Raw genomic sequence first — 41,688 nt, 5'->3', positions numbered from 1 at the left:
TTTCAGCGGAATATTTTTTTTTAATTTTTTTATTCGAGAGGGAATGGATAGGAACAGTAGTTTGTTGCGTAATGCCCATAGAAGAATACCCGTATAATTTTTTCTAAAAAGGATAAACGCACCTAACAGCCCAAAACAAATGAATCCCACAAAAAGCAGATTCATAACAATGTTGCGGTCAAACCCCAAAGGCCGCCAATAAGTCGCCAACAGGAATACGATAGCCGTAGCCGAGATAATGATGTTCATCAGGTTGGCCTGTTTGTCGGATAGGGAGAATCCCCCGAATAAGCTTCCCGCCAACTCAGCGTTCTTTAAAGGCCGAACCGTTCCAAAGGCCATAAGCACCAACCCCAACCAATACCCGTATACAACGGCGATAAGCCCTGCAACGATGAGCAGGATACTGAATACATAGCCTATGATACTCTTGCTTCGTTTCTTCCTGAACAAAAAGGAGGCGAAAGGCGGGATAAGAAACAGGGCGACGATGATGGATGCCGTCAACGCAAAGGTCTTGGTAAAGGCCAATGGTCGGAACAATTTCCCTTCTGCCCCTATCATGGTAAACACGGGGATAAAACTGATAATAGTGGTCATCACTGCAGTTACTATAGCACCTGAAACTTCGGCTGTTGCATTATAGACAACTGTATTTATAGGAAGCTTTTCTCCATCTTCGTCCAGATGTCGAATGATATTCTCAGAGAGGATAACACCAACGTCCACCATTGTTCCGATTGCGATTGCGATCCCGGAAAGCGCCACAATATTGGCATCCACATTAAAAAGTTTCATTGCAACAAAAACCATCAAAACCGCCACCGGCAGCAAACCTGATATAAGAATAGAAGCCCGTAGGTTGAATACCATAACAATGATCACCAATATAGTAATCAGTATTTCCAGGGTCAAGGCGTCATTGAGCGTTCCCAGGGTTTCCTGTATCAGTTCCGTACGGTCATAAAAAGGCACAATGGTTAATTGAGATGTCCTGCCGTCTGCCAATTCTTTGGATGGTAATCCAGAACTTAGTTCCTTTATTTTTTCCTTTACATTATTGATAACCTCTAATGGGTTTGCTCCATATCTAGCTACGACGACACCTCCAACAACTTCTGCACCTTCCTTATCGAGAATGCCGCGGCGTACTGCCGGGCCTAGCGAAACATTGGAAATATCCTTTATACGAACGGAAGTGAAATCCTCTGCGGTGATTACGGCATTTTTAATGTCTTCTAAAGATTTGACATAACCAAGACCTCTCACGAGGTATTCAGCCTGATTGATTTCCAGGGTCTGTGCACCAATATCACGATTGCTCTTTTTGACTGCATTGACCACCTGATGAAGACCAATATTATATTGTTTCATCAATTCGGGGTTCACATCAATCTGGTATTCCTGCACATAACCACCGATAGAAGCTACCTCGGATACGCCACTCGCTGCAGAAAGGCCGAATTTTACATAGTAATCCTGAAGACTTCGCAATTCCTGCAAATCCCAGCCGCCTGTGACATTTCCTTCTTTATCCCTACCTTCCAATGTGTACCAGAATATTTGTCCCAGGCCCGTTGCGTCAGGGCCAAGAGCAGGATTTACTCCTTCCGGCAATAAATTACCAGGCAGGGAATTCAACTTTTCAAGAATCCGGCTGCGGCTCCAATAGAATTCAACATCCTCTTCAAAAATGATGTAGATGCTCGAAAACCCGAACATAGAGGAACTGCGTATGGTTCTGACTCCCGGAATTCCCAATAATGAGGTGGTCAACGGATAGGAGATCTGGTCTTCAATATCCTGAGGAGAACGTCCGGCCCATTTGGTAAAAACTATTTGTTGGTTCTCACCTATATCTGGAATAGCATCCACCGCCACGGGATTACTGGGTAAAAATCCAATCTTCCAGTTAAAAGGGGCGTTAACAATGCCCCATCCTACAAAAAGGACGAGCATCAGAACAGCTATCAGTTTATTATTTATAAGGTATTTAATGCTCTTATTTAGCATATGAATTGATTATTAAACAGTTAGAAACTAGAGTTGATCAAAAAACTATATCAACACGTTAAGCCCACTTTACAGTCTCAACTGTCGGGCTTTAATTTCAATGTTTAAAAATCAAATGAGAAAGGTCTGATCCAGAATCTGAATGTCCCTGATCAGGGGTGGCGGAGAATACTCCTTAAAGGAATTTGTGTCTTTATCAACTCCTTTAAATAAGTTTATATAGGTGTAAAAGAATGTTGAAACAAAGATCTGTTGCTCAAAGGTTAATTGATCGATAGAGATTTTAAGGTCATCCTGGCCCTCCATTACTATTTCTAAATCGGTGCAGCAGTCCATCTCCATTTGCATAACAGAATTCTCTCCTGGTGATGCAGAAGAACTTGCTGCCATTGAACAGCGGTCTGCGGCCTCAAAAAAACTGTAATCAACCAGCTGATCCCCACAATAATGCATATCTACCGTAAAAGAGAGGGTAGAGAACAAGACCATTAGAGCCATGCAAAATGATGCTATTTGACGCAAAGTTTCCTTCATTATTAATACAAAACTACTAAAAATTGTTTTTTATTGCTTTGATTAACATAAGTTTAAAGGTTGACTTGCATTAATTTGGCAAATTATTTAGATAAGTTTTACTAAAATCGATTTAATTTAAATTTTCATTTTAAATACTTTTACAAAAAATACATCAATGTTAAATGCATTACGGCCAAAAGTGGAATCCATACTGAATCATAAAAATGTAGAGGTAAATTTACGCCTGCAGCAAGTATGTGATCTTCTTCAGGAGTCAGTCCCATATTACGACTGGGTGGGGTTTTACTTTAAAAATGGCAACAAAGCAGAGTTAAAACTCGGGCCATATAAGGGTGCTCCAACAGACCATACTATTATTCCTTTTGGGAAAGGAATTTGCGGGCAGGTAGCCCTGAGCAATGAAAACTTTGTTGTGCCCGATGTTAAAGCACAGGATAATTATATCGCCTGCAGTATAAACGTAAAGGCAGAAATCGTTGTCCCCCTTTTTGTAAATGGTGAGAATATTGGCCAAATTGATATCGATTCCAATACCTCTGACCCATTTACACAAGAAGATGAAAGATTTTTAGAATTTATAAATAAGGAGGTAGCGAAAATTCTTTAAAACTTTAACTCTTTTGTTAATAACACTCTCTAAATAATAGCTTCAAAAAAATTACATTTGTTTCCTTTGGCTATTCTATTTAAGCACTACAAAATGAGCACTACAAAAAAAATTAACTCGGCCTTAATTTCAGTATTTCACAAAGATGGCCTGGAACCAATTGTACGGAAATTTAACGAGCTCGGAATTTCAATCTACTCCACTGGGGGCACCGAAAAATTTATCAGGGAATTGGGAATTGAAGTAATTCCTGTTGAAGAAGTAACCAGCTATCCTTCTATTTTGGGTGGAAGAGTAAAAACACTTCATCCAAAAGTTTTTGGGGGTATTTTAAACAGGCAGGATAACGAAGGTGATGTAGCTCAACTGGAAGAGTTTGATATCCCCCAGCTGGATGTAATTATTGTTGACCTCTACCCTTTTGAAAAAACGGTATCAGGAGGTGCATCTGAACAGGAAATTATAGAAAAGATTGATATTGGTGGAATATCACTCATAAGAGCTGCTGCCAAAAATTATAAAGATGTTTTATGTGTTTCATCCATGGAAGATTACAGTGAATTCCTGGAACTAATCACTGCCACCGGAGGGGAAAGTACTGAGAACGACCGAAGACATTTCGCCACAAAAGCATTTAATGTTTCCTCGCATTACGATACAGCAATTTTCAATTACTTCAACAAGGAGCACAAAGAGCCGGCCTTAAAAATTAGCGAAACCAATGCGAAAGTTTTGCGATATGGTGAAAACCCACACCAAAAAGGATTCTATTTTGGAGATTTTGAGGCCATGTTCGATAAATTACACGGCAAGGAGCTGTCCTACAATAATTTATTGGATGTGGACGCCGCTATAAATCTTATGAATGAATTTAAAAATGACGACCCTACCTTCGCCATTCTTAAACACAACAATGCATGTGGATTAGCTACCAGAAGCACCATACACCAAGCTTATGTTGATGCGCTGGCAGGAGATCCGATATCTGCATTCGGAGGTATATTGATCAGTAATGTGAAAATTGATGTTCCAACAGCTCAGGAAATACATAAATTATTCTGTGAAGTAGTTATTGCTCCCAGTTACGATGATGAGGCATTAAGTATTTTAAAAGGTAAGAAAAACAGAATCGTTTTAATACAGAAAGAAACACCGCTACCAGATATGCTGGTAAGAACATGTTTAAATGGATTTCTTCTTCAGGATAAAGATTTTAAGACCGATACGCTTGATGATCTGGAATATGTAACCACAAAGAAACCTAGCCAGGAGGAACTAGATGACCTCATTTTTGCGTCTAAACTTTGTAAACACACTAAATCTAATACCATTGTATTGGCCAAGAACAAACAGTTATGCGCGAGCGGTACCGGACAAACCTCAAGGGTTGATGCCTTAAACCAGGCTATCCATAAAGCCAAAACCTTTAATTTTAATTTAGAAGGAGCCGTAATGGCGAGTGATGCATTTTTTCCATTTCCGGATTGCGTGGAGATTTCAGGCAATAATGGGATAAAGAGCGTTATACAACCGGGAGGCTCAATTAAGGATCAATTAAGTATCGATTATTGTGACAAAAATGGAATGTCAATGGTAATGACGGGTACTCGTCATTTTAAGCATTAATTTTACTACTTTTGTCGATGAAATGCACCTTTTAAACCGAAACCAAACAAACGCGAATGGGATTTTTTGATTTCTTAACTGAAGAAATAGCTATAGACCTGGGCACTGCAAATACTCTTATTATACATGCAGACAAGGTAGTAGTAGACAGTCCGTCTATTGTTGCAAGAGACAGGATCACAGGTAAAATAATAGCAGTGGGCAAGGAGGCCAATATGATGCAAGGTAAAACCCACGAAAACATTAAAACTATCCGCCCTCTTAAGGATGGAGTTATCGCAGATTTTGATGCATCTGAAAAGATGATCAATATGTTCATTAAGAACATTCCTGCTTTGAAGAAAAAATGGTTCCCACCTGCATTGCGAATGGTTATATGTATTCCTTCAGGTATTACAGAGGTGGAAATGCGTGCGGTAAAGGAATCTGCAGAGCGGGTCAACGGTAAGGAAGTTTATCTTATCCATGAACCTATGGCTGCAGCTATAGGAATTGGCCTGGATATTATGCAGCCTAAGGGTAATATGATTGTGGATATAGGTGGTGGAACAACCGAAATAGCAGTAATTGCTTTAGGAGGTATTGTTTGTGACAAATCGGTTAAAATAGCCGGTGATGTATTCACCAATGATATTATCTACTATATGCGTACTCAACATAATCTTTATGTAGGAGAAAGTACCGCAGAGAACATTAAAATAACAATAGGATCTGCGACCGAGGACCTTCAATCTCCACCAGACGAAATGTCTGTGCAAGGTCGGGATTTGCTTACCGGAAAACCAAAACAGGTCTCTATTTCATTTAGAGAAATTGCCAAAGCTCTGGACAAGTCTATTTTAAGAGTAGAAGACGCCGTGATGGAAACTTTATCACAAACTCCTCCGGAATTGGCGGCTGATATCTATAATACAGGTATTTACCTTGCCGGCGGCGGATCTATGCTTCGCGGATTAGACAGAAGGTTATCCCAAAAGACAGATTTGCCGGTCTATATTGCGGAAGATCCATTAAGAGCAGTAGTAAGAGGAACAGGTATAGCACTTAAAAATCTGGAACGCTACAAAAGTATTCTTATCAAATAACCTGAATTCCATGAGGATTTAAGTTACGACTTGGCATCTCATTTTAAACGCTTAACATAACAAGTGAATGCAGCAGATAATCAATTTTATCATAAGGTATAAAACCTCGCTGCTTTACTTATTATTGCTGTTGATTTCCCTGGGCTTTACTATTGATTCTCATTCGTATCATCGATCTAAATTCTTTAATTCTTCAAACCGAATATCAGGTTCAATATATAATACGGCAGATGGTATTACCCGCTATTTTAACTTGGATGAGGAAAACAAAAAACTGGTTGAGGAAAACAAAAAACTGAGAAGTTTGCTTTATAATTTAAATATCGATGATACTATCCGGTTAGATACTACCAAATTTGAATTTACATCAATATCCGGAAGAATTATAAAGAACAGTTATGCCAGTCCAAATAATTATCTAACTATAAACAGGGGAACTAACCATGGTATTAAACAGGATATGGGTGTTATTACGGCCAAGGGAATTCTCGGCATTATTGAACATACTTCAAAAAATTATGCCTCCGTTCAAAGTATATTAAACTCCAAATCCAATATAAATGCCAAAATTAAGAATACCAATTATTTTGGGTCTTTAGTATGGGATGGGCGAAGTTATAACCAGGTAAAACTGGAGGATATTCCCAGATTGGTACCTCTTCTAGTTGGCGATACCATAGTTACCGGAGCCATGTCGAGTATTTTTCCCGAGGACATTCCAATTGGAACCATTAAAAAGTTTGACCTTAACGTATCCAAGAGTTTTTATAGTATAGATGTAGAACTTTTTAACGATATGACTAATGTTAAAAATGTCTATATCATTTATAACAAGAACAGACCTGAGATCTTAGAGCTCGAAACTAAAATTGCCAATGACCAGTAGTTATTACTATATCAATTTTATCAGATTCGCTTTACTTGTGCTTGTTCAGGTATTAGTATTTAACAGGTTGAATTTTTTTGGCTTTATAAATCCTATGGTCTATATACTTTTCCTCTATTGGTATCCAATAAAGGAAAATAGGGTCGTTTTTATATTTATAGGATTTTTACTTGGTTTATCTATTGATTTTTTTTCAGATACAATGGCTTTACACGCAGCATCAACGGTCACCATAGCTTATCTGAGACCTACTATTATGCGTTTTGTATTTGGTGTTAATTACGAATTTCAAAGTTTCAAATTATCTAACACTACCAGGGTACAACAAATTACTTTTTTAACGTTATTAATTGTAGCACATCATGTTATATTCTTTACCTTGGAAATTTTCAGTTTATCAAATTTGCTGCTAATTTTAAAGAAAGTTATTTTTACAGGAATTGCCACACTAATCCTATGTTTACTTTTTGGTTCACTTTTCAGTGTAAAGAAAGAATAATTGGAATTGCAACGGATTATTGAAAGCTAAATTTCAATGAAAAAAGTATTATTATCGTCCATAATCATTATTATCGGGATCACCTTTATAGGTAGGTTGTCTTATTTGCAAATATTTAGCTTTTCTCCGGATCAGGTTTTGGAAGATCCCGCCATTAAGGCAATATACGATTATCCGGAACGAGGTTACATCTATGATAGAAACGGGAAACTATTGGTAGGTAATGATCCTGCTTATGACGTGATGGTTATTCCAAGGGAAGTGCAACCTCTCGACACGCTTGAGTTTTGCAGTCTTTTAGGAATAGACAAGGAAAAATTTGTACAAAAACTCCGTAAAGCCAGAATTTATTCCCCGAGATTACCTTCCGTATTAGTGCCTCAACTTTCTAAGGAAGACTATGCCAGGCTTCAGGAAAAAATGAGGAAGTATGAGGGATTTTATATTCAAAAAAGATCTTTAAGGTATTACAACACCAAAGCCGCTGCAAATGTCCTGGGATACATTAGAGAGGTAAATGAACGCGACCTCAAAAGTAATCCATATTACGTTCAGGGTGAATTAACAGGGGGTAAAGGTGTTGAACAACAATATGAAGAAATCCTGAGGGGCAGAAAAGGCGTTCAATACATTCAGAAAGACAGATTCAACCGGGATATAGGCCCCTATAAAGGTGGCATACTAGATACCCTTCCGGAACAGGGTAAGGAAATTAGCCTTACTCTAGATAAGGAACTGCAGGAATATGGAGAATTATTAATGAATGGCAAATGGGGAGGCATAGTTGCCTTAGAGCCATCTTCCGGGGAAATATTAGCGATGATCTCCGGACCAACTTATGATCCTGCACTTCTTGTAGGCAGAGAACGTTCAAAAAACTACAGTAAACTGCATTACGACACTATATCCAAACCGCTATTTGACAGGTCTATTTCGGCTGAAGGATCTCCCGGATCACCATTCAAAACACTTAATGCCCTCGTGGCTTTGCAGGAAGGGGTAATCCGGCCAAGTACAACTTTCCGATGCTACAATGGATTTTATGTAGGTAATACCAAAAGGGGGTGTCATTGCGGAGGAGGAATAAGAAGTTTAAATAGTGGTATATACAAATCTTGCAATGCGTACTTTGCAGGTACGTTTCGAGAAATTTATGAAAAATTTCCGACGACAGATGAAGGTCAGGATGTTTGGGAAAAACATATTAAAAGTTTTGGCCTTGGAAATTTTCTGGGATATGATCTTCCTACCGGAAGACCGGGAAGAATCCCAAGTAAAGCCTACTATGACAAATGGTATGGAGATGATCGCTGGGCTTCTTCATATATTATCTCCAATTCTATCGGGCAGGGTGAAGTAGCAGTAACTCCCGTTCAATTAGCCAACATGACGGCCGCTATTGCGAATCGAGGTTATTATTACACTCCGCATATTCTGAAAAAAGTTGAAGGTGAGGATATTAGTATACCTGAATATGTCCAACCTAAGTATACTACCATAGACAAAGAGCATTTTGAACCTGTCATAAAAGGTATGGCAGATGTTTATAAAAAAGGTACAGCCAGATGGGTACAAATACCGGGAATAGAAATTGCAGGTAAAACAGGTACAGTAGAGAATTATACCATAATTGATACTGTACGTACTCAGCTTACAGATCATTCGGTATTTGTAGCTTTTGCACCTGTAAACAATCCTGAAATTGCGTTGGCGGTATATATTGAAAATGGGTATTATGGCTCAAGATATGCCGGCCATATAGCCTCACTATTAATAGAAAAGTACTTAAAAGGAAAAATTACCAGAAAAGACCTCGAAAAAAGAATGCTCGAAAAAACTCTTGAACATGAATATGCCAAACCATACAGCGGAGAAGAATTCAAGATAAATGAGTATGTTTGGTAGGAAAGCATATAAGCGAATTGATTGGCTTACCGTATTGTTTTACCTCTTGCTAGTAGCGATAGGATGGCTAAATATTTATTCCAGCACATTCACAGAAAGTAGCTCTTCTATTTTCGATTTTAGCCAACTATACGGAAAACAATTGATCTTTATTGGGTTAAGCCTAATCAGTATAGTAGCTATCCTTGCACTGGAGGCCAGTTTTTATGAACGTTTTTCCAGCGTTTTGTACATTATTTCAATAGTTCTTCTTCTGGGGCTTTTTATCTTTGGTAAGACCATTGCCGGAGCAACTTCATGGTACGATCTGGGATTTTTTAATTTTCAACCTTCTGAGCTTGCCAAAGTTGCCACGGCCCTGGCTTTGGCCAAGTATTTAAGTGATATTCAGACAGATATTAAAAACCGGAAAGATCAGTTTTATTCTTTTTTAATTATCCTGATACCAGCCCTTTTAATCATTCCTCAACCGGATCCTGGTAGTGCTTTGGTGTTTTTTGCACTGGTCTTTGTTCTTTTCAGAGAGGGATTACCTCTATTTTACCTGGGTATTGCTTTTTTGGCTGTTATGGTTTTTATTACCACTTTGATGTTCGGAACTACCTGGGTGGGAATTGGTTTGGTTTTGATAATTGCTCTTTTTCTCTTGCTTAAAAGAGCCTCTCTCAAAATTCCCATACTACCCCTAATCTCCGTTTTTGTTGTTACAATCGTCTTTTCGCTATCAGTTAATTTGGTTTTCAACAATGTATTTGAACAACGCCACAGAGACAGATTCAGCCTGTGGCTTCGTTTGGAAAAAGACCCTGATAAACTCGAACAAATTCGGAAAACCATAGGCTACAATACCTATCAATCAGAAAAAGCAATTGAATCTGGTGGTTTCTTTGGAAAGGGCTTTTTAGAAGGTACCAGAACTAAAGGAGATTTCGTACCTGAACAACATACTGATTATATTTTTAGTACTGTAGGCGAAGAATGGGGATTTTTAGGTACAACTATTGTTGTCATTCTTTTTACCTTATTGCTTTTACGACTTGTCTATCTGGCCGAAAGACAAAAAAACGATTTTAGCCGAATGTATGGCTATGGAGCAATCTCGATACTGCTCATTCATTACTTTATAAATATTGGAATGGTTATAGGCGTGCTTCCTACCATTGGTATCCCTTTACCCTTCTTTAGCTATGGCGGATCTGGCCTTCTGGGGTTTACAGTCTTATTGTTTATATTTCTGAAGTTAGATGCAAACAGGTTAAATGAGTGGGGCTAGAAATTCCAATATTCCATTTCTATGCTCTGTTCCAATCCCGATTCAATATTTTCATCCATTTTACTAAAAAAATCTATTCCAGTAACCTTCTCTAAATCATCTACCTTCACTAAAAAATTTACAAGAGGTTCTGTTGTGTCCTTGTGAGGAATCAGAAAAGCAAGCACTTTTATATCTTTCCCCTCGCCCCTGACAACAATTTTATAATACCTCTTAGGGACTGCCACATCTTCTTCTCCAATTGTCGGTAGACCCTTTTCTAAAACTCCGCCGGTAATTATATAAAGATTGCCATATTTTTTACTCCATCTTCTTATCTTCATTTCCAATTCATTCCATATTCCTGAATTAAAACCATTCTTTTGTGGCGCAATATTACTGGTGTAAAAAGTTTCATTGTAGGCATAAACCGAAAACCTTCTGTCTCCTGCCGGACACAGATGTCCCCTGTCATAACCAGAGCCTCTATAATTTCTCCAATCTGCAGATTTAGTACTTACTTTTGGATCTTCAATATAATCCGGGCGTTCTCTGTCATCATAGGTAAGATGACTTCGTTTTAGAACATAAGCTACCCATTCGGATTGTTCATAGTGCTCCTTATAAGAAAGTATAAAATTACTATGAATCACTATTTCTCCCGAAGTTGAAGCCGGTAATATTTTATCCGGCACTTTCGAAGTTAAAACCTCATTAGCAGGGGCAGAATACTTGTCCGGGGTATAAAAATTTTCAAACACCCAAAAACCCACTATACAAAGTATCATCAAAGAAATATAAATAGTACGGTTAGTACTTCGTGATCTGCCTTGCATCATGATTCAAATTTAGTTTAATTTAATAGAATATTTTGTTGAATAGATTGTAAGTTAGAAGTATCTAATCCGACTTATAATACTTATTTTCCCCATTGGTAAAATTGTTGAATTGTAGCAGAAAAATTAAAGTATTCACATTAAATGTAATTCTATGTTGACTTGGAAAAACATAATAAACTTTACGGTAAACGGAAATCCCGCACCAGACATGCGTGTTGAAAAAACAGAAAATGAATGGCGTGAAATTCTTACACCAGACCAATTTCGAATTACCAGAAAAAAAGGAACTGAAGCTCCTCATTCTGGAGCTTTATGCAATATCCACGATGCAGGTAAGTACTCCTGTGTATGCTGCAACACACCTCTCTTTGATTCCACCATTAAATTTGAATCCGGTACAGGGTGGCCCAGCTTCACACAACCTATAGCAGAAAATGCCATTAAATATGAAAAAGATAGCACATTCGGAATGATAAGGGTAGAAGTCCTCTGTAATACTTGCGACGCTCATTTAGGACATGTTTTTCCTGACGGCCCGGAACCAAGTGGCCTTCGTTATTGTATTAACTCTGAGTCAATGATAATCGAAAAGGAGGTTATCGATGGAAAATAATAAATTGGAATTAGCAACTATGGGTGGAGGCTGCTTCTGGTGCACTGAAGCTGTTTTATTAGAGATTAAAGGGGTAGAAAAGGTTGTCTCGGGATATTCTGGAGGGAATGCTCCCGGCAAGCCAACCTATAGAGAAATATGCTCCGGACTCACCGGTCATGCAGAGGTAATACAGGTAAGCTTTGATCCTGAAATTATTTCCTTTCGTGACCTATTAATGATTTTTATGACTACCCATGACCCTACAACACTCAATAGACAGGGCGCAGATGTTGGGACACAATACCGTTCCGTCATTTTTTACCATGACCAAAATCAAAAAGAAGTGGCAGAAGAGGTTTTAAGTGAAATGTCTTCCTATTATGAAAATCCTGTGGTTACAGAATTAAGTCCATTGAAAATCTTTTATGAGGCAGAGGACTATCATCAGAATTATTATAGGAATAACCAGAGTCAGGGTTATTGCAGTTTTGTAATTACTCCAAAATTGACCAAGCTTAGACAAATGCATGCTGACAAGATTAAAAGCTCAAATTAAGCAACCCGGTTTTAAATCAACCGGAATGGGGATATAGATGCCTTGCGTTACTAAAGATCCGGTAAGTTATTCAATATGCGAAAACCTGAATTAACTTGATTTGTCTTTTCAGAAAATATAGAAGTATCATCGCAAGGATGAATTTAAAACAAAAAAAGAGCTCCGGTAAATTCCCGGAGCTCTTTTCTATAATGTAAACAGTATTATTCTAACCTTTTACGCTAGCTAATTTAGCGTTTTTAATATTGTTTAATTTCAAATCCTGAAGCACGTTTACTGCCTCTTCTACATAAACATCTTTTGCAAGATTATTGTGCCAGCGGTCACGTTTTTCCCTTAATATGGGATCTTTTGTGAAAAGTTCTTCTTCGTATTTCAGAGATTCAAATGTCAAATGTGAATCGTAGTCCGAAATGGTCTTAAAATAAGTTGATTTTTCTTTATCCTTTTTTTGTTCTCTTTTGTAGATATCATAATTCAGTGAAACCACGTTTTCTTCCTGTTGTTCCTTCAACCATTGGGCGTTTTCTTCAATTAAGGCTATCTGAGGATTCTTAGACATGCGCTTGGCACTATTCGCTATTGTAGCCTCATAATCAATATAACCTTCCCAGGGCTCATAATCTGCCGGAGATATTTTATCCCAGTTTAACGGATTACGCTGATCTCTTTCCCCTAAGTCTATATAACTGTATCTGTCCGGTACAACAACATCACTTTTAACTCCTTCCAGCTGTGTTGATCCTCCGTTTATCCTATAAAATTTTTGGGTTGTCAGTTTAATAGCTCCAAGGTCACCATGCTCGTTACTTCTAACGATATTTTCTAAAGGAATTACATTTTGTACTGTTCCTTTGCCGAAAGTCTGTTTGCTGCCAATCACTATTGCTCTTTTATAGTCTTGCATGGCAGCTGCCAGTATTTCGGAAGCCGAAGCAGAAAGCTCATTCACCAAAATAACCAGAGGACCGTCCCATTGAATCCTTTCATCCTTGTCTTCATATACGTCCTTGTCTTTTCCCGAAGACCTGACCTGAACCACAGGACCGTCTTTTATAAAAAGTCCGGCCATTTCCACCACGGTTTTAAGCGATCCGCCTCCATTATCCCTGAGGTCTATAATAAGGCCTTCAGCGCCTTCTTTCTTTAATCGCTCAACCTCTTTGGCCACATCGGTTGCCGCATTTCTTTCGGCATAATCATTAAAATCCACATAAAATTTAGGAAGATTAATGATCCCGTATTTTTGGTTCTCTTTGGTAACCGTTGCAGATTTGGCATAACTCTCTTCAAGTTCAACCACATCTCTTGTGATAGAAATTTCTTCTATGGAGCCATCTACCTTTCTAACGGTTAAATCAACAACCGTGCCCTTAGGGCCTTTGATTAGTTTAATAGCATCATCCAAACGCATCCCCACAATATTTACCGGTAATTCTCCGTCTTGGCCAACTTTTAATATTTCATCGCCTACTTCCAATTGTTGGTTTCTCCAAACAGGTCCGCCTGAAATTATCTCAACAATCTTTGCTCCCTCCGGTTTTTTCTGCAATCTTGCTCCAATGCCTTCAAATTTACCGGACATACTGATATCAAATTTATCCTTATCCTCCGGAGCGAAGTAATAGGTATGAGGGTCAAACTCATCTACAATTGTATTGATATAATATACAAACCAGTCTTCACGTTTGAGGTCGTCTACAAAGTCAAAATACTCATCCAAAGTCTTTTTAGTAGATTCCCTGGCCTCTAATTCCATTTGCGAAACCGATTTATTCTCGGTATTGGAATCATCTTTCTTATTTTGTTCCTGCTCTTTATACTTGGAGTCAAAAGTTCCAATCGTAGCATATTTGAGTTGTTTTCTCCATCGTTCTTTGAGTTCATTTCTGGATCCTGCAAATGATTGGTCTTTATAATCTATATTAATTGATTCTTCGATTGAATAGTCAAAAGGGTCACTTAAAACCTCTGCATAAAGCGATTTGGCATTTTCCATGCGCTCCATGAATTTGGAATAAACGATATTAAAGAAGGAGATATCTGTATTTCTTATCTGATCGTCTAATTGAAATTTGTATTTCTCAAACTCTAAAATATCTTCCTCCAGAAAATATCTTTTTGTGGGATCAATCACATCGATAAAATCTTCAAAAACACTGGCCGAGAAATCATCATTAATTTCCTTAGGTTCATAGTGTCCGCGTTCTAAAATATAAGTAATAAGATCTAAGAGTAATTTGTCTTTATCATCATTTTCAAACGACTTATTGGTAAAACTGCAAGAAGCAACTGCAATTAGTATCACCAAAAATCCAAGTATGAGGTTTCTTTTCATGTATTTTTTTTTAGGTATGATCATAATTAACCTACTTAATTATAAACTTAAATTAATTACAAAAAGTTGACCAAGCCAACGAATTCCCTAAGATACTGAAAAAACCATGCCACTTTGCAAGCTAGTAGCATTAATTTTTTGTTAAACACTATTAGAAATTGTTTCCAACAAGCTTTAATAATCAACTAGTTGTGTTTGATTTTTCGGTAATGAGGAATCATGTTCAGTAACTTGCCATAACTATTGTTTTTGAACAGGGCCTCTATTAGCGCGCCATAATAACATATTAAAAACGTATTTTTACCGCATAAAGTATATAGTATGCAAAAACCGCTTATTCTGGTAACAAATGATGATGGAATAACGGCTCCCGGTTTAAGAGCTTTGGTTCGTTACATGAAGGAAATTGGAGAAGTTGTTGTTGTGGCACCAGATAGCCCGCAATCGGGAATGGGGCATGCTATAACGCTTGATAATACTCTTTACTCCAAGAGAGTTACCATAGATTTTGAAAATGGCGGCAATGAAGAGTACAGCTGCAGTGGAACTCCCGCCGATTGCGTAAAATTAGCACTTCAGGAGATTCTTGGGAGAAAACCTGATCTCTGCGTTAGCGGAATAAATCACGGTTCTAATTCTTCCATAAATGTTATCTACTCAGGAACAATGAGTGCAGCCATAGAAGCAGGAATTGAAGGCATACCGGCTATAGGCTTTTCATTATGTGATTATTCGTGGGAAGCTGATTTTAAGACAGCTGAAAACGCAGTTAAAAAAATTGCTGCAGAAGCCCTAAGCAATGGAATTCCAAAAGGTGTTGTTCTAAATGTCAATATCCCAAAAACAAATAGCGATGGTCTAAAAGGAATAAAAATATGCCGCCAGGCTAGAGCCAATTGGAAAGAGAAATTTGATAAAAGAACTAATCCAATGGGTAAAGATTACTATTGGCTGACAGGTGAATTTGAACTTCTCGATAAAGGTGAAGACACGGATGAATGGGCCCTAAGTAATGGCTATATTTCTGTAGTTCCTACACAGTTTGATTTAACAGCGCATCATGTTATACAGGATTTAAACAATTGGTCTTTAAATGAATAATAAAAAGGAAATAATAATTGGTTTCGCAGTAGGTATTATTGCCAATATTACAGGCACACTTTTGTACATACTTTTGTTTTCTGATTTTGGGATTACAGAAACATTCAATGCAGCAATTCAGCAAGGGCATATTGGCAGTTTATTGGCCCTGGGCGCAATTTTAAATCTGATCGCCTTTTTTGGCTTTCTAAAAATTAGAAGGGATCAAAGAGCAAAGGGGGTATTGATCGCCACTCTGCTAACTGCTTTGGTTATTCTCTATTATAAGATTTTCTAAAATGAAGTATTATATCATCGCAGGTGAAGCTTCCGGGGATTTACATGGATCAAATCTTATTAAAGCAATTCTTGCTAAAGATACCAATGCCCAAATTCGTTGTTGGGGTGGTGGCCAAATGCAAAAAGCCGGCGGTACACTTGTTAGACATTATAAGGAGATGGCTTTCATGGGTTTTGCAGAGGTTCTCACTAATCTTAACACCATCCTTAAAAATATTAAATTCTGTAAAGATGATATTGAATCCTATAATCCGGATGTCATAATTTTTATTGATTATTCGGGCTTTAATTTGAGAATCGCACGCTGGGCAAAAGAAAATAAATACCGCACTAACTACTACATTTCACCTCAAATATGGGCTTCTAGGGAAGGTAGGATCAAAAATATCAAAAGAGATATTGATGCCATGTATGTCATTCTGCCATTTGAAAAAGAGTTCTACGAAAAAAAACACAATTACCCTGTAAATTTTGTGGGGCATCCATTAATTGATGCGATTGGACAAATTGATATTGGCAGTGAACAGGAATTTAGAAATGAACATAATCTGGATCCGCATAAACCAATTATTGCACTCCTTCCAGGTAGCAGAAAACAGGAGGTCAGGCAAATGCTTGGCCTGATGTTAAAGATTACAAAATCATTTTCAGAATACCAGTTTGTAATAGCCGGAGCCCCGAGCCTGGACATTGATTTCTATTCAGAATTCTTAAAAAACTATGCTGTAAGCCTTGTTTTTGACAAATCCTACGAATTACTGAGCCATTCACACGCGGCTCTGGTAACCAGCGGTACTGCTACCCTGGAAACCGCTTTATTTAAAGTTCCCCAGGTTGTCTGCTACAAAGGCAACTGGATTTCCTATCAGATTGCGAAACGAATAATTACGCTTGATTACATTTCACTGGTTAATTTGATTATGGATAAGGAAGTAGTAAAAGAACTGATTCAGGCAGATTTAACCGCAAAAAACCTGAAGCTGGAGTTAACCAAAATTCTGGATGGCCCGGCTCGCGAATTGCAATTAATGGCGTATAAAGAGTTGGAAAAAAAGCTTGGTGGTAAAGGTGCAAGTAATAAAACTGCTACACTTATTATAGAAAATGCTTAAATTTATTTCCTGGAAGATCATTTATAGCCCGGGATGAACAGAAAGATTTTTGTTTTTTTTATCATTATACTCCTAACCGGATGTGGTATTGTAAAAAAGAAAACCACCTATGGCAAGGAACGAACTGTTACTGTTGCGGCAGCAGATAAAGACACTATAATAGCAGCAGAAACTACTCCTGAACCTGAAGTAAAGGTTGTCGTCCTCGAAAAAGCAGATCTAATTATCAATACTGCCATGGCTTATTCCGGTGTAAGATATAAGTACGGTGGAACCACAAAAAAGGGTATGGATTGTTCGGGCCTTCTCTATGTTTCTTTCGGAGAAAATGATATTCCCTTACCGCGCGTATCCTCTCAAATGGCTGACGAGGGTAAGAAAATTAAATTGAACAAAGTATCCAAAGGAGATCTTCTATTCTTTAAAACCAGTAAGAGAGGAAAAAAAATTAATCATGTCGGACTTGTAGTTGCTGTAGATGGGCGTGATATAAGATTTATTCATGCTACCTCTTCTAGAGGAGTTATTGTTTCTTCTTTACAGGAAGGATTCTGGAACTATGCCTTTGTAAAGGCCACCAGAGTTCTATGATTGCATACTACATTATTTTATAAGGATTGTTTTGTCTAATTATTCATTTCAATTAATTTTTCCTGACTGAACTTAACATTCAGTAGCCAACGCTACTTTAAGAGCTGGTACAATCAACCAAATAAACTCCATGAAATTATTGGATTTTATTCCGGTAAAGCTCACTTTGTTTCTGATTTTCGGAATACTTATAGGGTATAATTTTACCATTTCCCTTTGGTTGGCAACAAGTCTTACTTGTGGGCTCATATTTTTACTGGGTATATCCCGGACTCGTAAAAATATTCTGGATAATCTGCCTTTTGGTATTCTTTCTTTATTGTGTACAATTTGTATAGGGCTGATGGCTGTGGCTCTAAGTTTACCTGAAAATAATACAAAATATTACGCCAACTTCAGGCTTCCTGCTGAACAATATTTACATCTTAAAATCCACGAAATCCTAAAATCAAATAGCTATAATCAGCGCTATATTGCTAAAGTCATTAAGATTGACAGTATACCGTCAAATGGAAGAATTCTTCTTATTTCTAAAAAAGACACTTTAAAGCATAAATTCAAAGTAGATGATGAGATCTATACACTAAGTCCGATTGATGAAATTGGTTTACCTCTAAATCCATATGAATTTAACTATCATAATTATCTTGAAAAACTAGGAATTAACTATCAAGTTAAAGTAAACAGTCGGGATTATTTTATCAGTCAAAATGCTTCTTTAACTTTATTGGGTTTGACTGCAGCCTTAAGACAAAAAATTATATCAGGCTTAGGGAAGTCCAATTTTGGTGAAAATGAACTTGGAATTATCCAGGCCCTGCTTCTGGGACAGCGCCATGAATTAAGTGAGGAAGTATATACTAATTATAAGAACGCTGGCGCGGTGCATATCCTGGCTGTTTCTGGATTGCATATTGGAATAGTATTATTGTTATGTAAATTTCTGCTAAAACCCTTAGAACGATTACCCAGGGGAAAGACAATTGTTTTGATAATTACTGTGGGTATTTTATGGGGATACGCCTTCATAGCCGGTCTATCACCTTCCGTGATAAGAGCAGTTAGCATGTTCTCTTTCGTTGCGTACGCTTTGTATCTGAACCGTCCCACGAGCACATTTAATATCCTGGCATTGTCCATGTTTTTTATTTTGTTGACTTATGATCCAATGCTACTTTTTCAAGTTGGGTTTCAATTGAGTTATGCAGCTGTTTTTTCCATTTTTTGGTTATTCCCCAAGCTGCAGCACTTCTGGAATCCCGAAAATATTATTCTTAAAAAATGCTGGCAATTATTATCGGTTTCCATAGCTGCACAAATTGGTGTACTACCGCTAAGCCTTTTTTATTTTCACCAGTTCCCGGGTTTGTTTTTTATCTCTAATCTTATGATTATACCATTTTTGGGATTAATCCTGGGAATGGGCTTTCTTGTAATAGCCCTTATGCTTACAGATTTGCTGCCAAATAAATTGTCTGAAATATACAATAGAGTCATTAGGATGATGAATGAGCTTATTGAATGGGTAGCCCAACAGGAATCCTTTATTTTCATTGATATTCCGTTTGATTTTGTGCAGCTTGTAGTTAGCTATATTCTAATTTTTACAGTGGTACAAAGTCTCAAAGAGAAGAAATTTCAAAACGTTCTTGCAGTAGTTTTATCTGTTATTGCCATACAATTGTGGCTTATTTCTTCTACAATAATAAAAAGCAGGGAACAGAAGATTATCATTTTTCATAAAACCGGAACCTCCGCCCTACTCTATAAGAATGGAATTTCCGCAGAAGTAAATTGCTCAGATACTACTGCTGTGACAAACCTGATTAAAAATCTTGTGGTACAAGAAAAGATCCAAAAAGTAGAGTACAAAACCTTAAAAAACAGCTATCGAATTAAAGACTACAGTTTATTGATCTTGAATAATTCTGAAATGATCTTCCATAAACTGCCGAAAACTGATTATGTCTTGCTCAGTAATTCGCCCAAAGTAAATTTTAACCGCTTCCTGGACTCTATTAAACCTAAAAAAATTATTGCCGATGGAAGCAATTATAGGAGTGATATCGAAAGATGGCAAAAATCGTGTTCAGACAGAAAGTTGCCATTTTACTATACGGGTGAAAAAGGGGCATTTATTTTAGAAATAAAATAAATTAACGCACCCCATGCATAAGTCTTTTTAAAACCGGGTTTAGAACTATAGAAATAACACCAAAAGCAATGGGCACCAGGGTAAACATCAGAAAGAATGTGCTTAAAGAATATTGTTCTGAAATTTTATCTATCATTCCGCCCATAGTACCTGCCGTCTTCTGACCTATAGCTATTGCCAGATACCAAATGCCAAACATAAAGCCAATCATTCTGGCCGGGACCAGTTTACTCAGATAAGACAGTCCAACGGGTGAAAGACATAATTCTCCCATGGTATGAAGCAAATAGGCCAGAATAAGAAAAATCATACTTACCGAAGCGGTTTTTGACCCCTGTACAACGCCGGCAGAACCATACGACAAAATTGCAAATCCAAGTCCCAGAAGTATTAATCCCAAACCATACTTCATGGCAGCACTAGGATTATATTTACTCTCCCACCACCTTGAAAATAATGGGGCTAACGTAATTATAAAAAAGGAGTTTAAAATTCCAAACCAAGATGCGTCGATCTGGTTTCCCTCTTGTGAAAATTTATCAAACAACCTATAAACAACCAATCCCCAAATTCCGACAAATGCCAATGCCAAAACAATATTTGATAAAGCAATTCTGGAATACGTTTTTTTAAACAAGAGATATAAAACCCAGGTAATAATCAAGAGGGGTACAGTTGTAAGCAGGGCATCCACTACTTTGAAAATCATGGCTGCTGATCCCACCAAATTTCTATTGGTATAGTCCCTTGCGAACAAGGTCATAGAACCCAGTGCCTGTTCAAAAGCTGCAAAGAAAATTACAGTAAAAATCCCAAAGAAAACAACTGCAATAATCCTGTCTCTCACTAAAGGAATATACCTCGAAATCCTTGAAACCAATAGTATAAGAAACAAAACCAGAGCGAAGAGTACAATAAAATTAGAACCTGATAAACCCAAAACTTCAAAAGGCAATAAATTCTCTCCACTTATCTTCTCAATTGGGTCGTTAAAAAGGTAAAGTAATCCACCAACAGCGGAAAGAACGATTAATATATAGTCAAGAGTTAAAAACGGATTTAATTTTTCCGTCGTCTCTTCCTCTTCGATAGGTTTAGGAGACTCTTCATTAATGTTTTGCGGCAATTCTACTTCGTATATTTTACTTGGTTTACCACCAACATCGCCAAAAAGATTTTTAGCCAGTAAAAATTGCATCATTCCTAAAAACATAAAAATACCTGCCAGCCCAAAGCCCCAGGACCAGCCAAAATTTTCCGCTAAATACCCGCATAGCATCATCCCAAAAAAAGCTCCGGCATTTACACCCATATAAAAAATAGTATAGGCCCCATCTTTTTTGGATTCTTTGCCTTTATACATTTCGGAAATAATAGAAGTAATATTGGGTTTAAAAAAACCGGTTCCGATAACTAAAAAAGCAAGACCCAGATAAAAAGTAGTCGTAGTTTCCAATGCCATAAAAGCATGACCCAGAGTCATAATAGCACAACCTATTACAACAGCTATGCGATATCCTGTAAATTTATCGGCAATATATCCTCCTATAATTGGGGTTAAATATAGCAGAGAAGCATAGGTTCCTATCAGTGCCAGGGCATGCTCACGTGGCCAATCCCATCCCGGATTATCACTTGCAAATGGTGCGGTGAGAAAAAGAATTAAAAGAATACGCATTCCATAAAATGAAAAGCGTTCCCACATTTCCGTAAAAAATAAAACCATTAATCCTGCCGGATGGCCTAAGACCTTATCCTTAAACAGATTCTCGATATCAGTATTCATTTATTTTAGTTTGGTTTGTTTTATCTGGTACTTGTATTAACGCTGGCCATTTCTTATTCATCGGCTAGCTCAAAGCCTTCAGTTTCATCTTTGGTTTGCTCCGGACGTAAATCTTCCGCCTTGTGTGTAAGCCGTTTTAATGGTTTTAAAAGGGCAATAACCAAAAGACCAAAAATGACACAGAAAATAGTTATTCCGGCAAAGATGTTAAGTTCTCCGGCTTCCGAAGCCGATTCCCCTATGAGTCCGGCAACTTTATTACCTAATCCTGTAGCGGCAAAATAAACACCCATCATAAGGGCACCATATCTAATCGGTGCCAGTTTTGTTATAAAAGAGAGTGCAACCGGAGACGCACATAATTCTCCTATTGTATGGAAAAGATAGGCCAGCGCTAACCAATATAGGGCAGATTTACCTAAGGTCTCATATTGCATAGATGCAAACACCATAAAAACGAATCCTAAGCCCATTATTATAACTCCATTGGCCATTTTAAAAAGGGAAGAGGCTTCTTTTCCTCTGTGCTTCCACCACATCCAGAAATTAGCTACAGGTACCGCAAATACAATTATATAAAAAGGATTGAAAAACTGGAAAGCCGCTGCAGGAATTTGATAACCAAATAAGAAGCGGTCCGTCCTGTTCTCAGCGTACAAATTCATCAGGCCACCTGCCTGTTCAAAAGCTCCCCAAAAGACAATTACAATAATAAATGAAAGCAGTAATACTAAATAACGGTCCTTTTCAACTTGAGAATGTAGGTCCTGGTATATGGTGAACATCATACCCACTACAACGGACAGGAAAATAAAGAAAATTATGTAGGCCAGCCTTTGGTCTTCAATAAAATTCCATGCTACAACACTGGAAGCCACTGCCAAAAACAAAGTAATAGTTAGCGGTATACGGGTGCTAAATTGTTGCATAAAAATATCCTTAATAGACACATCCTCACTATTAATCTCCTTTTCTTTGGGTTTATTCCCTACAGTAACAAGGTATTTTTGGCCGGAAAGATAGATTACCTGCCCCAGGACCATCCCAATAGCGGCCAGTCCAAATCCTGCATGCCAACCCCACATGTCGGCTACCCAGTAGATATATTGGGTTTAAGCATTCCTACCCCGACGATGATCAGTCCTAAGCCAGAGTAAAAGGCCCACATAAGTTCTATAGATAAAATACCATGACCGGCAACCAGTAAAAAGCCACCTATCATAACCGCTCTTTTTTGTCCTATTATCTTATCGGCTATAATACCTCCCGGAATTGAAGCTACATAGACCAACATGGTGTACCATCCGTATAAGGACAATGCTTCTCCGTCTAACCAGCCCAGTCCGGGATTGTCACCCCTTGTTTGTGCAGTCAGGTATAACACCAGGATGCCACGCATTCCGTAATAGGAGAAACGTTCCCACATTTCAGTCAAAAAAAGTATATAGAGTCCGGCAGGGTGTCCAAAGAGTTCTCTCTGGTGAACTGGTTTTTTTGTTTTATCCATGGCTTGTTTTAGTTACTTATAGATTGTTTTTTATGAAATTGGTCATTTTAGTATATAAATGCAGGCTGGTATTACCCCCATAAATTCCGTGGTTCTTGTCGGGATAAATTGCCCAGTCAAATTGCTTATTGGCCTGTACAAGGGCTTCTATCATTCTCATGCTATTCTGTACATGTACATTATCATCACCGGAACCATGTATCAACAAATAATCTCCCTTTAATAACTCGGGGTAATTAAAAGGTGAATTCTCATTATAACCTCCGGGATTTTCAGCCGGGGTTCTCATAAATCGTTCTGTATAAATGGTATCATAAAAACGCCAACTGGTAACTGGTGCAACTGCAATAGCCATTTCAAAGGTATCGCTGCCTTTGAGCAAGCAGTTTGTAGACATATGACCGCCAAAACTCCAGCCCCAAATCCCTGTTCTATCAGGGTCTATAAATGAATTTTCACTTAATTTTTTGGCCGCTGTAATTTGATCCTCAGTTTCGTATTTCACCAAATTCAAGTAAGTCACTTTCTTAAAATCACGACCTTTAAAGCCGGTTCCTCTGCCATCCACACAAGCTATAATGTATCCTTCCGAAGCCAGAATCTGGTGCCAATAATCCCTCGAGCTCATCCAGGTATTGGCTACTTGTTGAGAGCCCGGCCCGCTATACTGAAACATCAATAAAGGATATTTTTTGGAAGGATCAAAATCTTTCGGCTTTACCATCCACATATTCAATTCATTACCGTTGACCGATATCGTAGAAAATTCCTTTGGACTCATCTCATATCCTGCCAGTTTGTTCGAAAGCTCCTTGTTATCCAGGATATCTTTTAATTTGTCCCCCGATTTAGCCTTGTGCAGTGTAAATTGGTTAGGTGTAGTGGAGTTGGAAAACTCATTTATGAAATAAGTAAAATCTGCACTAAACTTGGCAGAATTGGTCCCTATGTTGGAAGACAAGCGCTTCTTATTCTTAGCGTTAATATCAATACCATATACATCTCTGTTAATTGATCCATTTTCCGTTGATTGGTAATAAATTCTGTCCTTGTTTGGATCATACCCATAGTAATTTGTCACTTCCCAGTCGCCACTGGTAATCTGGTTCATCAATTCCCCGCTTTTGGAATGCAGGTAAATATGGTTATATCCATCCTTTTCGCTGGTCCAGATAAAGCTGTCATCAGGCAGAAAAGTGAGGTTATCAGTAACATCCACATATGCCTGGTCCTTTTCCCGGAGTAAAAGGGATGCTGTATTTTTTTGAAGGTCTACAGCGTATAAATTCAAATTATTCTGGTGCCGGTTTAACGTTTGAACACTTATATGATTTGAATCGTTCATTCGGGTTATCCTGGGTATATAATAGGAGTCCGGGAGTGAAATATTTGAAATATTCTTTGATTCAACATCATAGGAATGCAAGGTAACAACCGAATTATTTTCACCGGCTTTAGGGTACTTGAAGATATATTGAAAAGGATATAAATCGGTACCATAAACATCCATAGCAAATTCTGGAACATCGGTCTCATCAAACCTCAAAAACACAATTTTTGTACCGTCCGAGTTCCATTCAAATGCCCTGACAATACTAAATTCCTCTTCATATACCCAATCGGCTATACCATTAATAATACTATTCTTTTCCCCGTCAGAAGTTATTTGTACTATGTTACTGTCGGCTATATTAAAAAGATATAAATTGTTATTGTTTGCAAAGACTACCTTATCCCCATCCGGTGAAAAGGTGGGTTCCTGAATCCAGGTATCTGCAATTTGAATGATATCTTTAGTGGTAAGGTCATAAATATAATAAATCCCCACTTTGGAACGCCTGTATATTGGCACCTCTTCTGTAGCCAGTAATACTTTGGACTCGTCTGTACTAAAGGAATATGAACTAAATGCTGCTTTTGAAGGTATCTCCTGCGAAGAGACCACAGTTTCTAACTTCTCCAGGGTACTATAATCATATTTATCAATGCTGACAACTCCTGTAACTTTATCTGTATTCAGTACCGTGTAGTGTTTCCCATTTTTTAAAGGATAAATGGCTTCCATGTTTTCGGTTACAAAGGCCCCCGACCAAAGTTCTTCCAAAGAGATCTTTTTTTGTTGCGCAGGTGCGAAATTTATAAAACAAATAACAAGAAAATTCAGAACGAAAGATTTATTCATAAAATCTGAAAAATTGATTATAAACTACCAAGTTTACTAATATTTTTGCGAAAAAAATAACTTTAAACTTAAAATATTGCAACTTTATACCCTAATACCCATTATGAAGAAACCCCTGGATATAATTGTGTAATCACTATCTTTGCCCTTATAGAATAATAGCTTATGTCAACACCAATCCAGGGTTTTTCCAAGCTTTCCAAAGAAGAAAAAATCAATTGGATTGCCGATAATTACACTGATAATTCGGATACCACCAAACAAATCCTTAAAAAATACTGGAATACCGATAATAAGTTGCAAAAACTCCATGACGAATTCATTGAGAATACCATTAGCAACTATTACCTGCCTTTTGGGATCGCACCAAATTTTCTTATTAATGATAGTTTATATGCCATTCCAATGGCCATTGAAGAAAGTTCTGTTGTTGCGGCAGCCAGTAAAGCTGCAAAATTTTGGCTTGATAAGGGCGGGTTTAAGACTAAAGTACTGGGAACCCAAAAAATAGGACAGGTACATTTTATCTTCAAAGGCTCTTCGGAGAAGTTGCAAGAATTTATTGATGAAATAAAACCAATTTTTATTAATGATTCTAAGTCCATCACCCTAAATATGGAAAAACGCGGAGGTGGAATAACATCAATAGAACTAAGGGATAGGACAAATAAACTTGATAATTATTATCAGTTACATTGTAAATTTGAAACCCTGGATGCTATGGGTGCAAATTTTATTAACTCCTGCCTGGAACAATTTGCCACCACACTGAAAAGAGAAGCTCAGACCTGTACGCTTTTTAACGAAGATGAGAAGGGAATAGAAGTGGTTATGAGCATTCTTTCAAACTATGTTCCCGAATGCCTTGTTCGGGCAGAAGTCAGTTGCCCGATTAGCGAATTAGAGATAGAGCAGTCTGTTTCTCCAAAGGAATTTGCTGAAAAAATGGTGAGGGCAGTTAAAATTGCTAATGTAGAACCTTACAGAGCGGTTACTCATAATAAGGGAATAATGAACGGCATTGATGCGGTTGTACTGGCCACTGGGAACGATTTCAGAGCAGTAGAGGCCGGTATCCATGCCTATGCGGCAAAAGATGGGTCTTATAAAAGTCTTACACACGCCTCTCTTGAGGACGGTATCTTTAAATTTTGGATCGAAGTACCTCTGGCCCTGGGAACCGTCGGAGGGCTTACCAGATTACATCCCTTAGTAAATCTTGCTTTGGAGATTTTGCAAAAGCCCTCAGCCCGCGAATTAATGCAAATTGTAGCAGTAGCCGGATTAGCGCAGAATTTTGCAGCAGTGAGATCATTAGTCACCACCGGTATTCAGGAAGGTCATATGAAAATGCATTTACTCAATATTCTTAATCAAATGAATGCCTCTGATGATGAAAAGAAAACATTAATCGCCTATTTTAAAAAGAATGCCGCAACACATAATGCAGTTGTTGAGGCGCTTCAAAATTTACGTAACAAATCATGACCCGGCGGTTCTACAGCAATGGAAAATTGCTACTAACCGGAGAGTACGCAGTTCTGGATGGGGCATTATCCTGCGCATTACCTACCAAATACGGACAAACCCTAACTATAAATGAAGTGGATTCTCCATTGCTCTTTTGGACAAGTCTGGACGAGAAAGGTGAAAAATGGTTTCATACTTCACTTCATCTCGATCTTTTTCGGAATTCGGAAGTAGACGTTTTAAATGAATTGGAAAACCTAAGGTCCTCTGAAGATAAAGTATCGGAAATGCTAGTCAGAATTTTGCTTGAGGCCAAAAGGTTGAATCCGGATTTTTTGATGGAGGAAATTGGATATGAAGTTCAAACAACATTGAGTTTTCCCAGGGAATGGGGTCTTGGATCTTCCTCTACCCTCATCAATAATGTAGCGCAGTGGGCCAAAGTTGATCCTTTTGCCCTTTTATCAAAAACTTTTAATGGAAGTGGTTATGATATTGCCTGTGCTCAGCATAATCATCCAATTCTATATCAACTAAAGGATGGAGAACCATTTATTAAAGAAATTGAATTTAACCCTCCATTCAAAGATGCATTATACTTTGTACATCTCAACAGAAAGCAAGACAGCAGAGATGGAATAACCAGATACAGGGAAAAGGAATTTGATAAAGAAGCTTTAATTAAGAGCATTTCAGAATTAACTATGGAATGTATTAGTTGTATTGAAATAAGTAGGTTCAAAGAATTAATGAACAAGCATGAAATACTTTTGGCAGATATCCTTAAACTAACCCCTGTGAAGGATAAACTATTTAAGGATTTTGAAGGGTCTGTAAAAAGTTTAGGGGCATGGGGCGGAGATTTTGTCCTTGCTATAGGAAATACGGATACTCCAGAATACTTCTTTAAGAAGGGATATAAGACTGTAATTCCTTATGAAGAAATGATATTATAAAAAAAAGCCTCTCAAATGAGAAGCTTTTTATGATCATATTTTTATTCCAGCATTTTTAAAAGTTGTAGCCGGAAAGCAATAGTATTTTTAATAGAAAGTAGCTCTGTTATCTACAATCTCTGCGTTTTCCTTCAAGGCATCAAATACACTTGTATTTACGCGGGTCGCATTTGAAGCCTGCAAGGAGCTGGCGAAAGTAGTATAATTTTCCAGCTTAGGGCCTTCTTCCTTTTTGGTTACTTCAATCTTAAAAACTCCGGTCTCTCCTTCAATAAGATCTGAACTACTTCCCTGAGCTAAAGCAAAAGCAGTACCCACAACCAATGGCTCTCTTCCAGCACCAGGAATTGTCGGAGTTTTAACCGTTAAGGCAGAAGCTGATGATACATTGGTGTTGTTGTCTGAAGCTAAATCCTCCAAGGATTTTCCCTGGTTTTCAGAAATAATCTTTGCCGCTTTTTTTCTTTTCCTGATTATTGGAAGAACAGAAGCAGACGCATCTTCAACAGCCATTAATCCTTCTTCATACTTTGCTGTTAGCTGCACAACTGCATAGCCGTTGCTAATACCGAATCGCTTAATATCTCCTATTTCCGTTTCGGAATTAAATGCCCACTGAACAATAGCCCTCTGGTTTGAAAGTCCCGGAAGATTTTCATCCAATTCATTTATTTTATTAACCGGCCTTACTACGTATTCATTTTCTTTTGCCAAATCAGAAAAAGACTTTTCTGATGATGTTGCCGCCATTTCAAATTTAGTAGCATCCGTAAAGAGTGCATTTAGTGTTTCGTCTGAAGCTTCTATTTCCCTGCTTAGTGTTGCCAGTTGAACTAAATCTTGCTTATCATCTACACGTACAATATGGTATCCAAATTCTGTTTCAACCAACCCAATATGACCTACTACATTTCCAAATGCAAAATCATTAAACTTTGGGGTCATTACACCTTCCTGAAAGTAACCCAGGTCACCTCCTCTTGGTGCTGAGGGCCCGTCAGAATTATCTCTTGCCAGCTGAGTAAATACTGCTCCTTCTGCTTTCGCCTGTTTTAGCAAATCGTTAGCGATGGCCTCGGCCTCTTCTTTAGTTCTCTTAATTTCAGGGTTAGCCCTTTCGGCCCCTTCCCAGGTAATCAAAATATGACTGGCCTTTACAGATCCATTGGGCTTTTTATTGACCATTTTGGTAATTCTCCAACTTTCACCGTCATTGTAAGGTCCAAATAACTCACCAGTATTTAAACCCATCAGGGTATCAGCAAATTTTAATGGAAGCTCACTTTTAGACTTATAAATAGTATCAAATTTGCTATCAGAATTTCTATCTAGAAAAGCTGCGTTATCCGTTGTATTTCTAAATCCGGGAATGGTGTCTGTTTCATCACGTTCTTCAAAATATTCTACCGTATCACCAAGAAGCTTTGTTATCTGGTCTTTTATAGCAGCTACGTCATCATCAGAAGCTTTGTCTTCAAAATATACAAACTGAATATCCCTAGACCTTTGCTGCTTGTAGTCTTGCTGGTGTTCATTGATATAGTCCGAAATTTCCTTTTTAGTAACTATAAAAGCACTGTCGGGCATTGAATTGTAGGGAACCCGCACATATCTGATATCTACCTTGTCTGTACTTAACTTATAGTCTAATTCGCCCTCTTTTAAAGTAGCGCCGACTCCTGCTCTAATTAAATTGAAATAGCTTTGCTCCTTTGCACTTTGAATGATAGCTTCCTCGTCCTGCAGCCAATCGTTATATTGGGCAGGGGCATTGATTTTTAATTCAGAAATAAAATCCCGAAATTTTGTTTCATCAAATATTCCATTCTCATCAGTAAATTGAGGGTTTTGAGCTATCCCGGGGCTCGATTTAATTACGTTAATAATCTGGTCCTGCTCAATAGAAATACCAAGATCCTCTATCTGTTGTCCCAAGATGGTATTTCGTTCAACCTGGTTCCAAACAGAATTCACTAACTGCATAGATGAACTTGTTGGCCCAGACCTTCTCGACGCCCTCTCAATCTTTCGTCTGAAGTCATCGATGGAAATTTCGTCTCCATTTATTTCACCCACAGCAGACCCAACTTTTCCACCGGAAAAATCATTACTGGTAAAAATTCCAGAAATAACGAACGCAAATAACGCCATCCCTATGATCAGGATTAATACAGTAGTTCGTTTTCTAATATTCTCTAGAATTGCCATTTTTTGTTTATTTAAAATCAGTTGGCGAAATTAGTATTTTCCATCTAGAAATAAAAACTAAAAGCAGCCTATCTGACTGATATTAACAGGACTAATCCTTTTCCTTGACCTCAAGGGTAACTAAATCTATTTTTGTGCTGGAAACTTCAAGGATAGTGAACAAATAATGATCTATCAGTATTTCAGAATCCTGGTCAGGGATCTCACCGGTTACATTTACAATAAGCCCTCCAAGTGTTTCGTATTCCTCACTATCCGGAAGTTCCAACTTATATTGTTCATTTAGGTAATCTACTTCCAGCCTGGCAGAAAATTTATAGGTATTAGTATTTAGTTGTTCTTCCACTAAATCTGTTGAATCATGCTCATCCTCTATTTCTCCAAAAAGTTCCTCAACAATATCCTCAACGGTCATTATTCCGGAGGTGCCACCATACTCATCGAGCACTACGGCAATACTTTTTCTTTTCTTTGTTAGAACATTGAGGATATCCTGGATTAACATAGTTTCCGGCACGAATTCTACCGGCAGGAGGATACTTTTTATTGTCTTGGGCTTTTTAAATAACTCATAAGAATGAATGTACCCAATAATGTTATCTATGGTGTCTTTAAAGACCAATATTTTTGATAAACCGGTTTCTGTAAAAAGTTTAGCCAGATTTTTTGGGGTTTCATGCAATTCTACTGCTATAATCTCCGTCCTGGGAACCATAACTTCCCTTGCCTTAACCGCTGAAAATTCAAGGGCATTCTGAAATATCTGAATCTCAGAATCTATATCATCTTCTTCCTTTACAGTTTCCATTTGTTCAGTAATATAGTCTCCTAATTCAATCTTGCTAAATGCAAGTTGCACCTGGTCTCCATCCGTCTTAAAAAAGACTTTAAGAAGTACATCGGAAACTTTAATAACAAAATCTGAAACGAAAGAGAATAATAAATAGAAAAAATAAGCAGGCGCTGCAAGAATTTTTAGAAGCTTGTTTGCATAGATCTGAAAAAGCACTTTAGGCAAAAACTCTGCAGTAAGCAAAATTATAATTGTAGAAATAAGTGTCTGGGTTAACAGGCTGAAGTCGGTAAACATTAGATGAACAAAGCTATTACCGGAGGGTAATTTGGTTTGGAACCAATCCATCAATAACTCTCCCATATACAGTCCATATACTACCAGAGCAATATTATTTCCGATAAGCATGGTAGCAATAAACTTTGAAGGTTTATTGGTTAAGCGGGTAAGTATCTGTGCAAGAAGACCTTCCTGTTTTTTTTCAATCTCAATATGAATCTTATTCGCGGAGATAAAGGCAATCTCCATTCCTGAAAAGAATGCAGATAACACCAAACAAATACAAATGATAAGGATGCTAGAGTCCAAGGCTATTGCTGATTATCCCGTTTTCGCTTTTCGAAACGTTTCCTATAGTTACGTCTAAAAATAAACATTCCTATAGAGACGATCGCAAAGAAAATAAAGATGTATGTACCTTCTCTGTCAATATTCCAGAGTTCAATTATCTTATATACTGATATTATTGCCACCACCAGGTACAAGTATTCCGTATATCTCAGTATTTTAATCATGTTTGATCTTCCTTAATTGTGATTAATCCATAAGTCTTATGGGCGTTGAAGAAACTGAAGTCTTTATTGAAATCCATTCCCTCGCCATCCATAATTGTTCCATCTTCCGGATTGGTAAATTTAAATTTTTGTTGCGTAAAAATCCACTCATTGGTCTGATCATAAAAAAGCTGCGGAGCTTCGAGTTTTTTTCCATCATGAGATTCAATTACGACATTACCCTGCAAGTCTATTAAATTGGTGTTGGAATAAATAATTCCATAATCGGCTTTAATGGTACTTTTGTTGTCTTCTGCATCAAACAAATCCACTTCTAATCCATTTGGAAAAGTCCTGAATTTAAATCTCATGTTGTCATAGTCTTCGCTCAACGGGCTCTTTAAAATAGCAATAACTTTAGATTCTTTGGTGTCCTCGCTTTCCAGTTTCTCCGGAGTCTCTGTATAAGTAAGTACGAAATTCTGAGCTACTCCCTGAGGATAAATTGTTTGCTGTGCTTCTTCACCAACCCTTTTGTAATTATCCTTACAGCCATAAAACAACAATGCCACGGAAAATACCATGGCAATGTTAAATAATTTATTTCCGTAAAGATTGTACATTGTTATAGATTAGGCACAGTTACACTGCCTCCAACCCAACAACTAAAAGCAATTGTTTTACCTGCTAATCCAGAATTAAAAATATCTGTCTTTGACGGTGCTTTGGCACTATAGCTGGCTGCAGATTGATTCGCATTTCCGCTTAATGAAGGATCTACTCTTCCTGCTTTTCTGGCCATATCCGCGGCTTTCCAATAAATTGCTCTTTTTTCAAAAGGAGTGCTTCCACAATCATTTGCGCTCGTTGCATATAAATTTGCTATTAGTAAATACGCCCTGCCGTTTGAAGGATTAGCATTTATGGCTTTCTGGGCATAACTTCTGGCTGTAGACTTACTAGATCTTCTGTAGCTTGTTGCAATTTTATAAGCAATATTGGATTTCTTTTTAGGATCCGACTCTAATTCCAGTGCTTTGTTATAATCTGCTATTGCACCTTTATTATCTCCAGCTTTCTTCTTTAAGGTTCCCCCATATACATAGGCATCTGCAGAAGGATCTAAGGCTAATTGCGCCTCAAATAGTTTTTGGAACATTGGGTCATCTATACAGTCTTTGCTAAACATTCTACCCACTGCTCTTTTAACCCAGGTTACGTCGGTTTTTTTGGATTCAAAACTCTTTTTATATAGAGGAATCAGGTTATCACAATCTGCCAATGCTCCTAATTTTGAATCAACACTACCGGCAATCTTCCCATAAGATTCAGAATTAGTAGTTGCTACTTTCAATCTTCTCTTTTCTTTTGAAGTAAGCGTGCCTGCCTCTTCCTTAGGAAGCAATTGGCTAATGACGTCTGTTAATTTTTCATTCTCCTCTTCTATTTTTTCGGTAACATCGTCATAAGTATCAAACACCGCCTGAAGATCTTTTTTCCCTTCATTGTAAAGATCCACTAAGCTGGAAAAATAAAGGTAAAGCGCTTTAGGATTTTTAAAATTGGACGCATCTTGATTAAAAGCACTATCAAGCAAATTAAAAAGTTCTTCGTCCGAAGCCATTTTATTATCATACAAAAGCAAAGCTTTATCTATGGCAACTACTGCTTTAGGAAACTTATCGGGAAAAACCTTTAAGCTATTATCATATAAAGCAAGTAAGTCGCTTATATAACCATCTTTTTCTGCACCGGAACTATTATCAATTTTATAAGCCAGGATTTTTTCCCCAAGAGAAAAGTTTGCCTTATTAATAGCCGGACAAGTTTCATATACCATTTTCCATGGCGTATAAGCCGCATCGTAATTTTTTACTTTTGCATGCTCAGCATAAATAGAAAGATTGGTCATACATTCCGGATTTTGGCCTTGTGCATTTGCCGTACCCATTATTGCCAGTAACCCAATCATCATACAGTAAAACTCCTTTTTCATCGTATTTAAATTTTAATGTGGTTAATGTACTAAATTTTTATCAATTTATTTTCCTTTTTTGAAACCATTTATCGTTGAATGACAGTCCTACACTGACTTTGAAATAAGTTTCCTCAATTAAATTTGCTACTGTTGTACCTCGTTTCCCATACTCAAAAGCCAAATTCATATTGGAAAAACCACCTCCAACCGGTAACCCTAGTCCAAAAGTTATGCCAAAATCGTGAATGGATTTATCATTTACTACTAAGCCGGTCCTGGAAGTGCGTGCGCCTGCTCTATAAGTGATTCTTTTCAAATAACTTGTAAACGAAGCGTAATCAGGCACAAAATACCCGCCTACCCTAATCGTATTCCCATCTTCATATGCTACATTTTCAGGATCAATAAAGTCGTTTCTAAATGAACTCAGCCCCTGCAAACTATATTCTGCCCCTAAAAACCACTTTTTATCCCGTCCAAAACCAAGCCCTAAAGTAGTAGTTGTAGGGATTTTCAATTCTGTATTTCTAAGGTTTGCAGGTTCTAAATCTACATCCCTGACTTCAATTTCCTGTCCTGTGGTCAATGAAAATGAACCTAGCCTTTCACTATTTGAAGAAACCAGGTTTGCCTGTGTATTTACAGTTAATGAGGTAAATAAAGTGTATTTACTTTTTATTCTGGGTGTATAAGTGGCCCCAAAATTAAAATCATAACCGCTAACTTCAGATTCACGGGTATTTATTGTGCCATACTGCACTCCGTCAATACTTTGAACACTTTGGTATTGTAAGTTGCCAAAGCTAAAATTGACTGTTCCGCCAACATGCAGGTTTTTGGTAATTTCATATCCCACGGATAAAAATACCTTGTTTAAACCCCCATCACCCGAAAACTGATTTAACACAGTATCCTGGGTGGCATTCGTAGTTTCAGAAAAAATATTGTACCCCAAAGCGGTATATGGCATAACTCCAAACCCTGCGCCAAACTTTGGTGATAAGGGTAATGTCAGAGAAATATATTCAAGGGAGGTTACAGAAGAACTTTCCTCATTTGTAAAATCCTTCAATTTCACTTCTTTATGTCCGCCTGCTGCTGTAAAAGTTACTAACCTGAGTTTCCCTAAAGCTGCAGGATTTCTTAAGTTAACATGAATACTGTCTGTATACATACTTAAACCACCCATTGCCTGATTTTCTATAGTAGCCTGAGGTCTTATATCTCCTATACCACCAAACGAATAAGGTGAAACAGTTCCGTTACCACTCTGTGAGTAAGCTGTTATTGCAGTTAAGCAAAGTATAAGCAATACGATTTTCTTTACCATCTAGCGTTTGTTGTATTCCAGCAAATAGTTCAAGCCTTTTAGGAGAAAATTAGAATGCGCAAAGATGGTATTTTTTAATCGTTTAGACAAAATTTGAGCATCACCGCCTGTTAAAATAACTGTTAAATCTTCAAAACGCGATTGGTACTGGCCTATGACCCCATCTATCTCCCTGCAAATACCGTTTAAAACTCCGCTATGGATACTTGCATTTGTTGAATTTCCAATGATATCATGGAAATCCTCGGGTTCTAACAAAGGTAGTTTAGAAGTATATTCATGCAGTGCCCTATAGCGCATACTCAGACCCAGGGAAATTGCACCACCAAGATATTCCCCATAGTCATTTATCATGTCATACGTTATACATGTGCCTGCATCAATGACCAGCGTATTGGCATCCGGATTATGATAGAAGGCAGCTGTGGCAAGTGCTATCCTGTCCATTCCCAAGGTCTGTGGGGTGGCATAGGAATTCTTAAAAGGAATTTCAGTACTATGACTCAAGATATGCACCTCAACGAATACGGATAAAACCGAAATATATTTTTGATCAAATTTCCCTACGGATGAAATAATTGCTGATTGAATATCAGGATATTTTTTAAATACCTTTTTTACCCTCTTTGGAAAGTCCTCTGGATCAAGCTTTTGCTGCCATAAAAGGTTATGTTCCTGAAAAACGGCCAGCTTTATATAAGTATTCCCTACATCTACAATAAGGTTCATAACGCAAAGATTGTAAAATGTAAAAAAACAGCAGGCTTTTTTTTCTTTTTTGTTTGTAGTTCCTAAATTTGAAAGTATATTTGCCCCCTCCTACGCACTGCGCTTTTTGCTTGTGCTTCGGAGGGGGCAAACCCTGAATAAATAAGGTACCTTAGCTCAGTTGGTAGAGCAACGGACTGAAAATCCGTGTGTCCCTGGTTCGATTCCTGGAGGTACCACTTAAAGCGCCAAACCCGCTCCTGTAAAGGAGTGGGTTTTTATTTGCTCAGATATGCAAAGTTTACTTTCCCATAGATAGAGGAAATAAAAGTCTCTGCCAAAGGCCGAGAAGTTTGGCATTTTCAGGAGAGATTCCAAAGGAACAACGACCCCGAAAACAGTCGGGGGAAGTTATCTCCTGGAGGTACCACTTAAAGCGCCAAACCCGCTCCTGTAAAGGAGTGGGTTTTTATTTGCTCAGATATGGAACGTTACTTTCCTATGGATGGAGGAAATATAAGTCTCTGCCAAAGGCAGAGAAGTTTGGCATTTTCAGGCAAGGTTACAAAGGAACAACAATCCCGACAACGCTCGGGAGAAGTTATCTCCTGGAGGTACCACTTAAAGCGCCAAACCCGCTCCTGCAAAGGAGTGGGTTTTTTATTTCCTCAGATAGGGAAAGTTTACTTTCCTATGGATAGAGGAAATAAAAGTTTTAAGTTTCATGCCTGTGTTTGGTATACTTCTTTCTAATTAGACCCGCAATAAGATTCCATTTATGGATCAAAACTAATTCTGTAGTTTGTAAATAACATAAGGTGCCAGAGTGATCCAAATTAGAACAACAATCCAAACGCGTCCTTCAAATATATTATAGTCGTTTAAAAGTCTGCGCCAGGAATGACCAGCTATATAATGTCCAAATAAAAATTCAAACACAACAGTTAGAACAAGCCAGAATAATCCAATATCAAATGCTTGTTGAGCTGAATTAGGTTTCCAGATTCTAAAAATAATTAATATGTAAATGCCAAATAGTATAACCAAGGTTGCAGTTGAGGCATGATGAGCATTTAATTCCTTAAGTCGCTTTGCAAAGAACTTCTCACGCATCAATCCGTTCGCAATTGCGATAAAAACCATAGGCACCCAGGCTATAAAATATTTCAACATAATTATGCTCTTTCCAATTCTAAACTGTGATACAACAGTAAATCCGAATTTAGCTCAATTAATTATAAATTCAAACCACTAAACTTTCAAATATACCATTCCAAACAGGCACCACATTACTTATAATTCAGGCATGACCACCATGATATATACCCTTGTAGCCTTAAAAGGTATTCTTATCCGGAAAATTTTTGCGATAAAGAGGTATATTAGTACGCATATAACGAGTTACCACACATTAGATAAATTAGCAAGACATAATATGAAAGATCCAATAGTCAATTTTTTATCTAAATATATAGAGCTAACGAATGAAGAAATTGATATTCTTTCAAATCAAAACTTTATACAGTCTTATAAAAAAGGAACCATTCTATTGTCTGAAGGACAAATAGCCAAGGAGTGTTATTTTATTCTCCAGGGATGTGTAAGCAGCTATTATCTGGTAAATGGCGATATTAAGATCACGGATTTCTTTACCGAACAACAACCGATTACCCCCGTGAGTTACACCACTAAAAAACCTTCGGAATACTTCTTAGAATGTTTGGAAGATTGCATTATTTCCATCGGTACTCCTGAAAGCAGTGCGGAACTTCTTAGAAAACTACCCAGGCTTGCTGCTTTGGGTTCCCATATCATGGAAGATCAATTGGCAAACCAACGGATGAAGTACGATGAGTTTATCAAACTGACTCCGGAAGAGCGTTACCAAAACCTACAAAAAACATCTCCGGACCTTCTGAACCGTGTGCCACAGTACCTCATCGCCAGTTATCTGGGTATAAAGCCGGAATCCCTGAGCCGCATCCGCAAACGGTTATATAACTAATCTTTTTTTTTCTTTTTTTAGTCATTTTGCCTAAGTAATTGGCTGTGGTTTGATTTCTTAACCCAGGTCAATGAAAAGCGAGGTTACTACTCCGAGATTTGCACAGTAAAAAATAATAATTCTGTTAAATCTTTCATTGTTATGAACCATTTTTTAAAAAGTCAATTATCAAGATATGGCAACAATGCCAGCATTGTTAAATATGTATGCATAGTATTATTAGCGTCTTCGGTTCTAAATAGTTGTTCCACCTATAGAATCAATCGATTAAAGAACAAAAGCTATAAAGAATGGAAAGCCTATCAATGGAATGAGATGAAAAGAAGTGCCGACAAGCAGGGTGCAGAATGGATCATTCATTCCAGGAAAGTAGAAGGAACGAATTTATTGGAGTATAAAATTGAAGGTGAGATAGCATCAACTCCAGAGGCCTGTGTCGCAGCATTCTGGCAACATATTCACCACCAGGCCGATGATATCAATAAGTATCCCACCTACGACATCATGGATGAATCCGACAGCAGCTTTTTAACCTATGTCATTCATAACGAACCATTTCCATTCAAAGACACAGAAATGAGCGTAAGGTATTTATTCTCTAATTATAAAGAGTGTGACAAAGAGGTAAGATGGAATGAAGCATGGGATGAAAATTCAGTGCCACCTTCTAAAAAATTGAACCGGGTGGAAACATTCAGAGGCTCCTGGAATTTCTCGGCAGTTTCTGAGAATCATACTAAAGCTGTGAATATTGTTCAATTTGATGCCAAGAAAATGCCCAAATGGCTGGTTAACCCAATGGTGACGAAATTTCTGAAAAAAGGATTCGAAAACATAAAACAAACAACATCAAAGTAAAACCTTAAATAATCTCGAACATGATAGCGAAAAAAATCAAACCTCAGACCCTGTTGTCCACTTTATGGATATTTATACTCCTCAATATGGTTTTCAGAGATCTACATCAATTGGGTAAAAAAAGTTTTTTAGAAGAAATAATGACCGGAGTGGTCAATGGAGTCGAGATCACCGATGAACTTATGCTGATCGGTGGTTTTTTAGCAGAAATACCCATTTTAATGGTGCTGCTATCCAGGATATTGAGCAACAAAGTCAATAAATGGGCAAACATCATTGCCAGTATAATCACCATGCTGGTATTATTTAGTGGCCTGGCATCAGCCGATATGGACGATGTGTTCTTTATGATCATTGAAGCCGCAGCCTTTGTGGTGATCATCGTCACTGCCTGGAAGTTGCCGTCTGCTGGTAAAATTCCTGCTAACGCCTAAATGAAAAAAATGAAAGCAGTTGTTTGTACACAATATGGACCTCCGGAGGTGCTCAATATCGCAGAGATCGAAAAACCGGTTCCAAAAGATAATGAAGTACTGGTGAAGGTGTATGCCACTACCGTTTCCGCTGCGGACTATCGGGTACGGAGCTTTAACGTTCCTACTTCTTTCTGGCTTCCCGCCAGGCTGGCACTAGGTCTTAGAAAGCCTAGAAAGTCTGTTCTGGGGATGGAACTCTCCGGGGAAATAGAAGCAGTCGGAAAAGATGTTAAGACCTTCAAAAAAGGAGATAAGATTTTTGCAGCTACGCTTCAAACTTTCGGTGGCTACGCAGAATATACCTGTTTAGCTGAAGATGGGCCCATCGCCATAAAACCAACGGGACTCTCTTATGAAGAAGCTGCCGCGGTTCCTATCGGAGCACGAACGGCATTTCATTATCTTAAAACCATTGCAGCAATAAAACCGGAACAAAGAGTGCTCATATACGGAGCTTCCGGGAGTGTTGGAACTTATGCGGTTCAATTGGCTAAATACTTTGGTGCGGAAGTTACCGGTGTTTGCAGCACCACTAATATGGAGATGGTGAAATCACTTGGAGCTGATAAAGTGATTGATTATACGAAACAGTAGATAAATGCCCATTCGAGGCGTGTAAGGAAGCTTTACGAAAAAACGGCACATATCTGAATATTGGTAGGCCCTTGCCAAGTCTTCAAATGATTTGGGCTTCAATAACCTCTGGAATTAAGGTTGCGGTAGGAAAAAATGCACCCGAGACAGCGGAAGCATTGTTCTTTATGAAAAGTATCATCGGGCAGGGAAAACTTAAACCGGTCATCGATCGAACTTTTTCTATCGATCAGATTGTAGAAGCGCATCGATATGCTGACAAAGGGCATAAAAAAGGAAATGTCGTGATTTCAGTACATTGATAAACGTGTAGTAACAGCGTATATAACCCATGCCAGCGTTTTTACACGAAAAATCATTAGCTTTAATTAAATAATTTTTCGTGTAACTCAGTGTGACACATAAGCTGGCACGAGTCATATACGAGACCGTCATATTCAAATTCCAAAAAGCCCTATGAGCGGAACGTTTTTTAGGACTTTTCTAATTTTTCTCTTAGCACTTGCATATCATCAGACACTTTTCTCTCAATTACTTTTGCGTAAATCTGTGTGGTGGTCAGTTTCCTGTGCCCCAGCATTTTGGAAATGGTTTCAATAGGCACTCCATTGGTCAGAGTGACCGTCGTAGCAAATGTATGTCTGGCCATATGAAAAGTAAGGTTCTTTTTGATTTTGGCTAATTGTGCTACATCCTTTAGATAGGCATTGATTTTTTGATTAGATATCCTTGGGAACAACGTGCCATTAATCAATGATCGTTTGTCGTACTTGTAACGTTCAATTATTACCAATGCTTTAGCAAGTAAGGGTATTTTAACTGAGTTTCTGGTTTTTTGCCTTTCGGTCACTATCCAATTGGTTTTATCCATCCCTAGCACCAAACTTTCATTGGTCAATAGCATTAAATCTATATAGCTGATTCCTGTATAACAGCTGAACACGAATAAATCCCTCACCGTTTTTAATCGAAGTGATTCAATATGCAGCTCTTCTATACGTTCCAATTCTTCAGAAGTAAGGAAACCACGATGCGTTGGGGTTAGTTTTTGCTTGAATTTACTAAAAGGGTCATGGTCAAGCCATTCAATTTGATACGCCAGGGTAATCATCCGACGTAATCGCTGTATATGCTTCATTACAGCATTATTCCCTATTCGATTCTGATAATGGCGAGGCTTGTAATTTCGAAGGAAGCTTTCAAAATTCAGGATAAACTTATAGTCAAGCTCTGAAAGTTCAATGTCATCCGCCTTATACTTTTTCTTCACAAAAAGCAGAATGTACTTTTGACTTGTTAGGTATAGCCTAGATGTATTTCCGTGGAGCTTGTTGAACATATTGGTGTTGTGGTACTGGATAATGTTTCTTAAAGTATAACGCTCAGTCTTGTGGTCACCAATAAACTTTGATTTTATGGCTTGAGGTGTAATTCGCTCATCTTCGGCTCTTAACTCCTGGTAGCATTGAAATAGTTTCGAATATACCTCATCTAGATATTGGTTGAAATCCCTGGTTTTTTTGCCCGTCCCCCTAACTCGTTGTTTTTGTGGATTCCATAACCTTATATCAACCCTTCTCTTAAGGCTAATATTAAGCTTTTTCTTGTCAACAGTAATTCTTACATAGACAGGTGCCAGGTTGTAGTTGATTCTCTTGGCGTATATCCAGAACAGGATAGAAAATGTAGAAGAAGTGCGCATAACGTTCGTCTCTTAATTAAACTTAGTTTAGGACGAAAGTCAAATCACCTGCTAGTCGTTTATTTAACAGTCTAAGAAAGACTAGCTTTAAAATACGAAAACATTTGGTTAAAAATGTTGACGATTTGTGAACTCAAATGAATGGTTTCAAATGATATCATTTGATATCGAAAAATCGTAAATCACTGTAAATCAATAAGTTTTAAGATTTTTGAAAGGCCTTCAAATGTTAAAAAGTAGCCCCGGCAAGAATCGAACTTGCATCTAAAGTTTAGGAAACTTCTATTCTATCCATTGAACTACGGGGCCAATTGAATAATTGGACCGCGAATTTAAGAATACTTTTTAAAAAGTCGTTCACCTATCTCAGGATACTTGACCAAATT

Annotated in this window: 36 protein-coding genes, 2 tRNA genes and 1 pseudogene; 22 read left to right on the top strand and 17 right to left on the bottom strand. The window is 37.8% G+C overall.

Annotation, left to right across the window (positions count from 1 at the left end; translation table 11 throughout):
- Both Q0X89_RS11800 and Q0X89_RS11795 read right to left on the bottom strand, forming a co-directional pair.
- Window positions 1-2,013 (bottom strand): efflux RND transporter permease subunit (locus tag Q0X89_RS11800; RefSeq protein WP_297694386.1); only part of this gene is annotated, 2,013 nt, incomplete at its 3' end.
- 111 nt (window positions 2,014-2,124) lie between these two features.
- Window positions 2,125-2,547 (bottom strand): hypothetical protein, encoded by a 423-nt coding sequence (locus Q0X89_RS11795; protein WP_297694384.1) that lies wholly within the window; start codon window positions 2,545-2,547, stop codon window positions 2,125-2,127.
- A 157-nt stretch (window positions 2,548-2,704) separates the two neighbouring features.
- Here Q0X89_RS11795 and Q0X89_RS11790 point away from each other — a divergent pair, with 157 nt between their 5' ends.
- The 6 genes from Q0X89_RS11790 (at window position 2,705) to rodA (ending at window position 10,431) form a co-directional block, all read left to right on the top strand.
- A complete protein-coding gene (locus Q0X89_RS11790; RefSeq protein WP_297694382.1) occupies window positions 2,705-3,157 on the top strand; it encodes a GAF domain-containing protein in 453 nt (150 codons plus the stop codon).
- 93 nt (window positions 3,158-3,250) lie between these two features.
- A complete protein-coding gene (gene purH, locus Q0X89_RS11785) occupies window positions 3,251-4,783 on the top strand; it encodes a bifunctional phosphoribosylaminoimidazolecarboxamide formyltransferase/IMP cyclohydrolase (RefSeq protein ID WP_297694380.1) in 1,533 nt (510 codons plus the stop codon).
- A 56-nt stretch (window positions 4,784-4,839) separates the two neighbouring features.
- Window positions 4,840-5,868 carry a rod shape-determining protein gene (locus Q0X89_RS11780; RefSeq protein WP_297694378.1) on the top strand — a complete coding sequence of 343 codons (1,029 nt, stop codon included), beginning with the start codon at window positions 4,840-4,842 and terminating at the stop codon, window positions 5,866-5,868.
- Window positions 5,869-5,935: 67 nt separating this feature from the next.
- Window positions 5,936-6,754, top strand: a complete 819-nt coding sequence (gene mreC, locus Q0X89_RS11775; RefSeq protein ID WP_297694376.1) for a rod shape-determining protein MreC — start codon at window positions 5,936-5,938, stop codon at window positions 6,752-6,754.
- 535 nt (window positions 6,755-7,289) lie between these two features.
- A complete protein-coding gene (locus Q0X89_RS11765) occupies window positions 7,290-9,158 on the top strand; it encodes a penicillin-binding protein 2 (protein WP_297694373.1) in 1,869 nt (622 codons plus the stop codon).
- A complete protein-coding gene (gene rodA, locus Q0X89_RS11760) occupies window positions 9,148-10,431 on the top strand; it encodes a rod shape-determining protein RodA (RefSeq protein WP_297694370.1) in 1,284 nt (427 codons plus the stop codon). The genes Q0X89_RS11765 and rodA overlap by 11 nt, the downstream gene beginning before the upstream one ends.
- Here the strand turns inward: rodA and Q0X89_RS11755 are convergent.
- The gene (locus tag Q0X89_RS11755) at window positions 10,428-11,249 is read right to left on the bottom strand and encodes a DNA/RNA non-specific endonuclease (protein ID WP_297694368.1); all 822 of its coding nucleotides are present in this window, start codon (window positions 11,247-11,249) and stop codon (window positions 10,428-10,430) included. The genes rodA and Q0X89_RS11755 overlap by 4 nt on opposite strands.
- A 151-nt stretch (window positions 11,250-11,400) precedes the next feature.
- Here Q0X89_RS11755 and msrB point away from each other — a divergent pair, with 151 nt between their 5' ends.
- Together msrB and msrA are read left to right on the top strand one after the other, a co-directional pair.
- On the top strand, window positions 11,401-11,862 hold the full coding sequence (gene msrB / locus Q0X89_RS11750; RefSeq protein WP_297694366.1) for a peptide-methionine (R)-S-oxide reductase MsrB: 462 nt from the start codon (window positions 11,401-11,403) through the stop codon (window positions 11,860-11,862).
- Window positions 11,852-12,400 (top strand): peptide-methionine (S)-S-oxide reductase MsrA, encoded by a 549-nt coding sequence (msrA, locus tag Q0X89_RS11745; RefSeq protein ID WP_297694364.1) that lies wholly within the window; start codon window positions 11,852-11,854, stop codon window positions 12,398-12,400. Before msrB ends, msrA begins: the two co-directional genes overlap by 11 nt.
- A 208-nt stretch (window positions 12,401-12,608) precedes the next feature.
- On the opposite strand, the gene Q0X89_RS11740 is transcribed toward msrA, so the two are convergent.
- Window positions 12,609-14,738 (bottom strand): carboxy terminal-processing peptidase, encoded by a 2,130-nt coding sequence (locus Q0X89_RS11740; RefSeq protein WP_297694362.1) that lies wholly within the window; start codon window positions 14,736-14,738, stop codon window positions 12,609-12,611.
- Window positions 14,739-15,059: 321 nt separating this feature from the next.
- Here Q0X89_RS11740 and surE point away from each other — a divergent pair, with 321 nt between their 5' ends.
- From surE to Q0X89_RS11715, 5 genes are all read left to right on the top strand, one after another.
- Window positions 15,060-15,839 carry a 5'/3'-nucleotidase SurE gene (surE, locus tag Q0X89_RS11735; RefSeq protein WP_297694360.1) on the top strand — a complete coding sequence of 260 codons (780 nt, stop codon included), beginning with the start codon at window positions 15,060-15,062 and terminating at the stop codon, window positions 15,837-15,839.
- Window positions 15,832-16,116: a hypothetical protein gene (locus Q0X89_RS11730; protein ID WP_297694357.1), complete on the top strand. Its 285-nt coding sequence runs from the start codon at window positions 15,832-15,834 to the stop codon at window positions 16,114-16,116. The genes surE and Q0X89_RS11730 overlap by 8 nt, the downstream gene beginning before the upstream one ends.
- Before the next feature lies 1 nt (window position 16,117).
- The gene (gene lpxB / locus Q0X89_RS11725; RefSeq protein WP_297694355.1) at window positions 16,118-17,230 is read left to right on the top strand and encodes a lipid-A-disaccharide synthase; all 1,113 of its coding nucleotides are present in this window, start codon (window positions 16,118-16,120) and stop codon (window positions 17,228-17,230) included.
- A 33-nt stretch (window positions 17,231-17,263) separates the two neighbouring features.
- Window positions 17,264-17,821 (top strand): NlpC/P60 family protein, encoded by a 558-nt coding sequence (locus tag Q0X89_RS11720; RefSeq protein ID WP_297694353.1) that lies wholly within the window; start codon window positions 17,264-17,266, stop codon window positions 17,819-17,821.
- A gap of 130 nt (window positions 17,822-17,951) precedes the next feature.
- A complete protein-coding gene (locus tag Q0X89_RS11715; RefSeq protein WP_297694349.1) occupies window positions 17,952-19,976 on the top strand; it encodes a ComEC/Rec2 family competence protein in 2,025 nt (674 codons plus the stop codon).
- A 1-nt stretch (window position 19,977) separates the two neighbouring features.
- Here the strand turns inward: Q0X89_RS11715 and Q0X89_RS11710 are convergent, their stop codons facing one another.
- The 3 genes and pseudogenes from Q0X89_RS11710 to Q0X89_RS11700 all read right to left on the bottom strand — a co-directional run bounded on the left by Q0X89_RS11710 (window position 19,978) and on the right by Q0X89_RS11700 (window position 25,451).
- Window positions 19,978-21,762, bottom strand: coding sequence for a peptide MFS transporter (locus Q0X89_RS11710; protein WP_297694347.1), 1,785 nt, complete (start codon window positions 21,760-21,762; stop codon window positions 19,978-19,980).
- Between the two features lie 53 nt (window positions 21,763-21,815).
- Window positions 21,816-23,269: pseudogene (locus Q0X89_RS11705) on the bottom strand (peptide MFS transporter).
- A 16-nt stretch (window positions 23,270-23,285) separates the two neighbouring features.
- Window positions 23,286-25,451 carry a S9 family peptidase gene (locus Q0X89_RS11700; protein ID WP_297694345.1) on the bottom strand — a complete coding sequence of 722 codons (2,166 nt, stop codon included), beginning with the start codon at window positions 25,449-25,451 and terminating at the stop codon, window positions 23,286-23,288.
- Window positions 25,452-25,616: 165 nt separating this feature from the next.
- On the opposite strand from Q0X89_RS11700, the gene Q0X89_RS11695 reads away from it, so the two are divergent.
- Both Q0X89_RS11695 and Q0X89_RS11690 read left to right on the top strand, forming a co-directional pair.
- Window positions 25,617-26,939: a hydroxymethylglutaryl-CoA reductase, degradative gene (locus Q0X89_RS11695; protein WP_297694343.1), complete on the top strand. Its 1,323-nt coding sequence runs from the start codon at window positions 25,617-25,619 to the stop codon at window positions 26,937-26,939.
- Window positions 26,936-27,877 carry a GYDIA family GHMP kinase gene (locus Q0X89_RS11690; protein WP_297694341.1) on the top strand — a complete coding sequence of 314 codons (942 nt, stop codon included), beginning with the start codon at window positions 26,936-26,938 and terminating at the stop codon, window positions 27,875-27,877. The genes Q0X89_RS11695 and Q0X89_RS11690 overlap by 4 nt, the downstream gene beginning before the upstream one ends.
- Window positions 27,878-27,964: 87 nt before the next feature.
- On the opposite strand, the gene Q0X89_RS11685 is transcribed toward Q0X89_RS11690, so the two are convergent.
- The 7 genes from Q0X89_RS11685 to Q0X89_RS11655 all read right to left on the bottom strand — a co-directional run bounded on the left by Q0X89_RS11685 (window position 27,965) and on the right by Q0X89_RS11655 (window position 35,688).
- Window positions 27,965-30,085 (bottom strand): peptidylprolyl isomerase, encoded by a 2,121-nt coding sequence (locus Q0X89_RS11685; protein WP_297694340.1) that lies wholly within the window; start codon window positions 30,083-30,085, stop codon window positions 27,965-27,967.
- A 91-nt stretch (window positions 30,086-30,176) separates the two neighbouring features.
- The gene (locus Q0X89_RS11680; RefSeq protein WP_297694337.1) at window positions 30,177-31,466 is read right to left on the bottom strand and encodes a hemolysin family protein; all 1,290 of its coding nucleotides are present in this window, start codon (window positions 31,464-31,466) and stop codon (window positions 30,177-30,179) included.
- A 2-nt stretch (window positions 31,467-31,468) separates the two neighbouring features.
- Window positions 31,469-31,672: a hypothetical protein gene (locus tag Q0X89_RS11675; protein ID WP_297694335.1), complete on the bottom strand. Its 204-nt coding sequence runs from the start codon at window positions 31,670-31,672 to the stop codon at window positions 31,469-31,471.
- Window positions 31,669-32,274, bottom strand: a complete 606-nt coding sequence (gene lptC, locus Q0X89_RS11670) for an LPS export ABC transporter periplasmic protein LptC (RefSeq protein WP_297694333.1) — start codon at window positions 32,272-32,274, stop codon at window positions 31,669-31,671. Before lptC ends, Q0X89_RS11675 begins: the two co-directional genes overlap by 4 nt.
- Before the next feature lie 2 nt (window positions 32,275-32,276).
- Window positions 32,277-33,647 carry a hypothetical protein gene (locus tag Q0X89_RS11665; protein WP_297694331.1) on the bottom strand — a complete coding sequence of 457 codons (1,371 nt, stop codon included), beginning with the start codon at window positions 33,645-33,647 and terminating at the stop codon, window positions 32,277-32,279.
- Between the two features lie 40 nt (window positions 33,648-33,687).
- A complete protein-coding gene (locus tag Q0X89_RS11660) occupies window positions 33,688-34,959 on the bottom strand; it encodes a hypothetical protein (protein WP_297694329.1) in 1,272 nt (423 codons plus the stop codon).
- The gene (locus tag Q0X89_RS11655) at window positions 34,960-35,688 is read right to left on the bottom strand and encodes a type III pantothenate kinase (protein WP_297694327.1); all 729 of its coding nucleotides are present in this window, start codon (window positions 35,686-35,688) and stop codon (window positions 34,960-34,962) included.
- Window positions 35,689-35,833: 145 nt separating this feature from the next.
- On the opposite strand from Q0X89_RS11655, the gene Q0X89_RS11650 reads away from it, so the two are divergent.
- A tRNA-Phe gene (locus tag Q0X89_RS11650) sits at window positions 35,834-35,906 on the top strand.
- Window positions 35,907-36,020: 114 nt separating this feature from the next.
- Window positions 36,021-36,368: a hypothetical protein gene (locus Q0X89_RS11645; protein WP_297694325.1), complete on the top strand. Its 348-nt coding sequence runs from the start codon at window positions 36,021-36,023 to the stop codon at window positions 36,366-36,368.
- An 88-nt stretch (window positions 36,369-36,456) separates the two neighbouring features.
- Here Q0X89_RS11645 and Q0X89_RS11640 read toward each other — a convergent pair whose 3' ends face one another.
- A complete protein-coding gene (locus Q0X89_RS11640) occupies window positions 36,457-36,840 on the bottom strand; it encodes a hypothetical protein (RefSeq protein ID WP_297694323.1) in 384 nt (127 codons plus the stop codon).
- Window positions 36,841-37,102: 262 nt separating this feature from the next.
- On the opposite strand from Q0X89_RS11640, the gene Q0X89_RS11635 reads away from it, so the two are divergent.
- The 5 genes from Q0X89_RS11635 (at window position 37,103) to Q0X89_RS11615 (ending at window position 39,902) form a co-directional block, all read left to right on the top strand.
- Window positions 37,103-37,672: a Crp/Fnr family transcriptional regulator gene (locus Q0X89_RS11635; protein WP_297694321.1), complete on the top strand. Its 570-nt coding sequence runs from the start codon at window positions 37,103-37,105 to the stop codon at window positions 37,670-37,672.
- 141 nt (window positions 37,673-37,813) lie between these two features.
- Window positions 37,814-38,530 (top strand): hypothetical protein, encoded by a 717-nt coding sequence (locus Q0X89_RS11630; RefSeq protein WP_297694319.1) that lies wholly within the window; start codon window positions 37,814-37,816, stop codon window positions 38,528-38,530.
- 20 nt (window positions 38,531-38,550) lie between these two features.
- Window positions 38,551-38,964: a DUF6326 family protein gene (locus Q0X89_RS11625; RefSeq protein WP_297694317.1), complete on the top strand. Its 414-nt coding sequence runs from the start codon at window positions 38,551-38,553 to the stop codon at window positions 38,962-38,964.
- A gap of 9 nt (window positions 38,965-38,973) precedes the next feature.
- Window positions 38,974-39,600 (top strand): NAD(P)-dependent alcohol dehydrogenase, encoded by a 627-nt coding sequence (locus Q0X89_RS11620; RefSeq protein ID WP_297694315.1) that lies wholly within the window; start codon window positions 38,974-38,976, stop codon window positions 39,598-39,600.
- Between the two features lie 53 nt (window positions 39,601-39,653).
- A complete protein-coding gene (locus Q0X89_RS11615; protein ID WP_367177053.1) occupies window positions 39,654-39,902 on the top strand; it encodes a zinc-binding dehydrogenase in 249 nt (82 codons plus the stop codon).
- A gap of 170 nt (window positions 39,903-40,072) precedes the next feature.
- On the opposite strand, the gene Q0X89_RS11610 is transcribed toward Q0X89_RS11615, so the two are convergent.
- Together Q0X89_RS11610 and Q0X89_RS11605 are read right to left on the bottom strand one after the other, a co-directional pair.
- The gene (locus tag Q0X89_RS11610; protein WP_297694313.1) at window positions 40,073-41,302 is read right to left on the bottom strand and encodes a site-specific integrase; all 1,230 of its coding nucleotides are present in this window, start codon (window positions 41,300-41,302) and stop codon (window positions 40,073-40,075) included.
- A gap of 237 nt (window positions 41,303-41,539) precedes the next feature.
- Window positions 41,540-41,611 (bottom strand) — tRNA-Arg (locus tag Q0X89_RS11605).
- Window positions 41,612-41,688: the final 77 nt, after the last annotated feature.

This window comes from uncultured Eudoraea sp. (genome assembly GCF_947258525.1).
Classification (GTDB): domain Bacteria; phylum Bacteroidota; class Bacteroidia; order Flavobacteriales; family Flavobacteriaceae; genus Eudoraea.
The sequence above is the reverse complement of the archived record's forward strand: the minus strand, read 5'-3'. Positions and strand labels throughout refer to the sequence as shown.

Bases quoted from the DNA above. Each gene is read 5' to 3' on its own strand.
- Q0X89_RS11795 (WP_297694384.1), bottom strand. From the start codon at position 2,547: ATGAAGGAAACTTTGCGTCAAATAGCATCATTTTGCATGGCTCTAATG.
- Q0X89_RS11790 (WP_297694382.1), top strand. From the start codon at position 2,705: ATGTTAAATGCATTACGGCCAAAAGTGGAATCCATACTGAATCATAAA.
- purH (WP_297694380.1), top strand. From the start codon at position 3,251: ATGAGCACTACAAAAAAAATTAACTCGGCCTTAATTTCAGTATTTCAC.
- Q0X89_RS11780 (WP_297694378.1), top strand. From the start codon at position 4,840: ATGGGATTTTTTGATTTCTTAACTGAAGAAATAGCTATAGACCTGGGC.
- mreC (WP_297694376.1), top strand. From the start codon at position 5,936: ATGCAGCAGATAATCAATTTTATCATAAGGTATAAAACCTCGCTGCTT.
- Q0X89_RS11765 (WP_297694373.1), top strand. From the start codon at position 7,290: ATGAAAAAAGTATTATTATCGTCCATAATCATTATTATCGGGATCACC.
- rodA (WP_297694370.1), top strand. From the start codon at position 9,148: ATGTTTGGTAGGAAAGCATATAAGCGAATTGATTGGCTTACCGTATTG.
- Q0X89_RS11755 (WP_297694368.1), bottom strand. From the start codon at position 11,249: ATGATGCAAGGCAGATCACGAAGTACTAACCGTACTATTTATATTTCT.
- msrB (WP_297694366.1), top strand. From the start codon at position 11,401: ATGTTGACTTGGAAAAACATAATAAACTTTACGGTAAACGGAAATCCC.
- msrA (WP_297694364.1), top strand. From the start codon at position 11,852: ATGGAAAATAATAAATTGGAATTAGCAACTATGGGTGGAGGCTGCTTC.
- Q0X89_RS11740 (WP_297694362.1), bottom strand. From the start codon at position 14,738: ATGAAAAGAAACCTCATACTTGGATTTTTGGTGATACTAATTGCAGTT.
- surE (WP_297694360.1), top strand. From the start codon at position 15,060: ATGCAAAAACCGCTTATTCTGGTAACAAATGATGATGGAATAACGGCT.
- Q0X89_RS11730 (WP_297694357.1), top strand. From the start codon at position 15,832: ATGAATAATAAAAAGGAAATAATAATTGGTTTCGCAGTAGGTATTATT.
- lpxB (WP_297694355.1), top strand. From the start codon at position 16,118: ATGAAGTATTATATCATCGCAGGTGAAGCTTCCGGGGATTTACATGGA.
- Q0X89_RS11720 (WP_297694353.1), top strand. From the start codon at position 17,264: ATGAACAGAAAGATTTTTGTTTTTTTTATCATTATACTCCTAACCGGA.
- Q0X89_RS11715 (WP_297694349.1), top strand. From the start codon at position 17,952: ATGAAATTATTGGATTTTATTCCGGTAAAGCTCACTTTGTTTCTGATT.
- Q0X89_RS11710 (WP_297694347.1), bottom strand. From the start codon at position 21,762: ATGAATACTGATATCGAGAATCTGTTTAAGGATAAGGTCTTAGGCCAT.
- Q0X89_RS11700 (WP_297694345.1), bottom strand. From the start codon at position 25,451: ATGAATAAATCTTTCGTTCTGAATTTTCTTGTTATTTGTTTTATAAAT.
- Q0X89_RS11695 (WP_297694343.1), top strand. From the start codon at position 25,617: ATGTCAACACCAATCCAGGGTTTTTCCAAGCTTTCCAAAGAAGAAAAA.
- Q0X89_RS11690 (WP_297694341.1), top strand. From the start codon at position 26,936: ATGACCCGGCGGTTCTACAGCAATGGAAAATTGCTACTAACCGGAGAG.
- Q0X89_RS11685 (WP_297694340.1), bottom strand. From the start codon at position 30,085: ATGGCAATTCTAGAGAATATTAGAAAACGAACTACTGTATTAATCCTG.
- Q0X89_RS11675 (WP_297694335.1), bottom strand. From the start codon at position 31,672: ATGATTAAAATACTGAGATATACGGAATACTTGTACCTGGTGGTGGCA.
- lptC (WP_297694333.1), bottom strand. From the start codon at position 32,274: ATGTACAATCTTTACGGAAATAAATTATTTAACATTGCCATGGTATTT.
- Q0X89_RS11665 (WP_297694331.1), bottom strand. From the start codon at position 33,647: ATGAAAAAGGAGTTTTACTGTATGATGATTGGGTTACTGGCAATAATG.
- Q0X89_RS11660 (WP_297694329.1), bottom strand. From the start codon at position 34,959: ATGGTAAAGAAAATCGTATTGCTTATACTTTGCTTAACTGCAATAACA.
- Q0X89_RS11655 (WP_297694327.1), bottom strand. From the start codon at position 35,688: ATGAACCTTATTGTAGATGTAGGGAATACTTATATAAAGCTGGCCGTT.
- Q0X89_RS11640 (WP_297694323.1), bottom strand. From the start codon at position 36,840: ATGTTGAAATATTTTATAGCCTGGGTGCCTATGGTTTTTATCGCAATT.
- Q0X89_RS11635 (WP_297694321.1), top strand. From the start codon at position 37,103: ATGAAAGATCCAATAGTCAATTTTTTATCTAAATATATAGAGCTAACG.
- Q0X89_RS11630 (WP_297694319.1), top strand. From the start codon at position 37,814: ATGAACCATTTTTTAAAAAGTCAATTATCAAGATATGGCAACAATGCC.
- Q0X89_RS11625 (WP_297694317.1), top strand. From the start codon at position 38,551: ATGATAGCGAAAAAAATCAAACCTCAGACCCTGTTGTCCACTTTATGG.
- Q0X89_RS11620 (WP_297694315.1), top strand. From the start codon at position 38,974: ATGAAAGCAGTTGTTTGTACACAATATGGACCTCCGGAGGTGCTCAAT.
- Q0X89_RS11610 (WP_297694313.1), bottom strand. From the start codon at position 41,302: ATGCGCACTTCTTCTACATTTTCTATCCTGTTCTGGATATACGCCAAG.